Genomic DNA, 57,152 nt, shown 5'->3' with positions numbered 1-57,152 from the left:
TGTGTTATAACAAGATAGTACAGCAACATCCGGCATGGAGGCTGCGGTGCGGGATACGACAGAATGGGAGGTACGGAAAATGAAAAAAAGAACATAAGCGTGTGCGGTCTTTCTTTGGGTGGCGGTGGCGTTATCAGGCTGTGCCACAGGACAGTTATCCAATGATCATATTAGCATATCCAGATATAAAGGAGTCGGATACCGTTGAGGAGTATAGAGAAGAAGTGAAAAAGCTTCTGGAAGAAAACAATAAGGAGTACATACAGACGGAACTTATGGACACGGCATGGGAGCAGGTGCTTGAAAATACAGAAGTGAAAGAGTATAAGAAAGTAAAAAAGGAGCTGGCGGAAGAGATGGGCTATGAAGATGTAGAAGCGATGGAGAAAGAAGCCCCCGAGGATGCCGTCAGGCGTTATATACTCAGGGATAAGGTGAAGGAGTGGGTTGCCGGCAACTGTATCCAGGCAGCATCAGTTAACTAGGCGTACGGCAGGACGGCCAGAACTTTGTAAGGCGCAAGGTTCTGGCCGCCTTTTTATGCCCCGAAATTACAAAAGTAATATAAACCGAAAAATGTCATTGCTTTTTTTGTGCAGTACTCGTATAATTGTTCTTGTAAAATCATTTAAAATATATAAATTGCACAAAACGGAGAAAGGAGGGGAGATATGACATATAGGAATACATACAGGATCGGGGTCTATGAGAAAGCTATGCCCGCAGAGCTGGCATGGGAAGAACGTCTGTCGGCTGCGAAAGAAGCCGGTTTTGACTATATAGAAATGAGCATTGATGAGACAGATATGAGAATGTCCCGGCTTGACTGGAGTGATGATCAGATAAGCGGGCTCTTGGAAGCACAGAAAAAAGTGGGCATCCCCATCGAGACGATCTGCTTCAGTGCACAGCGGAAATATCCGCTAGGGAGCAGAAAGTGGGAAAAAGAGGCCAGAGAGCTTCTGCGCAAGGGTATTCTGTTTGCCGGGAAAATGGGCATACGGCTGATACAGACGCAGGGGTATGACTGCTATTATGATGAGACGAGCGATAAGGCGACAAGAGAAAGATTTTATAGAAATCTGGAAGAAGGGACGATGTTTGCCGCTTCCCATGGTGTAATGCTGGCTATCGAGACGATGGAAAATGATTTCATGAATACGGTGGAAAAAGCCATGTACAGCGTAAACAGGGTAAATTCACCGTATCTCCAGGTGTACCCTGATATTGGAAATATCTTCAATGCCACGAGCGATGTAGCGGGAGATATCACTACCGGAAGAGGGCACATCGCGGCGGCCCATCTGAAAGAGACTGTGGTTGGAAAATTTAGAGAAATTCCATACGGGACAGGGCAGGTTGACTTCCCGATGGCTATTGCAAAGCTATATGAGCAGGGAGTCAGAAGATATGTTGCGGAATTCTGGTACTGCGGGGAAGAGAACTGGAGAGAGATCGTGCGGGCGAACAGGGCTTTTCTTGAGGAGCAGTTTGAAAAGGCCAGGCATCTGCTTGGCTTGCCGGAAGATATCAGCGCATGAGAAGTTCGGAAAGGAGTTCTGAGAATGGGAAAGTATGTAATTGGTCTGGATAACGGCGGCACATCCACGAAAGCAGCTATCTTTGATCTGAAAGGAAAGGAAATCGCTTCAGCCGGAAGACAGACGAAAGTTATTACTCCGAAATCGGGCTACACAGAACGTGATATGGAGGAACTGTGGCTGGCTAACTGTGACTGTGTTAAGCGGGCGCTTGAGAAGGCAGGGACGGATGGCGCTGATATACTTGGAATAGCTGTATGCGGGCATGGGAAAGGGCTGTATCCTTGGGGCAAAGACGGCAAGCCTGCATATAACGGAATTATCTCTACCGACAGCCGCGCCTGGAAATATCCAAAAAGATGGCATGATAACGGAGCATATGACGAGCTGCGCGGCCAGCTGTGCCAGGAACTTATGGCCTGTCAGCAGGTATCGCTGCTTGCGTGGTTCAAGGAGCATCACAGGGATGTATACGACAATATGGAGTATGTATTCTCTGTAAAAGATTATATACGCTTCCGCCTTACCGGGGAAGCCTACAGTGAAGCCACAGACATCTCAGGTTCCGGTCTCATGGATGTGAAGCATGCAAGGTTCGACAAGACGATACTGGAAAAGCTCGGCATAGAAGAGGTATATGACAAACTGGCCCCGGTAAGATATTCGTATGACTTATGCGGTACGGTTACAAAAGCGGCGGCGGAACTTACCGGGCTCCTGGAAGGGACACCTGTGGCAGGGGGGATGTTTGATATCGACGCCTGTGCCGTCGCGGTGGATGTCATGTCACCGGAAAAGCTGTGTACGATAGCCGGAACCTGGAGCATTAACGAATATATCTCCGAGACACCCGTACTGGATGGAAGCATCGCGATGAATTCGCTGTTTGCCGTACCGGGATATTATCTGGTAGAAGAATGCAGTGCCACTTCTTCCGGCAATCTGGAATGGTTTTTGGAAAACTGCATGGAAGGAGAGCAGATACCGGATGGAAAGACAATATACGATGTAGTAAATGAAAAGGTAAGCAGCATAGAGCCGGAAGAATCGGATGTATATTTCCTGCCTTTCCTGTATGGCTCCAATGCCCATCCGCTCGGGAAAGGAGCGTTTGTCGGACTTACTACTTATCATGACAAGGCACATATGCTGAGAGCTGTCTATGAAGGTGTGGCATATTCCCACCGGACTCATATCGAGCGCCTCTTGTCTTCGAGGAAACCGCCGGAGGCCATCCGCATGGCAGGCGGCGCGGTAAATTCCAAAGTCTGGGTCCAGATGTTCGCGGATGCGTTGGGCCTGCCGATCGAGACGGTGGAGGCCAAGGAGCTGGGAGCTCTTGGCTGCGGAATGGCAGCGGCAATCGCGGCAGGAGTGTACAAAGATTATAAAGATGCTGCAGACCATATGGTACATATATCGGACCGGATATATCCGGATGGAGACAAGACTGCTGTCTACCAGAAGAAATATGAAAAGTACCGCGAAGTGGTAAGAGCGCTTGATACTGTCTGGGGACAGTTCGAGGTATAGAATAATATGATGAAAAATGAAAGGTGGAAACATTATGGCAAACCAAGGAAGTACCCCGAAAACGATGAAGGCCTTAGTGGCATACGGTAAAGATGACTACCGCTTTGAAGCCGAATATCCCGTACCGGATTGCGGGCCGGACGATATTATCATTCAGACAGAAGCGTGCGGCATCTGTGCCGGCGATTTAAAGTGCAGCCACGGCGCTGCTATGTTCTGGGGTGACGCTGTACAGCCGGCATGGGTAAAGCCTCCGTTTATACCTGGCCATGAATTTTTCGGCCGTATCGTGGAAATGGGTGAAAATGTAGAAGGCTATAAACTGGGAGACAGAATTATTGCGGATCAGATCGTTCCATGCGGAAAATGCCGGTTCTGCAAAGATGGCCATTATTGGATGTGCCAGCCTCATGATATGCTGGGCTTCCAGTCATATAATAACGGAGGTATGGCGGAGTATGTGCGGTATCCAAAGAACTGTGTAATCAGCAGTGTTCCCGAAGATATGAGCATCGAGCAGGCACTTCTTGTAGAACCTTATGGCTGTTCCAAACACGCAGTAGACAGGGGAAGCATCACGAATGAAGACATCGTAGTCATATCCGGCGCAGGGACGCTCGGCCTCGGCATGATTACATATGCAAGGATGAAAAATCCCAAACTATTAATTGTACTGGACATGCAGGATGCCCGTCTTGAAAAGGCGAAAGAGTTCGGTGCGGATCTTGTGTTCAATCCGGGAACCTGCGATATTGACAAAGAGATAAAAGCTTTGACTGACGATTACGGCTGTGATGTATATATCGAAGCCACAGGCCATCCATCCAGCGTCATCCAGGGGCTTGCAATCACAAGAAAGCTTGGCCGGTTTGTAGAATTCAGCGTGTTCGGGGCAGAAACCTCTGTCGACTGGTCTATCATCGGAGACAGGAAGGAGCTGGATATCCTTGGGGCACACTTGAGTCCGTATGCCTATCCATTCGTCATAGACAATATGATGAAAGGCAGCTTAAAGACCGAAGGCGTCGTCTCAAGCATGTTCCGCATTGAGGAGTGGGAAAAAGCCTTCGACTATGCATCCGGAAAATACGGCGACTTTAAAGTGGCATTCAAGTTTTAACTGGGGAGTTTAAGTAAAGTGGACGCGGGCGGGGAGCCGGGTGGCATCTGCTCCGATGCGTACGAGGCTCCGACTATTTCACGTATCCCTAACCCTGCGGAATGCGCGCCGATAGCGGCTTACATCCCGCAGGATAAGGGCTACGGAAAGGATTCTCCGCCTCTCCCGCTTATACCTGCGCATCTCCCACCCGGCTCCCCGCCCGTGCCAGTAAAGTGGATAGCCGATGGGGAGGTATGGGACAGATGCGAAGGTGTAAGCGGAAGGGACGGAGAATCCTCACCAGATTCCTTGGCCCGTGGGATGAGAGCCGCTATCGGCGAACATTCCACAGGCTTAGGAATCTGTGTGATAGTCGCAGTTCCCGGACGCATCGGAGCATCTGCCCCATACCTCCCCAGCGGCGTCTACATTACTAAACCCCCAATTACCGGTACTTCCTGAACACTTTTTCAAACAAGATGAGTATCCCGTACACGATCAGGGACGGGCCGAACAGGATACACAGGCCTTTGGTAAAAGTGAAACGGATGAACAAGAATCCGGAAATACCATAAAACACGGCCGCAATGAGCGTCACAGGTGCATACATGAAAGTGAACACAAAAGAATTGAACAGTATCTCTGCGAAACTGCCGGTAAAGTTTATCATAACCGGATATACCCAGAGCATGGTGAGCGCAGCCGTCAGATAGGCGAGGCCGGATATGGATATCAGGGCGGTACTGCCTGGCACGGCTGCAGCCGTCAGTATGTAACACGCTGCCGCGAATGCTGCGGAAAGCAGCGCGAACGCGGTCCAGATGACAGCTGCCCTTTTCCAGTGCAGCTTAAAACCGGCCTTGAAATTCTGCAGGACTTCAGTACTGCCGCAAAAAAGTCGGTTAGCCGTATAATATTGGGCGGCTGTCGCCGGACCGATCGTAACGATCGGGATGCAGCATATGAGCCAGATGATGTTTAAGAGAGTCAGACGGCTCAGCAGGAGAGCGGCCTTCATAAAGCCGCCGTCATATTCAAAAACCTTCATAAGTACGGACCTCCGGGTATCAGTTTATGGAGTAATCATACAATAAAAAACAGATGGTTGCAAGGAAAAAGAACGTTGTTAAAGAAAAAACAGACAAAAGAACGAATAAAATATAGGAAATATTAGTGCAAAAATACCTTAAACACGGCATAAAATAAGACAAATGACAAAATGCTTGACAAATGACAGAATTGGGAATATACTGGCTTTAGACAAAATGCATAAAAAATCGGGCAGGTAAACCGAAAAAAGAAGCACTTTTTTATGCAGAGAATGTATCAAAAGGGAGGAAAGAAGTATGAAAAAAAGAGTAATCAGTGTTCTTCTATGTGCAGTGATGGTTGGCTCGATGCTGGCAGGATGCGGCAAAGGTTCCGATTCCGGCGGCGATGATGACAAGGCAAAATCGAGCGGCAAGGCCGAGGACTTTGACTGGAAAAACTACGAAGGCACGACGATCAATGTAATGTTCAATGAACATAACTATTCAAAAGCGGTAATATCCAAAATTGAAGAGTTTGAAGATCTGACAGGTATTACGGTCGAATATTCATCCACACCGGAATCCAATTACTTTGACAAGCTGAATACATCCTTGAGCAGCCGCTCCGGTACTCCGGATGTGTATATGACCGGTGCATATCAGGTATGGGAATACGCGTCAGCCGGCTATATGGAACCATTGGAAGATTACATAAACGACGCATCCAAGACAGCAGCCGACTACAATTATGATGACTTTATCAGTGCAACGGTAGAACCTCTTAAATGGGACCTTGTTCCGGGGCATGCAGTAGGCGAAGGCTCCCAGTGGGCACTCCCGATGGGATGGGAACTGAATAACCTGGCTTACAACAAGAAGGTATTTGAGGAAAAAGGAATAACGGTTCCGACTACTACAGACGAGCTGCTTGAGACGGCAAAATCGCTCGACGAATTTAACGGCTCCGGCTCTTATGGCATCGCAGTACGCGGTACACGTGAATGGGCTACGATTCATCCTGGATACATGTCATTGTTTGCTACGTGGGGCGGAAAAGACTTTGCAATTGAAGACGGCAAGCTCGTATGCCAGCTGGATTCAAAAGAAGCGATTGAAATGACGGATTACTGGGTGAAATTAATAAAAGAAGCAGGCGCTCCGCAGTGGTCCAACTATACGTGGTATGAGGCGAGCTCAGACCTTGGCGCAGGAAAAGCCGCTATGCTATTTGACGCTACAAGTGCCGGATACTTCCAGAACTACGAAGGCGCATCTGACCAGTCAGGCAACATCGCATGGTCCACGATTCCGCTTCCTGAAGGAAAGACAGAAGAGGATATGAAGGCAAATGTATGGATATGGTCACTTGCTATGAATGCTGATTCTAAGAATAAGGATGCCGCATGGTATTTCATCCAGTATTTTACGAGCCCGGATTACATGCTTTATGCAGGAACTGACGGTGCTAGCCCGGATACGCCGCGTACATCCGTTATGGAGAGTGATGAGTACAAAGCGATTGTCGGAAAAGCAGACAACTACCTTGAATCTATCGACGTATTATCTGAAAATGCAACGATTCAGTTTACGCCTCAGCCGTACTTCTTCGAGTGTACGACCAAATGGGCGGAAGTGCTCCAAGATCTGGTACTTACTGATAAGTATTCATCCACAGAAGATGCTATGAAACAGCTTAAGAAGGACCTGGATGCGATTGTATCTGATTTAGAAGTATCCGAATAACTCTGGAACATACAATAGCAGCTCATATATACTTAAGGGTGAAAGGCAAGGAGGGGTTACCTGACCCTCCTTGATTTTTTTCTAACATGAAGTCCTGGATTATTTGAATCAGGAAAACAGAAATTGGAGGAAACGCTAATGAAAGAGCAGAAAAAAAACAGTGCCGCCGTGAGCGAGCTGAATGTGGTGCCGTTTAAGACGAGGATGCGTCCGTACCTGATTGTAGCTCCTGCACTGATTATTACGATCGGAATTATGATTCCTTTTGTGATGTCTATCTATTTCTCGCTGACAAGCTACTCGTTCAGGATGCCGACGTACAGTTTTATCGGATTGAAAAACTGGATTACCATACTTACTTCCTCGGGATTCTGGAAATCAGTATGGGTAACCTTGCGGTATGCATTCTTCAGCACCGTGCTCGAGATGGGGATAGGCCTGGGGATTGCCATGCTGCTGAATAATCTGGAGAACCGTTTTTCAAAGATCCTCAGGGTCGTTCTCATATTCCCGCTTATGGTTGCGCCGATTACTGCCACCATTATATGGCAGCTGATGCTGAACAACTCTGTAGGCATCGTAGAAAAGTTCCTGAACTTCTTCGGGGTATATAACTTCCCGTGGGCGGCCAGCGCGTCGACGGCGATGATGACGGTCGTGATGATCGACATATGGGTCAATACTTCGTTCTGCATGCTGCTTGTGCTTGCAGGGCTGCAGTCGCTTCCGAAATCACCGTTTGAATCAGCGAAGATTGACGGAGGAAGCGCATGGTTCAACTTCCGGAATCTGACACTGCCTATGCTGAAGCCGAGCCTATACATCGCATTGCTGTTCCGCCTCATGGCGGCGCTGCAGGAATATGCCATTATATTCGGACTGACAAAAGGAGGGCCGGGCGACACGCTTATGAACCTGTCTCTGACCTCATACCAGACGGGGTTCCAGTTCCAGAAATTTGGATATGCCCTTCCGTACATACTGGTACTATGGGTATTTATAAATATCGTGGCCAAACAGATTGTCAAGAGGCAGCGTATGGCTCAGAAACTGGCGTCGGGGCAGGATGAGTAGCCGGCAGCATAAGGATATAAAATATATAGTCAGAAAGGATGTAAAGCATGGAAAGTAAAAAAAGATTGGGCCGTGTCGTCCAGAATCTACTGTTAGTCATATATACGATTTTTGCTTTGTTTCCATTGTTGTGGATGCTTATCCTGACAATAAAGCCCGATGCACAGATGTATACGACGACGTTTGTATTCAGCCCTACATTGGACAATTACAAAGCAGTCATATTCCAGTCAGATTATCTCAAATATATGTTGGACAGTCTGATCGTAGCAGGGGGCGCGGTTATCGTCTCCGTCGTGGCAGGGGTGCCTGCCGCATACGCACTTGCAAGATATAATTTTAAGAAAAAGGAGGACATAGCATTCCAGATATTGTCTTTCAAATTCGCTCCTGAAATCCTGGTCGTATTACCCTTGTTCATGCTCTTCCAGAAGCTGGGCATCTATGATTCTTATTTTGGGCTTATCTGGGTATACCAGCTGATTTGCATGCCCCTGCTTATCTGGGTCGTAAGAGGTTACTTTGAAGATATCTCTGTTGAGATCGAGCATGCGGCCCAGGTTGACGGTTATACGTGGTATCAGATATTTTTCAAGATGCTGGTGCCTCTGATCAAGCCGGGTCTCGTATCCGCAGCTCTGCTGGCATTCATCTTTGCCTGGAACAGCTTTACGTTCCCGCTGATTCTGGCAGGTACGAACGTACAGCCGATTACAGTAGCCATTACCAAGTTCCTCGGAACAGACAGTGCCCATTATGGACAGCTGGCCGTCGCGGCAACTGTGTCTGCGTTACCCGCTATTATTTTCGCATTATGTATACAGAAACATTTAGTGCGTGGTCTGAGCTTTGGCGCTGTGAAGGGATAGGTGTGAGAATATGTCAAGAATACAATTGGAAAATGTTACAAAAAAATTCGGAAAAGTTACGGCTTTGGACGGCATATCCCTGGATATAAGAGATAAAGAGTTCTTCGTCCTGTTCGGCCCCGCAGGTGCCGGCAAGACAACCATCCTTAATTGTATTGCAGGTATCCAGATACCGGAAGAAGGGGTTGTAAAATTCGACGGAGAAGTCATGAATCTAACAGATGCTGCCCACAGGGACACGGCGATGGTGTTTGAGAACTATGCGCTGTATCCCCAGATGACAGTGTATGACAATATGGCTTCACCCTTGCGCAGCCCGTTATACAAAAAGGATGAAGCATACATAAAAGAGAAGATTCAGGAAGTCGCAGAGATGATGAAGATGGACTATCTTCTGCAGCGCCTGCCGAGCCAGCTGTCCAACGGCCAGAAACAGCGTGTCGCCATGGGCCGCGCGCTCGTCCGTTCGCCGCGGGTATATCTTATGGACGAACCGCTTGCACATCTGGATGCAAAGCTCCGCAATTCTATGCGTACGGAGCTGAAGGAGATACAGGCTAACTTTGGAACGACGAGCGTCTATGTAACCCACGATTTCATGGAGGCCATGTCTCTGGGGGACAGGATCGCTATCGTAAATGAAGGTAAGATCGTCCAGATAGGTACCGGTGACGAGATTTATTACATGCCGTGCAATGAATTTGTAAGCCAGCTCATGGGTGACCCGGAGATCAACCTGATTGCGGGGACACTTAAAAAGGAGGGGGATTCTTATTCATTTATAATGGATGCGGGAGAAAAGGTGTATCACCTTCCGACGGATTATGAACTGTTTGAAAAGCTGGATGATCTGGGATGCGAGAAAGTGGATATCGGCATGCGGCCCCAGAACCTGAACTATTCTTTTGAGGCTCATGAAGGATATCTGAAGTGTACGGTATACAGTTATGAAAGCATAGGAAACAAATCCGTGATCGTTGCGGAGCTGAACGGTCTTCAGCTTCGGATGATCGCCCCCAATGGACTCACTGTCAAGATCGATCAGGATATTTATGTCGATATGGAACTTAACTACGCTATGTTCTTTGACGCAGAGTCAAAAGAATATTTGACAAGATATAACGAAGCTGCCGTATTGGCTTTGACAGAACAGGAGGGGTAGGGATATGGCTGGATTGAGAATAGAACATCTGTATAAACGTTATGAAAATAACGGCAAAAAAAAGAAAAACGCGGTACAGAATGATTATGCTGTAAAGGATCTGAACCTTGTATGTGAACAGGGGGAATTTATAGCGCTTCTGGGCCCCTCCGGGTGCGGCAAGACCACGACGCTGCGTATGACCGCAGGTCTGGAGGATATCACGAAGGGGGATATCTATATCGGGGATACGCTCGTCAACAACCTTCACCCGAAAGACAGGCACATCGGCCTTGCTTTTGAAGACTATGCCATGTATCCGCCTCTGACCGTATACGACAACATAGCGTTCAACTTAAAGGCGAAAGGCGTCGATAAGGCGGAGATCGATAAGCGGGTGCAGGAGATCGCGCCTCTGATGCAGTGTGACGATCTGCTGGATAAGATGCCTGTCAAGCTGTCCGGCGGTCAAAAGCAGCGTGTCAATATTGCGCGCGCGATCATACGGCGTCCGGAGCTGCTCCTCATGGATGAGCCCCTGTCACATCTGGACGGGAAGGCCCGCCAGGCGATGCGTACGGAGATAAAGCGCCTTATCAACGACATCAAGTGTACGACCGTATATGTTACGCATGACCAGCTGGAGGCGATGTCGCTGGCAGATAAGATTGCCATCATTAACTTTGGCGTGCTGCAGCAGTTCGGAACGCCGGCAGAAGTATACGACGATCCGGTAAATGAGTTTGTCGCCTCCTTTATCGGAGAGCCGCCGATGAATATCCTGGAGACGACGATTGCCGGAGAGGGGGATCATTTCTTCTTCACATTTAAGGACAGCAATCTGAAGATAGCCGTCCCGGAGCGCTACTATAAAGTGGTGAGCAGCGGGTTCAAGTGCAAGATGGGGGTACGTCCTATGGATGTGCTCATCGGCGGGGCAGATTCTATGGGTACGCCGGAGGAAGTTGCCACATTTGAGAATCTGGGTGACGAACGCCGTATCGGTATCCATGTCGGAGAAGCGCTGCTTATGCTTATCACCGATGATGAAGCCCGCTATAAGAGCGGCGATATCATCAAGCTGGAGGTCCGCGGCGAGAAGACACATCTGTTTGATATCGAGACGGGAGACCGTATACGTGAATAGCGTGTAGTTCAATAAAGTATTAATAAAAGGAGGTAGTCATAATGAGCAGTTTACCAGAAAAAATGAAAGCGATTGTAGCCTATGCGCCCGGCGATTACAGATATGAAATGGTTGACACGCCGAGAGCAGGAGAAGGAGAGATGATTCTGAAAGTAGAAGCCTGCGGTATCTGTGCGGGAGATACGAAAGCTTATGCAGGAGCTGCAAGCTTCTGGGGATTTGACGGACAGCCCAAGTATATTAAGGAACCTATGATACCGGGCCATGAGTTCGTCGGTACAGTGGTAGAGATGGGGGAGAAGGTAAAAGGCAGCTGGAAGGTAGGCGACAGGATCTGTCCGGAGCAGATCGTACCGTGCGGAGAGTGCATGTTCTGTAAGACCGGGCGCCACTGGATGTGCGAGAAACATGACCTGTTTGGCTTCCAGAACAATGTAAATGGCGGAATGGCTGAATATGTAAAGCTTACGAAAGAAGCGATTCCCTATCTGGTGCCGGCGGATATGCCCATAGAGAAGGCAGCCTTGATTGAACCGTACGGCTGTTCGTTCCACTGTGTAGAGCGCGCCCAGGTGACGCCGAGAGATTTTGTCGTACTGTCCGGTGTGGGCACTCTTGGTCTTGGGATGGTGGGAGCCATCAGGCAGGCAAATCCGAGATGCCTCGTAGTTCTCGATATGAATGAAGCCCGGCTTGCAAAAGCCCTGGAGTTTGGAGCGGATATTGCGATAAATCCTGCAAAAGAGGATGTGGCTGCTAAAATCAAAGAGATGACCGACGGCTACGGATGCGACATCTATATAGAAGCGACCGGACATCCGTCGAGCGTACAGCAGGGGCTTGACGCTATACGGAAGATGGGGCGCTTCGTAGAGTTCTCCGTATTCGGGCAGCCGGTTACGGTAGACTGGTCTATCATCTCGGACAGGAAAGAACTGGATCTGCTGGGCGTACATCTAAGCCCGTTCTGCTATGATACGGTCATAGACTGGATTGGCAGCGGAAAGCTTCCGACCGAAGGAGTCGTAACCCATAAGTTCCCTCTGGAGAGATGGGAAGAAGGATTCCACATTGCAAAGACCGGCGAGAACGGAGCACTGAAAGTGATTCTTGTTCCAAGCATGGATGCATAAGGCGTAAGGAGGAAAAGTGTATGCAGCGAATAGTAAACAATCCGGATAACATTGTAGATGAGATGCTGGGAGGCTTTCTGAAAGCGCATGGCGATATCGTGGAGGCAACGGACAATCCAAGGGTCGTTAAGGCGAAGAATATTCCGGAAGGAAAAGTCGGCGTGGTAACCGGAGGAGGTTCCGGCCATAAACCAGCTTTTATCGGATACGTAGGAGAGAACCTGTGCGACGCGGCAGCCGTAGGGGAGATCTGTTCCTCCCCTACCGCGGCAGCGTTCCTGGATGCCTGCAAGGCAGCAGATCAGGGAAAGGGGGTTGCATGTCTGTACGGCAATTACTCGGGAGATAACATGAATGTAAAGATGGCAGTGAAGATGGCCAAAAAGGCAGGCATTACGGTAAAGACGGTCGTGGCCAATGACGATGTGGCATCCGCACCAAAGGACCAGAGAGGGAAACGCCGCGGTGTGGCCGGTGAAGTCCTGATGTGGAAAGTAGGCGGAGCGAAAGCGGCCCAAGGCGGTGATCTGGACGAGGTGGTTGCGGCAGCCCAGAAGGCCATCGACAATACCCGTTCTGTAGGCATCGGGCTGACGCCTTGTACGCTTCCTGCGGTAGGCCATCCGAATTTCGAGATCAAGGACGGAACGATGGAAGTCGGCATCGGCCATCACGGTGAACCGGGGATCGAGGTATGCCCGCTGGAGACGGCAGATAAGATGGCTAAGAGAATGGTCGATGTGGTGCTGCCGGATTATCCATTCACGGAAGGGGACGAGGTGGCAGTGCTTGTATCCGGGCTTGGAGCGACACCGGTCATGGAGCTGTATGTATTATATGATGAGATTGATAAGCTTCTGGAAGAGAAGGGAATCAAAACCTACAAAGCATATGTGGGCAATTACTTCACGTCCCTTGAGATGATGGGGGCGACGCTGACACTCATGAAGCTGGATGAGGAGCTGAAGGAGCTGCTGGATATGCCGGCTTACAGCATGGGGCTGAAACAAAGATAGGACGAACCGACAACATACAGGAAGGGGTTAATGAGATGAGTACATTTAAAAATGCAGACGGCAAGCCTGTATTGCTGAAAATGGTCAAGGCCATCCAGGATAATAAAGCGTACCTCGGTGAGGTAGACGGCCTGATTGGAGACGGAGATCATGGCATGAACATGAACAAAGGATTTTCTGTATTTGAAGCCCGTTTTGCGGATAAGGACATAAGCTTTACGGAAGGGCTGGATGAGCTGGGCATGATACTGCTGAATGAAATAGGAGGCTCCATGGGGCCTATCTATGGCACGATCCTGATGGATATGGCAGAGGCAGGGGAAGGCCTGGAGGACATCAGTGTGGCTGATTTTGGCAATATGCTGGCGGCAGGGCTTGACGGCCTGCAGGGGATCGTGGAGGCCCAGGTGGGAGATAAGACGCTGGTAGACACGCTATCTCCTGCGGTAGACGCGGTAAAGCAGGCCCAAGAAGCGGGGGAAGGATATGAAGCGGCGCTTCAGAAGATGAAGGCGGCAGCAGAAACCGGGCGCGACAGTACGAAGGATATGGTGGCAAAGTTCGGACGCTCCAGCCGTCTGGGAGAGCGCTCCAGAGGGGTGCTTGACGCCGGAGCCGCATCATGCTGCATCATATTGTCCGCAATGGCGGAAGGAATATCAGAACTGCTGTAACGCATGTAATGAACTACATTAGAACATCAACCCAAGGTGCCTGTTTAGGGCATTTTGGGTTTTTTTGGCTGCAAACAATAAGTGGAAAATATAAAGAAGCAATGTTATACTCTAATTAAGATAAGAATATAGTTAGGTTTTTAACAAGGAGGCACTATGAAAAGGAACCTGTATATAAAAATAGCGTATTGGTATTATACGCTTGGAATGACCCAGGATGAGATCGCGAAGCGTCTTTCTTTTACGAGGCAGAAAGTGAACCAGATTATCAGCTCTCTTATAGATCTGGACGTTGTAAATATCAATATCCACGGTTATGAGCGGGATAATGTGGAGCTGGAGTGCAGGATAGAGGAGCGTTTTGGATTGAAGGAGGTGCTCGTTACAGAAGATTACGGGGAAAGTAGCACCGCAATCTACAAAGTTGCCAATGTAGCAGCCCAGTACCTGGATGAAAATATCAAGCAGGGGGATATCATCGGTGTATCCTGGGGGCATACCCTGTCGGAAGTCGTCAAGCAGATGGAATTTAAAAGGCGCAGCGAATGCCGGGTGGTACAGCTTATCGGTGCACAGAACATAGAGGACTTCGTGGAGAAGTCGGATGAAATTGCCAGAGGGCTTGCCAACAGGCTGGACTGCCCAAGCTATATGCTGTACGCCCCGGTTGTGGTGGAACACGCAGAGACGAAAAAATGGCTTATGGAGGAAAGAAGCATCAAGGTATCCTGTGAGCTTATGCAGAAGTGCGATGTGGCGCTGCTTGGGGTAGGAGAGCTTACAGAACAGTCTACCATGTGTACGAGCGGCCACATAACGAGAAATGACGTGCGGATTCTGAGAGAACGTGGATTTGTGGGAGATATCGCCATGAATCCGATCAGGAAAGACGGAAGCTGGGACAACTGTCCCTTGAGCGACAGGCTTTTAAATGCAGATATGGAGTGTCTGAAAGGAATTAAGAATACCGTCCTGATTGCAAGCGGCGCGCAGAAAGTGGAGGCAATACAGGCGGCCCTTTGTACGGGAACCATCAACACGCTGATAGTAGACGTGACGACGGCAAGGCAGGTTATGGACAGCTTTTAATATATTAATACAATAAAGAAGAAAATACAGCGTTATCTGAACAGGGGGTTCAGATAGCGCTTTTTTATTTATAGAAATGAATTGACAAAAACGTACGAGGTGATATACTGAAATTACAAATGTAAGAATATATTACATTTGTAACATTGTCTTAAGATAACAAGTATGCCAGGAAACAGGAAGATTAGTTCGTGATAGCTTTCGGGAGGCTGTAAGATGAAATATATTCTTGGAATTGATGCCGGGACATCAAATGTAAAGGCTGTCTTATTTGATGAATGCGGCAATGAAGTGTGCGTGTCCAGCATGGAAAGCAGGACAGCCAATGGAACTGCGAACCAGATGGAACAGGATATGGACCTGATATGGGAAAAAGTGAAGCAGTGCGTAAAGGGTGCCATAGAGGAAGGGACAGGCATCCACGATGAAGTAATCGCAGTCGGCGTGACAGGTCAGGGGGAAGGCTGCTGGCTGATCGACAGCGAAGGGAACCCGGTACAGAACGCGATACTGTGGTGCGACGGCAGAGCGGTGGATGAGGTAAAGGCAATTACAGATGACCATCCGGAAATCGGCAGGCGCTATCATACGACTACCGGTACGCCGCCGCTCCTTGGCAATCAGATGATTCTTTTAAAATGGATGAAGAATAACCGGAGAGAGATACTCGATCAGGCGGAACATCTCATATTCTGCAAAGACTGGATACGCTATAAGATGACCGGTGAGATAAGGGCTGAGATTACGGACAGCCTTACTTCCCTGGTAGATGTCAGGAGCGGAGCTATCGCAAAAGAGCTGATGGAAGCATTGGACATATACGAATACAGAAGCTACCTTCCGGAACCGGTCCGGTCTGATCAAGTGGTAGGGGCTGTCCTGGATTCCTTTGCCGACGAAGTGGGGCTGAAAAGGGGTACGCCGGTTATCGCAGGGGCGCTGGATACTTCTGCGACAGCGGTAGGGCTCGGGGCGATCCATGAAAAAGATGTCTGTGTGATTCTCGGCACGACGTGTGCAAGCGAAATAGTTCTGAAAAAAGAGGACTGCCATTTCGGAGCAGAGAATACAAGATATGAAAAGCATCCTCTGGGCAATCTGTACGTGGAGCTGCAGCCTACGCTTAACGGGACGCCGAATATCGACTGGATGCTAGAGAACATAGCGCTTACAAAAGACTTTGATGAAATAGACAGAATCGTAGACAGGACGCCGGTCGGATGCGGCGGCGTCGTGTATCACCCCTACATCAGCGTGGCAGGGGAGCGCGCCCCCTTCTATCACCCGTATGCGAGAGCAAGCTTCTTCGGCATCAGCCAGGTGACTACGAGAGACCATCTGATCCGGGCCGTGTACGAAGGCATCAGCCTTTCCATCCGGGACTGCCTGCAGCACGTAGATAAAAGCGGAACGATATACCTCGCCGGAGGCGGGGCCAAAAGCCCGGTATGGGCCCAGATGATTGCAGACGTGACCGGTATGAAAGTTATGATTCCGGCCGGTGAAGAACTGGGGGCAAAAGGCGTGGCGCTTATGGCCGGCGTAAGCCAGGGACTGTACAGGGACTATGATGATGCCGCAGGAAAAGCCTGTACGTTCAAACATATCTATCTTCCGGATCCGCCGAATGTTGAGAAATACGATTTCTTATATGAACTGTATAGAAAGGTCCGGATACATAATCAGGAAATATGGGACTACAGGCATCAGATGAACAAGAAAATCAAAGCCATCAAGGAGGATTAATATATGAAGATATTTTTTACCGCCGAGTACGATGAAGAGGAACTGAAACCGCTGTATCAGGCCGGGGAGGTCATAAAAGACGGATGGGCGCTTGGCCTTCCTAAGATGCCGGAAGAAGAGCTGATGGAAAAGACAAGAGATGTGGACATGATCATCACCAGCTACGATGACATCACAAGAAACGTAATCGAACATGCAGAAAATCTCAAATTGATCGCCTGCACGAGAGCCACCCCGGTAAATGTGGACATGGCGGCAGCCAGGGAGCGGGAAATCCCCGTCCTTTATACGCCGGGGCGCAACTCCGACTCGACTGCGGAGATGACGATAGGGCTGATGCTGTCGGCTGCGAGGAAGATACCTATGGCTTATAAAGCATTAAAAGATGGGAAATACACAGGGAGCCCGGATGTCAGGAAGGAGACAAAGGATGGCCTGAAAGCCGATGTAATCTGGGATATGAAATTGGATGCCCCATACATGGTGTTCAAAGGGACGCAGCTGAAAGGAAAGACGCTCGGCATCCTGGGCTATGGCAGCATCGGCCGCAGGGTCGGACGCATTGCCAGGGCCTTTGGCATGGAACTTCTGGTGTTCGATCCCTTTGTCGGTGAAGTAGAGATAGAAGAGATAGGGATAAGAAAAGCGGCATCGGTAGAAGAGCTGATGAGAGAATCCGATTTCATTACTTGCCATATGAAAGTGACACCGGAGACGACAGGAATCATCAGCCGGGAACGGATCGCATTGATGAAACCTACCGCGTATTTTATCAATGCATCGAGGGGAGCCATCCTTGACGAGGCGGCCCTCATAGAAGCCCTGAGAGATAGAAGGATTGCAGGAGCTGCATTTGACGTATATGCAAGCGAGCCGATCGCGGGGAACCATCCGTATATTACAGAACTTGACAACGTGGTCGTCACGCCCCATATCGCGGGGGCGACCGACGATGTGCTTGTGAACCATACCAAACAGATCGTATCTGATATAAAGAGGTTCCTCAAAGGAGAACATCTGTTATATCAGTACAGATATTAAGAAGATGGAGGAAGAAAGATGAACAGAGAAAAAGCGAAACTGATGCAGACCGAAGTGTGCAATACGGCCCTGGAGATGTACCACAGCGGGCTCGTAGCCGGCACGTGGGGAAACATATCAGGCAGGGTAGATGACGAGCATATGGTAATCACGCCGTCCGGCATGGATTACGAGCGGCTTGCCGCGGAGGAGATGGTGATCGTCAATATGAAAACACTTGCGTATGAAGGAAGCTTGAAGCCTTCTGTCGAAGCGGTCGTGCACGCCGCTATTTATCTGGACCGGCCGGAAGTAAATGGCATCATGCATACGCATTCTACCTACGCTCTCACGGTAGCCGCGGCCAGAAAGTCCATCCCGCCTATCTGCGACGACCAGGTTCAGATCCTGGGAGGCGATGTGCGTCTTGCCGCATATACGATGCCGGGGACAAAGGAGATGGCAGAAGCCGTAGTCGGGGCATTAAAATGCAGGGCAGGAGCCCTGATCGCCAATCATGGAGCCATTACGGTAGGGAGGACGCTTCCGGAGGCATACGTCGGTTCCCAGGTGCTGGAAAAGGCGGCCATGGTATATATCAACAGCCAGAGCATCGGTGGCGGCGTGGAAATATCCCAGGAAGATATTGACTTTTTCCACGATTTCTTTTTAAACAAGTACGGGCAGAGATGAGAGGGGAAAGTGGTATGAAAACGCTGATTACGGCTAGGTTTGACAAGAAATATACCGAATTGCTGGAAACGGTCACTAAGGATTATGCATTTGCCGGCTATGGCGTGACGGGAGAGAAGATGCCGGAGTCCGAACTGAAAGAAAAGATAAAGGGGATAGAGCTCCTCATCACAGAATTTGAGGATATAACGGATGAAGTGATCGAAGCGGCTGACCGATTGAAAATTATCGTGTGCTGCCGTAACGAAGCCTTTGCGAGCATAGACATCGAGGCTGCCACGAAAAAGAAGATTCCTGTGCTGCGGGCAGGAGGACGTAATGCCATAGCGGTGGCAGAGCACACCATTGCGCTTCTCATGTGCATATCTAAAAATATAAGCCTTACAGACCATCTGTTAAAATATACGGATGAGCTGACAGGAGTATCCTACAAAGACGGCAGCGGCAGGCGCGCCGAGACGATGTCCGAGTGGTCCATGGATCCGGATGCGCCGTTCGCCCTCTACGGAGGAGGGCCGGAGATGTACCAGAAGACGTTCGGACAGGTGGGCTTTGGCATGATAGGGAGGGAGGTGGCCGGACGTGCAAGGGCGCTCGGCATGGAACTCCTCATATATGACCCATATGTAAGCCAGAAGGATATGGATTATCTGGGAGCAAAAAAGGCGGATCTTGATACGGTGATGAAAGATTCGGATTTTATCAGTGTCAACTGTAATGTCGTCCCTGAAACAGAAGGTCTTATCAGCAGAGAAAAAATCGCGCTTATGAAACCGACTGCTTACTTTGTGAATACGGCAAGAGCCAAAGTGCTCGATTACGATGCCTTATACGACGCTTTGAAAGAAAACAGGATCGCGGGGGCGGGGCTGGACGTATATCCGGTTGAGCCGATTCCCTCAGGTGACAAGTTCCTTGGCCTGAAAAATGTAGTGCTGACCCCTCATCTGGCAGGATCCGCGAGGGACATCGTAGGACACCAGACAGATATTACGTTACATGATGTGAAGAAGCTGCTTGCTGGAGAACCTCCCCGGTTTATCTGTAATCCGGAGGTGCTCTCCTAGAATGGAGGGATAAAAAGTGCGGTATTCCATAGGGATAGATATTGGGACGACAACGGTCAAATGTATCTTGTTCAGAGAAGGCCCTCAGGTGGCCGCGGAGGCGGGAAAAGAATATGAAACGCTTCTGCCGGAGCCTTCCTGGGTACAGCAGAATCCTGAGAACTGGTGGGATGCGGCCGTACAGTGCATTCGTATGGTACTGGCAAAAAGCTGGGTCAATCCGGAAGATATCAAGGTCATATCGGTAAGCAGCCAGGCGCCTGCCGTACTTCCGGTGGACAAGGACGGAAGGCCGCTGCATGATGCGCTGATCTGGATGGACAGGAGAAGCAAGGAAGAGTACGAGATTATAAAGGAAGAAGTAGGGGAGGATAAGATATTCGATATTACCGGGAACCGCCTCGACACCTATTTTACTTTGACAGAACTCATGTGGTTTCTTCGCCACAAGCCGGAAGTCATGGATAAGTGCCACAAGGTGCTCCAGGTAAACGGATATATCAATTATAAGCTGACCGGAACGTTTTCTATAGACGACACGCATGCTTCGCTGACCCAGATATACGATATACGTCATAACTGCTGGAGCGATGAGCTGTTAAATGCAATCGGCGCGGAAGCCTCTCTGATGCCGGATGTGTACCGGTGCTGTGAACCGATAGGTACCGTATCGGCAGAAGCGGCGGCGCTCACAGGACTTTCTGTCAAGACAGCGGTACTGGCCGGGGCCGTGGATGCCACGGCGGCAGGTCTGGAAGCAGGGGTATATGAAGGGGGCAGGATAGCGGAGATGAGCGGTACGAGCTCTGTCGTACTGATCGGATTTGATAAGCTGGTTACGGCGCGGGAACTGTCATACCTGAAAGGAAGGGGAGAGAACAGCACTATCCTCTATGGGGCGATGAATACGGCAGGCGGGTCTCTTAAGTGGTTCAGGGACGCGCTGTATGGCGGAGAGACCATCAGGAAAGATTCCTATCAGCGGATCAACAGAGAGATAGAAAAGATGGCCAAATATCCGTCAAAGATAATATTCCTCCCTTATATGGCCGGGGAGAGGGCCCCTATCTGGGATCCGGACGCGAGAGGTACCTTCATAGGGCTGAACCTGAATACGAACCGGGCGGAGATGGTGCGCTCTATTATGGAAGGAACTTGCTTTGCGCTGAAGGACAATCTGGACCAGGCGGTTAAAATCGGAATTCCAATCCACGATATCATCTGCTGCGGCGGCTGCAGCAAGAGCGACATCTGGCTGAAAATCAAGGCCTCTGTGATTGATAAGGAAATCAAGCTGCCGGAAGTAAACCTGGGTGCGCCCGGAGGACTGTCCTACATGAATGCCGCCTTTATGGGAGAATACGAAAGCCCGGAAGAGGCATCGGCTGCCAGCCTTAAGATAAAACGTACGGTGGAACCGGTAAAAGAATGGGTAGAGCCTTACCGGGAGATGTATCACATATATGTGGAATCGTACAAGGCATTGAAGGATGAGTTTAAGGCACTTGTAAAGATATGATTGACAAAAGCCCATAGGATAAGGCGTGTCCTATGGGCTTTTACCTATGCTGCATGTTACTCCCCGCTGAGCAGTTCATCGGCAGTCGTATTCAGAATCTGGGCAAACGCTTTGAGCTCTATATCTGTCACAAATCTTTTTCCGCATTCAATTCTTTGTATCGCGTTCTTATCTAAATCGATTCCTTTCAGCTGCAGCTTATCTGCAAACGCCCGCTGCGATACTTTGGGGGTCAGCTGCTTTCTAAGTATGCTGAGCTTATTGCCGCATAAGTTATTTTTCCCGCTCGTAGTTTTATTTTTATACATTGAGAAGCCCTCCGTCATAGGTGGTGTTGAACAAAATGACATTCACTACTTGTCATTATTTTTAGTTTATGTTAAAATAAATGAAAATATGACATCTTGTAGATGTCAGAATTAAACTATTGTAGAATGATGGGAGCGGACATTATGTATATTTTAAATGAATGCTGCATGCTTGTTGGGATAGTGCCCTTGCTTCTGGGGCTTATCATTACAATTTGTATTGCTATAGTGGAAATCTGCATGTCTTTGAAGAGATGACCGATAACCGGCTGGCCGGGTTATCGGTTTTTTTGAAATAGCACTTGACCCTGACCTTGGAGGAGACTGTAGGATATCTTTGTAAGGAGGGAAAAATGGTGGAATCATGTATGAAGGTAAAGAATCTTACGAAGAGATTTGGGAAGAAAGTCGTGGTGGATAAGCTGTCGTTTCAGGTGTACAGGCAGGAAGTGTTCGGCCTGCTCGGTCCTAACGGGGCCGGCAAGAGCACGACAATTGAGACTGCTCTCGGGCTAAAAAAAGCAGACGGCGGCACAGCTGAAATCGTAGGGATGAATCCTGCGGCAAAGAGGAAGAAGATATTTGAGCGTGTCGGCGTACAGCTCCAGTCATCTAATTTTCAAAACAATATACGGGTGGAGGAGATATGCGAAGAGCTGTCCGCGCTCTATGAGTCTCCGGCGGACTACCGGGAACTGCTGCGACAGTTTAGGCTTGAGGAATTCATGAGGCAGCCGGTAGAAAAGCTGTCGGGTGGAGAACGCCAGAAGCTGTCCGTCGTCCTTGCACTGCTTCCGGGGCCGGAGCTTGTGTTTCTGGATGAACTTACGACAGGACTTGACACGGCGGCCCGCAGGGAAGTATGGCAGACGTTGAAAGGATTAAAGGAAAGAGGGATGACGATATTCCTCACCACACATTATATGGAAGAAGCAGAGAGCCTGTGTGACCGTATTATGCTCATAAAGCAGGGAAAAGAGATTATTACAGGGACAGTAGAGGAAGTTGTGGAAAACAGTCCGTACGATAACCTTGAGGATGCATATCTCTGGTATATGGCAGAGGAGGGAAAGAGATGAGACGTTTTTGGACATTGTATAAGATAGAACAGAAACTGGGATTCCGCTGCCCGGACGGCCTGATATTCGGGGTCGCCATGCCTGCCGGCATTCTCGTTCTCATAGCAGTTATCGCAGGGGGGAAGGCAGCGGGCGGGGGGAACTATACATTTCTCCAAAGTGCATTTGCTTCATTGACGGCAGTAGGAATCTGTGCAAGCGCTTTTATGGGAATCCCCCTAAGCATAGCGGATTACCGGGATAAAAAGATTCTGAAGCACTTTTTTGTCACTCCGTGCAGCCCGATGGCGCTGCTGGCGGCTGTAGTCGCCTGTGGGACGGTGACCGCGCTCATTTCTTGTGCGGCAGTATCGGTCATTTCTGTAGCCGTGTTTGGATATAGGATGGAGGGAAAGCTATTGCTGTTTGCAGGTGCATATCTGCTCGTCATGGCGGCCATGTACAGCATCGGCATGCTCATAGCAGGACTGTTTTGAGCTGTTTCCGGAAAAGCTCCAGAAAGCGGCATCCATGCTTCCTCTGACGCAGGGGATCAAGCTGATGAAAGAGATATCCATGGGCGGGCCGTTGGAAGATACTGCCGGAATCGTGGCGCTGCTTGCGGCCATTACTATTATCTGCTGCTGTATTACAAAATGTACGTTCCGATGGGAATGATCTGGAGTATAATAATGAATTGGGAGGCGTGATATGAAAAAGGAACATTACTGTGAAAATAAGCCGGGAGATAAGCTATACAAGATTGGAATGTTCGCAGCCATGAACCATGTGACGATAAAAGCATTGAGATATTATGACGAACAAGGCCTGCTCAAGCCTGTCTATGTAGATGCTGATTCGGGATACCGCTATTACACGGCAGGGCAGCTGCCGGAGGTAATCATAGCCTCCGTAAAGACAACACTCCATGGCTATGAGGATCTGTTTGATGTCATGCCTCCCATGGGACAGGAGATGGAACGTCTCGGATGCATCTGTGCCGAGCCGGAATATTGTTTTACGATATACCATGACGGCGGGTACAGGGAAGAGGACATCAAAGTCGAAATCTGCCAGGCCGTCACTGAGAAAAGGCAGGATTCTGAGACGGTAAAGTTCAAGGTGATGCCGGCGGTAGAGACCGCCGCATGCATCCTCCACAAAGGCTCTTATGAAGGATTCCCGGAGGCTTATGCACAGGTGCTCCGATTCGTGGAGAACAATGGGTATGAGATATGTGGAAATCCGAGGGAATCGTATATCGACGGCGTATGGAACAAGGAATCGGAAGAGGAATGGCTGTCGGAGATTCAGTTTCCGGTAAAGAGGACAAGTGTGGAGCGGCTGTAAAAAAATAAAGATTAACAGTGTATCGAATTGACAAATGCGGGGAAATCATGCAATATGGATTTGAGAAAGTACCCTTCCGGGAGATTGGAGTATGCGACATGCTGTTAATAAAAAATGCCGAAGTCTATGCGCCGGCCAGTATTGGAAAAAAAGATATTCTTATATGTAATGAAAAGATAGAGCTGATAGAAGACAAAATAGAAGGGCTGCCTGGAAACTGCCGGGTGATGGATGGAGAAGGGCTTCTCCTCGCCCCGGGGATGATCGACCAGCATATACATGTGACCGGGGGAGGCGGAGAAGGCAGCTTCCATACCCGCACCCCGGAACTTGACCTGTCTGAGATGATAAAGGGAGGGATTACCACGGCAGTCGGCCTTCTCGGTACCGATGGCATAACGAGAAGCGTGGAGAACCTATATGCAAAGACGGCAGCGCTGAATGAGGAAGGGGTTACCGCATATATGCTCACCGGCGCGTACGGATATCCGGGGCCATCCATAACCGGCGAGCCTGACAGAGATATCATGTTCGTCAAAGAGGTGCTTGGAATGAAGCTTGCGCTGTCCGACCACCGGGCGCCGAACGTGACCCCGGAACAGCTGATGCAGATTTCGAGCCGGGTCAGAGTGGCCGGCATGCTGAGTGGGAAACCGGGAGTGGTCGTACTGCATATGGGTGATGCGCCGGAAGGGCTGGAACCGGTCTATGAAGCCCTTGAATATAGCACGCTTCCTATCCGTATCTTTCGTCCGACCCATGTGAACCGCAACAAAGCGCTTCTTGAAGCCGGATACGGGTTCCTTGAAAAAGGCGGCTATGTAGACTATACATGCGGTATGAAGGGACAGCCTTCACCGGGGCAATGTATCGCAGAGGCGGCGAGAAGAGGGCTTCCGCTTGCACATATAACTATCAGCTCTGACGGTCACGGCAGCTGGTCAAGCTACGATGAGGACGGGACCCTTCTGGATATCGGCGTCTCCGGGGTGGACAGCCTGTACAGGGAGCTGCAGCTTATGGTCAAGGACCTGGGGATGAACCTCGAAGATGCCCTCGGATATGTGACCTCCCATGTGGCTGAAGCGCTCGACCTGTACCCGGAGAAAGGCTGCATAAAAGAAGGGGCGGATGCGGATATGCTGCTTTTCACAGAACAGCTGGATCTTCACACGGTGATAGCGCGAGGCGCGGTCATGATGGAAGGCGGGGTTCTGAAAAGGAAGGGCACATATGAACGTTAGAATTATGTGCCGATATCGCAGCACGGCCCCCCCCCCCCCGCCTTCCCGGAGGCTGCATTACGGAACGGCTAAACGGCTGCCGGTACTTCAGGATTGTTATTGGCAAAGTTCTGCAGTATCACGAGCGGCTGGTATGAGCTTGCATTTACGATATCGACGCCCTTCTTTGCGGCAGCCTCAGATATGAAGTATTCATCTCCTGTGACATCTCCGTAGCGGATAAGTTCCGGAGCCTCGCACTCGAACACGCCGAACGACCCATGGCCCTGGACGATGACAGCGCAGTAGCATGCCTGGTCGGTCAGGGTATAACTCTGCCCCGGCAGGACGGTCACTTCTTTGGCGGCGACCCAGTCGTTGGCGTAGGCGATCCATCTCTCTGACGCCGCAGGCGTTTCGGATTTTAACCTTGGTGCCCGGAAATACGTCTCTTTATAGTCGGGCCTTGTGCTTTCTTCCCAGTCGATCTGATTGAAAATAGCATCCAGGTCATCTTTTTCCTCTTCCGGTGCACAGTCTGTCAGGAGATGATGAGGGTTGACTTCTCCCATCGTAACATTTTCCATGATCGTATTCACGTCACTGTTCCACTGCGGTTCAAAAGTAACGACGGATGCGGGAGCGTGGATTACGCCTGCAGGCGTATACCACCCGGTCCCGAGCTGGATGCGGTAAGCGCGGGAAAGCTCTGTAATCCTGTTGTCTTTTGTGTCAAAATTTACCAGACATTCCATGACCTCCTCCTTTGTGGTGGAGGGGTCAAAGCCGAAATACGTAAGAGGAAAACGTCCGAGATAGCTGCAGTTATACTGGGGCGGGAAATAATAAGCCTCAGGCTTGCCGTGCATGCCTATCCTGGCGGCTTTTTCCTCTGTCAGATGCAGATGGTGGAACAGCGGCTTGTCATAGTCATAGAGCTTGGCAAATGTCGGCCACGTACCATACATGGTCATAAGGGCGTCACCAATCAGGTCGCTCCCGAGTTCATCGACATAGTCTTTGAAAAGGCGGACGGATCTTGTGGCGGGATCCTCCAGTACAAAGCTCATCCCTTCCGTTTCACCGGTCTTGGGGCCGTTCAGTGCCCTTGCCAGAGAGCCGAGCCATCGTTCGCATATGCCGCCGCGGTCCATGCCAAGGGCATAGTAGTCATCGGGGTGCAGCCGGAGCCTCCTGCCCGGTTCGTTGAAATTGCGTGGTACCCAGGACGGCATCAGGTGAAGGATGCCCTCCCCCTGTTCCAATACCTTTCTTACATTGCTCATAATGATCTCCTCCTTCAAATATTTATTTGGCATAGGTATCTAGTACCGATGTAAAAGAAAATAAATTTCATATAAAAGTATGAAATATAGCTTTTGAATTATAATAGCACAAAAAACTTAAAATTAAAATACAAAATAATAGGCAAATTGACTGATTCATAAAAAAATATTTCATGTGATTGTTGACAATGTTTTTTCTGTAAGATAAGATAATCGTACAGACAATAAAACCTTCACAAAACAGAAGGTGTACGCACAAGGAGGAAGTAATATGTTGCTGAACATGAAAGATCTGCTGGTGGTAGCTAACAGAGAAAACTTTGCCGTGCCGGCTTTTAATATTGGTACGGGACAGATATTGAACGGTGTTATGGATAAGTGCGAAGAGCTGAAGGCGCCTGTCATCCTTGCCATCCATCCGAGTGAGCTGGATTTCCAGGGGGACAGCTTTCTGAAGATGTGTATCGACAGGGCCGCCGGCTCGCCCGTTCCGGTCTGCATCCATCTGGACCACAGCGGATGGGGACCGATCGTCAGGGCTGTCAGGGCCGGTTTTACTTCTGTAATGATAGACGCCTCTTCTCTGCCGTTTGAAGAGAATGTTGCCATTACGAAGAAGGTGTGCGACCTGGCGCATCCGCTTGGAATATCTGTAGAAGGAGAGCTTGGGACTATCGGCACCACGGACGGGGATACCGAAGGCGGCACGGAGGATATCATCTATACGAAGCCGGAGGATGCGGTGCGCTTCGTGGAAGAGACGGGATGCGACACGCTTGCGGTTGCCATAGGAACGGCCCACGGGATATATCCTGCAGGGATGAAGCCGGAGCTCAGGCAGGAACTGCTGAGCGATATAAAAAGCAGGGTAACGGTACCCCTTGTGCTTCATGGAGGCTCGGGAAACGAGGACTCCGAGATTGCAGAGGCGGTCCGGCGGGGGATTAATAAGATCAATATATCTTCCGACATTAAGGATGCGTTCTACCAGGAACTGAGAGAGACGCTGAAAGACCAGAAGATCCGTGAGCCGTTTGAACTTTATCCGGCAAGCGTCACGGCCATGAATAAAGTGATCGAGCACAAAGTAAGGCTGTTTAACGACGACGATAAAGTCAAATATTACTCATTGAATGAAATGCTGTAATGCTTTATGATGAAAGAAAAGAATCATAGATTCGGAAGTAGGACGGTGTTTTATTATGGATAAACGTGGGAATTCTGTACTGGAAAATATCAAAGCCAATTATGAAAAATTATTTTCAGCAGAAAAGAAAGCTGCCGCATACATACTGGCAAATCCGGAACAGGCTATCATGATGAATATATCTGAACTGGCCAGGAAGAGCGGAAGCAGCGAAGCTACGGTAGTACGCATGTGCAAGCATGTGGGCTATCAGGGGTACTACCAGATGCGGCTGCTGATGTCCCATGATCTGGGGAAGGCAAGACCCACGTACGATGAGAATGAGATGTTAAGTTCTGCAAGAAGAATCTTTGAGTCCAGTGCCGCGAGGGTAGCAGCACTGGAGGAGGCTATCGATCTTGAGCTGCTGGTTAAGGCAGTACGGCTGCTGCGTTTGAGCCGGATGGTATTTGTCGTCGCCGCGGGAAATACGAGCCCCATCGCGACAGACCTGGGGTTCCGCCTGGAACGGTGCGGGATTCCCTGCTCGTATTCTATGATTCCGGAACATTTCCTGAACCATGTCAGCCTTGGAACGAGTGATGATACGATTGTCGCTATCTCCAGGTCCGGCGCTTCCAAGCAGGTCGTACAGGCTATGGAGCTGGCCAGGAAAAAGCAGATGCACAGCATCGTGATCACAGGAGAGAAGGATACGCAGCTGGCGGAGTACGCGGATTGTGTGATACAGATTGTGGATAAGAAAAAGCAGGCCCTTGACACGGAGCCGGATTCCCATCTTCTGGAGATGGCAGTGAGCGACGCGCTTCTCTATATCAACCGTCATTTTGATGCCTTGACCCAAAACGCTAAGGACGATAAAAAAGAGGCAGGCTACGGCGACGACGTAGAATTGCTGCTGAGTGAATATAAGCTGTAAAAGAAGCGGAGGATACAGATGGCTTACATAGATAAATACAGGAACTACCTTGAGTCGGTGCCGGATGTCATCGAACGGTGCCGTGCGACCGGAAAAAGGCCGGTGCTGGCCTATACGAGCAATCTGGACGCCATAGTAGAATGGGACGTGGAAAGCTTTAACAGGCTGCTTGCACGGTATCTGGAGGAAGAACCGTGCTGTGAGGAAGGAGAGGCCATTGGAAGCATGCAGGATTTTGCAAAGATCGTGAGCTACTATGCAGTGAACGGACTCGGGGGAGAGGTAGAGATAACATCCGGCGGGGTTATCGAGAGGCTGAAGGACTATTTTGACATATATTACGGACTGGGAGGAACATGTGCACAGGGAGCCGCAGCGCTTGGAACGTTAGGGGTGCCGGTGCTGATCCACATTACGGACCGGTCGCGGGAAGTGGCTGCATGGCTGGATGACAAAGGGATAGAGTCTGTGAAAGGACACAGAAGTGTTCCGATAAAGGAGTGCGTGACCGGGGAGAAGCCAGTGGTCCACCTGATTATACAATATAACAAAGGGGATGTGATCAGGTGTGGAGACAGGGAATACGAGGTGCCGGTTTCTAACCGCCTGATCATGGGGTATGATAAGGTGCACAAGGTCATGCCGGTAAGACAGGATTTTCTGGAATATCTGGAAGAACATGCCCAGATGATGTGCTCCTATGATATCTCGGGATTCAATGCCATAGTGGAGCCGGAAGTCCTGAAGGAGCGTATCGGACAGCTGGCGAAGCACTACAGGACATTAAGATCAAGGAACCCACAGCTTAAGATATATTTTGAAAGCGCCCACTTTATCAGTGCCGGATGCAGGGATCTGCTGTATGACACGCTTGCCGGATATATGGATATCATGGGAATGAATGAGGAAGAGCTGGTGGATCTGGCAGGAAAAAAGGCCCATCCGGTAGACAAGGATGACATCACATCCGTAATAAAAGGTCTTGATTATATGCTGGAACTGTACCCGGTGAAAGGAATCGTGATGCACAGCAAGGACTATGCGCTGTATTACGGTGAGATGATGGAGGGGGTGGACGTTGAGATGGGGCTTACGCTTGGCAGCCTTATGTCTGGGACACGGGCGCGCATCGGGCGTTATGGTACCATGGATGACTGCAGGGATAGCCTGAAGCTTCCATTGAGCCCCACGGGAACCAGGTTCGCGCAGGCTCTGGATGAGATGGAGCTGCAACACAAGGCTGTGCTTGTACCTTCACGGTATATGGAGAAGCCGAGATATACCATTGGGCTTGGAGATACTTTCGTAGCCGGAATGCAGCTATGTTTTATGTGATAGTTCTTTTTTTTTACCTTTGTGGTAAAAAATAATTTCATAAACAACATACTAATTGTAATTAATAACTAAAAACAAACATTAAAATGTGGGATAATTAACAAAAATTGCAATTATGTGAAATTATATTTCATATTTACATTGACATTTAAGTTTTGGATTGATATGATTTTTTCAGAGACGAAGAAGCTTCCCGTACAGGAGAGACGGAAGTACGTAAGGCGAGAATGAGGTGAGATATTTGGAAGAGAAGGCGAGAGCAGACGAAGCATATGTATTGGAATGCCGCGGCATCTCCAAAGCGTTCGGAGGCACACAGGCACTTAAGGATGTCGATCTGTTTGTGAGGCCTGGAGAGGTACATGCGCTTCTCGGAGAAAACGGTGCCGGCAAGTCTACCCTGATGAAGTGCATTATCGGGCTTCACCAGCAGGATGAGGGAACGATACGGTTTGAAGGCAGGCCATATACCGCCAGAGGGCCGGTGGAGGCGCTGGATGCGGGGATATCTATGATACATCAGGAACTGAATCCGGAGCCCCACCTGACGATAGCAGAAAGCGTTTTCCTCAAAAGGGAGGACACAAGAGGTATCTTTCTGAATAAAAAGGCACAGAACGAGCGGGCGGAGGACATCTTAAAGAAGTTTAACTTTCCACACGGCGCCAAGACTTTGATGAAAGAGCTGACGCTGGCACAGATGCAGATGGTAGAGATCATCAAGGCGGTATCCTGCAATTCCAGGCTGATTATCATGGATGAGCCGACCTCATCCCTGGACAGCGAAGAGACAGAGCATCTGTTCAATACGATACGCGAGCTGAAGGAAAAGGGCGTGGCAATTATCTATATATCCCACAGGATGGAAGAGATATTCAGGATCAGTGACCATGTTTCCGTATTCAGGGACGGTACATATATCGGAGAGCGGCCCATGGAAGGAGTCACCCGCGATGAGCTGATTTCCATGATGGTCGGCCGGAAAGTTGAAAATGTATTTCCTAAGACGGCCTGTGATATCGGAGACGTGGTGTTTAAAGTGGAGAAGCTTTCCGGCAAGGGGTTCGAGGATATCAGCTTTGAGGTGAGGAAAGGGGAGATACTTGGCATCTCGGGCCTGGTAGGCTCGGGACGGAGCGAAACGATGCGGGCCATATTCGGAATGGCCCCTGTTACGGGAGGAAGAATCTTTCTGGAAGGCAGGGAAATCAAGATAAGGAAGCCAATCCAGGCCATCCGGCATGGAATCTGCATGGTCAATGAAGACAGAAAAAACTATGGCCTGGCTCTCCACCGGTCGATACGGGAAAATATGACGCTGCCCACGCTGCCGATGAAACAGAGGGCTCCGATTCTCAACAAGAAGCAGGAAGAGAAAGAATGCCTGGAGATGGGGAAGATGCTGACGCTGAAATCGGCCAGTATCGAACATGATGCATTTTCCTTAAGCGGCGGGAACCAGCAGAAGGTCGTGCTGGCCAAGTGGCTGCTTGCCGACCCGAAAGTACTGATTCTGGATGAGCCTACAAGAGGGGTTGACGTGGGTGCCAAGTCGGAGATCCATTCGCTGATGTGCGAGTTTGCGGCAAGAGGGATGGCTGTCATCATGATATCCTCAGAGCTGCCGGAAGTGATGGGCATGAGCGACCGTATTCTCGTCTATCATGAAGGGAAGATCAACGGAGAGGTCTCCCGGGATGAAATATTGAGCGGCAGCGCGGACCAGGAGACGATTCTGGGAAAGGCGTTCGGCGGAAAATAGGAGGTAGAGCCAATGGCAAAAGACAAAGGCAGAATCATCGGAATGGACAGAGAGAAGTTCCGTATGTTTATGGGTAAATATGGAATCGGTGTAATCCTTCTGATCATGATGGTTTTTATATCTGTCATGGAACCGTCATTCAGAAGTACGAGCAATATGATCAATGTTGCGACACAGGTATCTATCAACGCGATGATTGCATATGGCATGTGCCTTGCGATTACGACGGAAGGGATCGACCTGTCTGTGGGGGCACAGCTTGCCCTCGTCAGCTGTGTCCTTGGACAGCTGATATCCGGGAAAGGGTGGAATATTGCGGCGGCAATCATAGTGGCCCTTCTCGTGTCCACGGTATGGGGATTTATCAACGGATTTTTGATCTCCAAGTTCAACATGTTCCCGTTTGTGGTGACGCTGTCCACCCAGTTGATTATCCGGGGCCTTGCCCAGGTAATCAGCGGAGGCCAGGCGATTCCGATAACGGATACGGCATTCAAGAGTATCTATTCAGCCAAGATCGGGCCGGTGCCATTTCCCATACTCGTCCTAATCCTGGCAACGTTTCTCATGTACATGATACTCCACTGGACCAAGTTCGGACGGTATGTATTTGCGGTGGGCGACAATATGCAGGCGGCAATTGCCTCCGGCGTAAGTATTATAAAGACGAAGACGGCGGTCTATACCATATCGGGCCTTCTGGCAGGGATAGCAGGCATCATCTTCACGGCCAAGACTGCCTCTGCCCAGTCCAATATAGGTATCGGGTATGAGACCGACGCGGTGGCGGCCTGCGTGCTCGGAGGGACCTCCTTCGCGGGCGGCGTTGCTACGGTGCCCGGAGTGCTTATGGGGATATTCATTATCGGCTTCATCTACAACGGCATGAACCTGATCGGAATCGATTCCTATTACCAGTCCATGACAAAAGGTGCGGTTATCATAGGGGCCGTGCTTCTTGACATGGTGATGAACAAAAAGAACAGCTAGTTTGCCTGGTGATAGTTAGGAGGCGGGAGGAGCCTCTTGATTATAGAAAGTTTATTCATAACAGAAGGAGGAACGAAAATGAAAAGAAAAGTGTTAAGCGTACTGCTCTGCGTCATGATGACAGCCGTACTGGCGGCCGGATGCGGTTCAGACAACAAGGATGACGGTAAGAAAGACGGCGGAGCCAAGACGGAAGATGCAAAAGACGGCGACGTGAACGGAGACGGCAAGATAATCTGCGGCTATATCTCAAAGAATATCGTTGACCCGTTCCACGCTCCGATCAATGATTATGCAAAAAAGACGTTTGATGGACTTAAGAAGGATGGAACAATCGACGACTGGACGGGTATCCTGGATGGCGAGACGGATGCCAACAAGCAGATCGACCGTGCCGACGAGTGTATTGCAAAGAACTGTGATTATGTAATCATCCTTCCGGCGGAAGCGAGCGCTTCCGACGCGGCTGTCACCAAGATGACAGATGCAGGCATAAAGGTCATCGTCGTAAATTCCAAGACAGACAGTACGGATGATGTGGCTATGGCCTATGTAGGCCCGGACGATGTGGAAGCCGGCGAGATGCTGGCGCAGTGGGTCATCGATAATGTGCCGGACGGCGGAAAATACGCGCACTGCCAGGGCGTTATCGGCAATTCTGCCCAGATCCAGCGGGGAGAAGGCATAGAGAATGTCATGAAGGATAACGGCAAGTTTGAATCCGTTGGAGATTTTCCGTGTGAATGGCAGGCTGATAAGGCGGCCAATGTAGCGACAGATATGATGAACCAGTACAAAGATGAACTGAAGGCGATCATCTGTGACAACGACGATATGTCCTCAGCGGCTCAGAAGGCCTGCAACGACGCGGGGAGAGAAGATATCGTCTGCGTAGGCGTGGATGGAAATGAGAATCCGCTGCAGATGGTAAAAGACGGCGAAATGGGAGCCACGGTCCTGCAGGACGGTCCTGCACAGGTGGAAGGAGCCATAGATCTGATAAAGAAGGCCTTGAACGGTGAGGAGACAGAGAAGGAAGTCATGATATCTTTTGTGCTTGTAACGAAAGACAATGTTGATGAATATCTGAAATAATCCACGTAATAAAGGGAGTGCATCTGGCACTCCCTTTCTCTCATGTAATCTTGCGGCCGGACAGCTGCTGCGTCACCGGCCTTCCATGAATTCCTGAAATACATCGGACACGCGCTGCATATCGTCCCTTGTAAAACGCTGGTCGCAGCTGATGGACATGATATGTTCATAGATGTAGTGTGCGCCGGGATACGTTCCGATGTCTATGAACGGCGGCACCGGCCAGTATACTTTCGGCGGTATGCCGGCGGCAGCCAGGTGCTTCATGAGGGATTCCCTGTCTTCGCAGAGGAAAGGGAAGAACATAGGGCAGGTGTCCTGCGGAAGATGGGGAAATACAGGGCGTACCGATGGATTGTCTGGAAGATGCTCCAGCAGATACGCATAATTATCGCGGCGCTTCTTAACGGCCTCGGCAAGCGGGTAATGGAGGATTGTCTGAAGGGATTCGCCGTCGCCTTCCTGCATGTCGAAGATCTCCCGCAGCATCCATTCTGCTTCCCAGAATGCATCGGCGCTCTTCTTGTTCAAGGCCTCGTCTCCGGTTCTCTCGTATTCTTCTCTTGTCCGGAGCGCCCTGTCCCTTATCTTGAGATGCTCTTTATCTGCGGGGACGGGTGATACGCCAAAGCGTCCGGTGCGTTTGAATGCCAGCCCTCCGGAAGTTACCCCCATCCATTTGCGGAGGCTGACCGCGACATAGTCGCTGTCGGGGCAGGGCCCGGATGGTGAGAAGGCTGTGTGGGTCGTGTCCTGCATGACCGTCACGCCGCGGCTTCTGCATGTTCTGACAAAATCAGTGTCAAAAGTAGAAAAGCCGTAATAGCCGCAGATGAGCAGAAAGCTGATCTTGTCAATGAGGCTGTCGTCAAACTGCGGTACGAGGCTTTGGTCTACGTCGTAATAGTAGATCTTATATCCTGCTTTGACGAAACAGCCGCTTACCGTCTCGCACGTATATGCAGGGAGATAGGCGGTCCGTTTCGTATCTGTAAGCATGGAATCCTGCAGGCAGAGATAGATGGCGCACCGGCCGGACATGAGGTGGATTACGTCGCCTGCGTTCGGGCAGACGAGATCTATGTAACCGTTTGTCTCAGAACTGTTCTTTTCGTAGGGGAAGAACCCTCCTATTTCCATATGTGATACCTCCTGTAATTTATATTATATATTCTGGTTCTTGAATTGGCTTTGGCTGCGCCGGCTCAGGACGACAGGGTCTTTTTGAAATCTTTTCGCTCCGCCTCCGGAACCATGTCGATGACGAGGCAGGACGCGAGAAGATTCAAGGCTGTCATCGGCAGCGTCAGCGAGTTGTAGAACATCTTCGTCGAAGTCTGGCAGAGGAGCAGGTGGGTACTGTGCTCGGCCGCCGGCGAAGAGATGCTGTCGGTGATGGTCAGGATAGGGACGCCTGTGTCCGCCGCTTTCCTGGCAATGCTCCCCATCGGGTAATAATACTTGGGGAAGGAAAAGAAGATGACAAGGTCTCCTTCGCAAAGATGCTGCAGGCGGTTCTGCGTCTCGGCCAGGTCGGCCAGATCGATGAGGGTCGCGTTGAAATACAAAAGCCGGAGCCTTGCTTCCAGAAATTCGCCGAGTATCTTGGAGATGTCATGGGCAAAAATGAAAATCCGTCTGCTTTTTTTGATTTTCCCGGCGGCGGCCACGATGGATTCCGGATTGAATGAAGCTGAGAAGTCGGCCACCGCGGCTGCCTCCTGACGGCAGATGTCTGTCAGCAGCGCCTCCTTTGCAGAGCAAGACGCATTTTCAGGTGGAAAATAAGCCGGCGCTGAGAGCAGGCGTATCATATGCTGCGTATATTCCCTGAATTCATTCTTAAGCTCCAGGAAGCTGGAACAGCCTATCTTTTCGCAGAAGCGCAGCAGTGTCAGTTCGGAAGAGGCCGTCTGCTGGCTCAGCTGGGCCAGAGTGATGTAGCAGACGTCCTCTGGATTGTCCATCAGATAGTCTGCGATTCCCTTCTGCTTTTTTGTCAATGCGGGATACATGTCCCGGATTCTCTGTAATATGTCCATGTTGTTTCCTTTCCATATATAGTACCCTTATAAAAAACAGGCGGCGGTGATGCGTCATAAACTGCCTATAAAATAAATATAAAGAATCCATAAACATTTTGCAAGTAAATACTTTACAATTTTGCTGTTATATGTATAATAATAATTAAAAAGTAAAGTAAATACTTTATTTTTTGAGAATTCTGCATATCTCATGATAAATAAAGTAGGTCAGCTTTGCAGAAGGAAGTACAAAAAGGGAGGAGAGAAGCAGCAATGAAAAAACTATTTGAAAAACACTTTGAGCGCACATGGCTTGTAATCTTTCTGATCATGTTCGTCATCATCATGATTCCGTTTCCGTTCTTTTACAGCGAAACCTATATTCCGGCTATAGGAGGGATTCCCTCATATATCTTCGGATGGTTCGTACATACGGCGATTACGTTTGCCCTGATTATCGTCTATTACAGAATGTGCATGAAGCGAAAAGAATACCACGTGTATGATGAGAAGAACGAGGAAGTTACGGAAGGAGGAGAGGAATAATGTCTGAAGCAATCCAACCATCACCGGCACCATTTTACACGGTCCTGGCTGTATATCTTGGTATTATGGCATTTATCGGCTGGTATGCCAGCCGAAAGACGAAGAATCTCGGCGATTTCTTCGTTCTCAGCGGAAAAGCAGGTGTAATCGTAAGTGGTATCGCTTATTTTTCCACACAGTTTTCTATGGGTACGTTCCTTGGCACTCCGGGTACGATATTTGGCGTCGGTTATGCGGGCATGGCGATCTCTGTGCCTGGTGCTGTCTTCTGTATGATCCTGCCGGCGCTTCTGATAGGAAGGAAACTGGTGACGCTCGGTCATGAATACGGTTTCCTTACGATGGCAGACTATCTGACAGACCGGTATCATTCCAGGTCCATGAGCGGCGTGCTCGGTGTCATGATGCTGTTTTTCCTCATTCCGATGATGGGAGCCCAGATTATCGGCGCGGGAGTCATCGTGCACGTATTTACCGGCCTGCCTGAGTGGGTAGGGGTTGTAGGAATGGGAGTGATCGTTATACTATATTGTATGAGCGGCGGAATGAAGGGGGCGATGATGACCGATGTCATCCAGGGTTCCCTTATGATAGGTACCGCAGTTGTTACGTTTATAGTATCAATCGTAATGGGAGGCGGCTTTGATAATATCAACAGCACGCTTCAGAATATGAATGAATCATACCTGACCTTCCCCGGGGCGAACGGGTATATGCCGTGGGCTTACTACGTGTCCAACATCGTACTCTGGTCCTTCTTCACGATGGGGCAGCCCCACCTGTTTACGAAGTTCTTTACGATGAAGGACCATAAGACGATGTTCAAGGCCATACTGCTCGGTACAGGCGGGATGTTTGTCTCTGCCACTTTAATCGAATGGGCCGGCGTCAATGGAATCGCGTCCATCCAGAATATTGAGAAGGCGGACCAGATTGTTCCCATGATTCTGCAAAGAGGGCTGAATCCGTTCCTGGCGTCCCTGTTCATCGCCGGAATCGTAGCAGCCGGAATGTCTACCATCGACGGCATCCTCGTCACAACGACAGGGGCCGTGACACGGGATATCTATCAGAAGATAGTGAACAAGAAGGCGACCGATGAGAGCGTCATGAAGCTGTCCAAAGTTGTCACCATATTGATTGGCCTGGTCGTTATACTCTTTGGCGTATTTCAGCCTGGCAGCATCTTTGAGATCAATCTGTTCGCCTTTTCCGGAATGGCGGTCTTCGTCGTGCCGATCCTGTTTGGCATGTACTGGAAGAAGTCGACGGCCCCGGGCGCCATAGCGGCTGTGGCGGTAGGGGTAATCGCCCTTCTTGGCTTTACGCTTATTCCGGAAGTGAAGGAGCTGGCGCTTGGATTCCATGCACTGTTCCCGGCTACGATACTTGGCGCGGTCACGATGGTAATTGTCAGCAAGCTGACGCAGGCTCCGCCGCAGGAGACGATTGACCGGCACTTCAAACTGTTTCAGAAAGGTTAGTGCCACATAAAAGAGGAGGTAGTTAGATGTATCTTGGTAAGATGACGACAGCCCAGGCAAAAGAGGCGTTTCAGAAAGATCCGGTACTGGTGATACCGGTGGGCAGCACAGAACAGCATGGCGCCCAGTGTGCGCTTGGGACGGACTATATGGTACCGTCGTATCTGGCAGACCATGTGGCTGACATGGAAGATGTGATTATCGCTCCTACGGTTCCGTACGGCGTCTGTCCTTATCACCTGAGCTTTGAAGGCAGTATCAATATCGGATATGAAGGGCTGTACATGGTTCTGCACGGAATCATGGACTCGCTTATGCAGCATGGGGTGAGAAGGTTTGCCATACTGAACGGACACGGGGGCAATACGCCTTCCATCGACCGCGCGGCGCTTGAAGTCTATCATAAGGGCGGCATCTGCGCCAGCATAGACTGGTGGAGCCTTGTGGCGGAGCTGGATGAGAAGTTCCGGGGCGGACACGGCGACATCCTGGAGACGTCCGCTATGATGGCGGTCGACCCGGATGCGGTGCATCTGGAGCTGGGGCAGCCTATGAATCCGCAGCATCCTTCCGAAAATGTAGAGGCGGCCTATATACAGGCAGTCCGCTATAAGGGCGGCACGGTCCGCCTTGTGAGGGATACGAAAGAGATAGCTCCAAGCGGATGGTTCGGTCCGTTTGACCCGAAGGACTCGACGGCTGAACTCGGGCAGGAAGCGCTCGATATATCCGTTGCATTTATCCGGGGATTCCTGGAGGAAATGAAAGGGTTCGCATGCAGGTAGAGGAATAAGAGGTATCTCCCCGGCTGTGTACTGTGCACAGCCGGGATATAATGCGGATCTGCCGGAGATATATTTGTTAAAAGTTATTATTTTCTGGAAACTACTTGACAGATGAAATATCCCATGATAGTATGAGAAAATATTTTAAATGAGATTTGGATTTATCACAAACGAGGCAGACGGAGAAGATGTATTTGTACATTTTTCAGGTATCGCGTCAGATGGTTTTAAATCATTAGAGGATGGCCAGTCAGTAACATTTGATATTACTGCCGGAAGCCGTGGAAATCAGGCAGTCAACGTATACGCTGCATAGATGGATGCAAAAAGGCGCTCTGTGGACGATGGTCCATGGGCCCTTTTTTAGTTGAGCTGGTCAATGCCGATTCTGCCTATGTAGGCTGCGTAAGCTCAAGGCGGGAATATATTGCAAATCCACATAAGATATGATATCATATGACCTATATAAATCTGCTTTGCGTTCTGCCAAAGCAATTTCTATATTCATTATCTGTTCGGCGCGTCGCCGGAAAATTACCAGATTAAATTTTATAAGGAGGCTGAAAGCATGGATATTTGCACGAAACAATGTTGGGCGCACATATGGTCGTATAGACAGGAAAACGAAAAATGTGCTATGATTATGCTACTCACTATTGCCGGGACGAGGAGGTGGAACTATGCTGGATAATCAAGATCTTCAGGCGATAAAGCACTTGCTTGACGAAGGCTTGGGTTTGATGGAAGGAAGGATAGACGGCAAGCTGGAATCGCTGGAAGGAAGGATAGACGGCAAGCTGGAATCGCTGGAAGGAAGGATAGACGGCAAGCTGGAATCGCTGGAAGGAAGGATAGACGGCAAGCTGGAATCACTGGAAGGAAGGATAGACGGCAAGCTGGAAACGCTGGAAAGAAGGATAGACGGCAAGCTGGAAACGCTGGAAGGAAGGATAGACGGTAATCTGAAGGCGCTGGAAAATAGAGTGGATGAGAGGTTCACGGAACAGGAGAATTCTCTGCTTGCTGAGATAGATTTTATTCAGGAAAAGGCGAACGGCCACTTTAAAAGGATAGAAAACAGGATGGATGAGATGCAGAATGATATAAATGGCTTGAGGCAGGATAATGGGATGATGAATATTCTGTTTGAGAAGGTACTGAAAGTCTCTGAGGAAGTTGAGATTATCAAGCAGAAGATATCTTGAGCGGAAGTGCCATAAAGCAAGAAAAAGACTTGCTTTTTCCCGGTATGTATGATACAATATCCGAGCGAATGGAAGTAGGTCTTTTTTTTATGCCTAAAAACAGGCAGCCTCGCAAGCTGCCGAGTAACACGTTAATTAAGAAACATAAAGCGAGGTGGAAGTTGTGCGTACAAGAATCACATTGGAATGTACAGAATGCAAGCAGCGTAACTACAACATGACGAAGGATAAGAAAACGCATCCGGAACGCATGGAGACTAAGAAGTACTGTAAATTCTGCAAGTCACACACATTGCACAAGGAAACAAAATAGTCGCCGCAAAGGAGTGGATGTCATGGCTGAACAAAAAACTCAGAAGAAGAGCTGGTTCAAAGGACTTAAGGCAGAATTCAGGAAGATCATTTGGCCAGATAAGATGACACTTGCAAAACAGACAGCGGCAGTCGTTTCTGTGTCTGTTGTACTGGGAATCATAATTGCAGTTATTGATTTTATCGTACAGAACGGAGTGGATCTATTAGTAAGATAGCACTGATAGGCTGCAGGCAAGAAAGGTGATTTTATGTCAGATGCAAAATGGTACGTTGTTCATACCTATTCAGGGTATGAGAACAAAGTAAAGGCCAACATTGATAAGACAATTGAAAACCGGCACCTGGAAGAACAGATATTAGAAGTCCGTGTTCCTATGCAGGATGTAGTGGAGCTGAAGAACGGCGTCCAGAAGGCGACACAGAAAAAGATGTTTCCGGGTTATGTGCTCATCCATATGATTATGAATGACGACACATGGTACGTCGTCCGCAACACGAGGGGCGTGACAGGATTTGTCGGGCCGGGATCCAAGCCGGTTCCGCTGACAGATGCGGAGATGGCGCCGCTTGGAATCAAGCAGGAGAACATCGTCGTCGACTTTGAAGTGGGCGATACCGTCCAGGTGATAGCCGGAGCATGGGCTGATACGGTTGGAGTGATCCAGGCGCTGAACATTCCGAAGCAGAGCCTGACTATCAATGTTGAGTTATTCGGCCGCGAAACGCCGGTAGAAATCAGTTTCGCAGAAGTAAAGAAAATGTAGTAGGAAGTGGGAGGGACGTGTTCCCGCCAACACCACAAGGAGGTAATTGAAATGGCAAAAAAAGTAGAAGGTTATATCAAGTTACAAATACCTGCCGGCAAAGCTACACCGGCACCACCGGTTGGACCAGCTCTTGGTCAGCACGGTGTGAACATCGTTGAATTTACAAAGCAGTTCAACGCAAAGACTGCGGATCAGGGAGATATGATTATCCCTGTCGTAATTACAGTTTACAATGACAGAAGCTTCAGCTTCATCACAAAGACACCTCCGGCAGCTGTCCTTATCAAGAAAGCCTGCAATATAAAGTCAGGTTCAGGCGTGCCGAATAAGACGAAAGTTGCTACGATAACAAAGGCTCAGCTTCAGGAAATCGCAGAGCTGAAGATGCCGGACCTGAACGCTGCAACCGTAGAAGCTGCTATGAGCATGATAGCAGGTACGTGCCGCAGCATGGGTGTTAAAGTAGAAGAGTAAGAGTTGATGCTGTATTGCCAATTGTAAATGTTAAATATGTGGGAGGGTTATCCCGACATTACCACGAGGAGGTTTTTTAGAATGAAAAGAGGAAAGAAATATATAGAAGCTGCCAAAGTTATCGACAGAGGAACTCTTTACGATAAAGATGAGGCGGTTTCATTAGTAAAGAAAACTGCAGTAGCTAAATTCGATGAGACTATCGAGGCTCATATCAGAACCGGATGTGACGGACGTCACGCTGACCAGCAGATTCGTGGAGCGGTCGTACTGCCTCACGGGACAGGCAAGAAGACCAGGATCCTTGTATTTGCCAAAGATGCCAAAGCAGAAGAAGCAAAGGCGGCAGGGGCAGATTATGTAGGAGCGGAAGAGCTGATTCCGAAGATTCAGAATGAAAACTGGTTTGAATTCGACGTAGTAGTCGCTACGCCAGACATGATGGGTGTTGTCGGACGTCTTGGACGTGTGCTCGGGCCAAAAGGCCTGATGCCGAACCCGAAAGCTGGAACTGTGACGATGGATGTCGCCAAAGCCGTTCAGGAAATCAAAGCCGGTAAGATTGAGTACAGACTCGATAAGACAAACATTATCCATGTGCCAGTAGGTAAAGCATCCTTTACCGAAGAACAACTTGCGGACAACTTCCAGACGCTTATTGATGCAATCAACAAAGCCAAACCGGCAGCAGTAAAAGGTCAGTTCTTAAAGAGCGTGACGCTTACTTCTACGATGGGACCGGGTGTAAAGATCAACACGGCCAAGCTCGTTTAATTGTATCGTATAATAGGACCTCCCCGCCATCAAGGCGGGGAGGTCCTTTTTGCTGTGCTGCCGCAGCTCAGCACGATAGAGGCCTTGAAGGCATGTCCGTCGTATTTGAATTGAGGTATCCCGTTATATTTTGACACGACATCGAGAATGGAGACGATGCCAATCCCGATCCCTTTCCTGCCTCTGGCCTTTGTAGATAAAAAGCATTATCCCTTCTGCGGACCATGCCGTTGTAGCTGTTTTCCACAATGATTACGAGCGTACAGTCGTTAACGGCATGGAGCTTGAGGCGGATATACCTGCCTTCCTGCGCCTGCCGCTGACATGCCTCGACCGCATTTTCCAGCAGATTGCCTAGGACGATGCATGTATCCGTATCTGAGAACGGGAGGTCCCGGTCCAGCTGTATGGATGGTGAGAAGGATATGCCATTTTCTCTGGAAAGCTCCGCATAGTAAGACACGATTACATTTATGACGGGATTGTCGCAATAAGATGTCGGGCGAAGTGAATCCAGGCTGCATATATAATTGTTTATGGATTCTCCCATGCCGTCATAATCGTCTGCATCCAGGCAGGCCTGAAGTGCGATGAGGGTGTGTCGTATACGTAAAAAAGGTCAGGATTATCCACGGTATCGGTGTAAAGTATAATCGCTGGCATCTGTAGAGGGCAGCCTTTTGGAGAGTATCGGGAATATGGCCAGATAATAAAGCAGTCTGTTGCACATGGGGATTCCCCAGGATATGCGCCAGAAGGCCAGGTGTTCCGTCTCGTCCAGTGCGGTACGCAGCAGCCGCTTGAAGAGCATCAGTATAAATGGGAATGTCGGCAGCGCTACGGCCAGCGTGGACAAGGCGCGAAGTACGGGGGTGCTTCCGGGAAGCCTGCCTGTCACGTAATAATGGATCTGGGATGAACATACATAGATGCTGTCCGTATAGCACATGACTATGGCAACTGTAAAAAGGCTCTGGACAAAGCTATAGCCGGGTGCTGCGCGGAATAAAACCACTCCTGACAGCATGGCGGCGAAGGAAAGGATAATCATCGTCCATGGGGTGAGCGGTTTGGTATAATAGATATAGGTGGAGGGGGATGCGCTCTTCGGTCGCCAGTATAATATCCTTGCTGTCCATTGATTTGATATAATCCATATTGACCATACAATTGCGGTAGCACCACAGGAACTGTGGATACTTGTCCGGCATCGGTGCAAAATCCGGAAATGACATGTAGGAACGGATGACATTCCGGGGCGTGTGGACCTGTATGTAATGGTTGTAGTAGTCCGTATAGATAATATCTGTAATCAGAATACGTGTATAATGGCGTCCTTCTTTCAGCTCTATATAGTGCGAAAAACGTTTCGGCGCCTTCTGGCATCTGGAGAGCGATTCTTCCAGCTGCCCGTAGGTAAAAGGTTTGAGCAGGTAATCAAGTGCATGAAGCCGGAAAGCTATGACGGCGTGTTCCTGGCTTGATGTTGTAAAAATAATCAGGCATTTGTCATCTATCTGCCGCACCTTCTCGGCAATATGGATACCGCTCGTCTCATCCATGAATATATCCAGCAAAACAAGGTCATATGTCCCGGCGGCAAAGCCTTTTAAAAAGCCGGTCCCGTTATCGTAAGTATTCATCTGCATATGGACTTTGTGTTCAAAGCAGTATCGTTCTACATTCTTTTGCAAATATTGTCTGTCGACAAGAGAATCGTCCACAAAAGCGATATTCATTCTGCCTTCCTCCCCAAGTAAAAAATTCTGATTATATTTTAACATACTATGAGAATCAGGGACTTGCAATAAACGGTAAAAATAGCACTGTTATGGTAATGCGGTGTCGGTAAAAGCGGGCTGTAAAAATAATGTATTGACAACATTAGCCCGTGGTGATATAATAGCAAAGCGATGACTGCCGAAGACAGCAGGTGCTTTCAAACAGCGTAAGTGGTGATACACGCCTGCCGAGGATGATATGAGATTCGATTTCTATGAATTTGTACAACCTCTGCGTCTTACGGGCCGGAGGTTTTTATTATGTATAGAAAACGTTGTTCTTTTGGCAGCAGACTAAACTATAAGGAGGTGCACCATTTTCATGGCAAAAGTTGAGTTAAAACAACCAATCGTAGATACTATTGCAGGTGAAGTCAAGGACGCGGCATCAGTTGTTCTTGTCGACTACCGCGGACTTACAGTTGCTCAGGATACGGAATTGCGTAAGCAGCTTAGAGATGCCGGTATCATCTACAAGGTATACAAGAACACAATGATGAAAAGAGCTTTTGAAGGAACCGAGTATGCGGCTTTAGAAGAACATCTTGCAGGACCCAGCGCAATTGCGATCTCTAAAGAGGATGCAACTGCTCCGGCAAGAATCCTGTGCAAGTTTGCAAAGGATGCAAAAGCACTTGAACTGAAAGCCGGCGTGATTGAAGGCATGGTTTATGATACGGCAGGACTTACGGAATTGTCCAAGATTCCTTCACGGGAAGAACTGCTTTCCAAACTGCTTGGAAGCTTACAGTCACCAATTACGAACTTTGCCCGTGTTATTAAGCAGATTGCGGAACAGGGCGGCGAAGTAGCGGCAGAAGAGGCTCCGGCAGCAGAAGAGGCTCCGGCGGCAGAAGCTCCGGCTGAAGAGACAGCGGAAGCGACAGAAGAATAATTGAAAAATCATAAAATTGGAGGAAAACAAAATGGCTAAAATAACAGCAGCTGAGATGATTGAAGCAATCAAAGAATTATCAGTATTAGAATTAAACGATCTGGTTAAAGCATGTGAAGAAGAATTCGGTGTATCCGCAGCAGCAGGCGTCGTAGTTGCAGCAGCAGGCGGAGAGGCAGCGGCAGCAGAAGAAAAAGACGAATTTGACGTAGAATTAGTTTCTGCAGGTTCTTCTAAAGTTAAGGTAATCAAGGTAGTACGTGAGATTACAGGACTTGGATTAAAAGAAGCGAAAGAATTAGTTGACGGAGCTCCGAAGGTAGTTAAAGAGGCTGCTTCTAAGGCTGAGGCTGAAGAAATCAAAGCAAAACTGGAAGGCGAAGGCGCAGAGGTCAACCTTAAATAATATAGGTTTCATCTGTAGCGGCTTACCGCAGAAGGGAAATCCCACTCGTTGGAATTTCTCTTCTTTTTTTGATGTGAATGTGTTATAGTATTCCTAGATCCCTTTGGAATAAGGGAAAAAAGAATGGAAGGTCGTAAGGGATGAAAGTAAGTGTCAGGAAAATAAGTGAAATCACCGGTTTTTCTCCTGCGACAGTTTCCAATGCACTGAATCATAAAAAGGGCGTAAACAAAGAGACGGCTGATAGAATTCTTAAGACGGCAGAGGAACTGGGTTATAGACTGGATGAAAAAATCAGTAAGATTAGATTTGTGATTTTCCGGAGAAATGGATTGATCATAGATGACAGTCCATTCCATCCTGCCGTGATAGAAGGCGTGGAGAGGCAGGCCAAATCTCTCGGCTACGAGACGGTGTTCAACCACGTGGATATCAATGATATGGAGTATGGAACGCAGCTGCAGGAGATACTTTCTGATACGGAAAGCGCAATAGTGCTGCTCGGTACAGAGATGCTGGAGGAGGATTTTGAGCCGTATACACATGCGAAGAACAAGATCATACTTCTGGACGGCTGGAGCGACCACTACTTTTTTGACAGCGTGCTCATAAGCAATACGGATTCGGCGGCCAGGGCGGTTGAATACCTGATTGGCAAAGGGCACCGTGATATCGGCTATCTGCGGGGGGATTTCCGCATTCAGGCCTTCTGCTACCGTGAGATTGGCTACAGAAGAATTATGGACAGGCACCATCTGCCGGTCCAGCCGGAATATGTCGCGACTGTCGGAACGAGGATCGAGACTGCATATGAAGGCATGCAGAGATATCTGGAGGAGACGCCGATACTGCCTACGGCATTTTTTGCGGATAACGATACTATCGCAATCGGCGCGATGCAGGCTCTGAAGGAACGCGGCTATGATATACCGGGAGACGTGTCTATCATAGGATTTGACAACATTTCGTTCGGTGCCATCTCTGATCCGCCTCTCACTACGATAAATGTGTATAAGCACGAGATGGGCGAGATGGCGGTGAGGGAGCTTATGCGTGCGGTCGAGGATGGGAAGAAGATTAAGACGAAGATACAAGTTTGCACAGATTTTGTGGAGCGTGCGAGCGTAAGAAAAATATAGCAGACACATGGCGGCGGGAACGTACCGCCTGACTGCATATGAGATACAGCCGGCTTGCCGGCCCTTGTTTTGCATATACGATGCAAAGGAGGGCGGCAGGCCGGCTGTTTTTGACGGCGGAGGAAACAGTTCCCCGAAATATGGATGATGTTCGCACTATTCTACAAATAACGACATAGTTTATATAAACGTTAATATAAATATTTACATAAACATTTATCAAAACAAATCGGTAAATGTGAACAAAATGTAAATATCGAATAAATGAATTGTTAATAATACACAAAAACAACGCGCAATATCTATTATAATTAAACAAAACGTGAATGATACTGGGATATTTTGATAAAAAGTATTGAATATTTTATATAAACGTTTATAATACAGGTATAAACAGTTAAGAGGCGGTGAAAAAGTGAAGGTCAGTATAAGAAGAATCAGCCAGATTACGGGTTTTTCTCCCGCGACTGTCTCGAACGCTTTGAATCGCAAGAAAGGAGTCAATGCTGCTACTTCTGAAAAGATATTCAAGGCGGCGGAGACGCTGGGGTATCAACAGGAGAAGACAATTACGAAGATAAAATTTGTTACATACAGAAAGAACGGCCTTATCATAGATGACAGCCAGATTTTCCCGGCCATGATAGAAGGCGTGGAGCGCCAGGCCAAGGAACTTGGTTATGAGACGACGTTCAGCCATCTGAATTATGAAGATGAGTCTTTTGAACTCAGGCTGAAGGATTTCCTTGAGGATACGAACTGCCTGTCGATACTGCTAGGAACAGAGATGATGGAAGAGGACTATGTGCCTTTTTATGACTATAAAGGATACCTGATAGTGCTGGACGGATGGAGCGATGAGATGATATTTGACGGCGTACTGATTAACAATACGGATGCGGTCTGCCAGGCGATGGAGTATCTGGTTGGTAAGGGACATACGAAGATCGGCTACCTGAGAGGAGATTACCGCATCAAGGCATTCAGGTACCGGGAATTCGGCTACCACAGAGTGATAGGCAAGTACCGCCTGAAGGTGGAGCCGGAATTTCAGATAACGTTAGGAACGAAGCTGGAGTCGGCCTATCAGGATATGAAGAGATATCTGGAACGTACAGGGAATCTTCCGACTGCTTTTTTTGCAGATAACGACGTAATAGCCATCGGAGCTATGAGAGCTATGAAGGAAAAGGGGATTCGGATTCCGGAAGACATATCCATAGTCGGATTTGACGACATCGGATTCGGAAGCGTATCGACGCCAGGACTTACGACGATTCGGGTATTCAAGCAGGAGATGGGAGAAGTGGCGGTGAGAAGGGCGCTGGACCATATCAAATATTCAGGAAAGAATGTAAAGATGAAGATCCAGGTCTGCACAGAGTTTGTAGAAAGAGACAGTGTCAGACAGATTGACAGATAAACAGTACAATAAAGCATAAGAATGGAGGAAATGAAATGGCAACTATCAAATTGGGATTTGCGCCGACCAGAAGAAGCATCTTCAGCGCGCCGGATGCAATCAAGTACAGAGGACTGACAGCAGACAGGCTGAGAGAGCTGGGTATCGATTTTGTAGATATCGATGACATCAATGAGGAAGGTCTTCTGTACGATGACAACGACGTGAAGAAGATAGCGGCAAAGTTTAAGAAGGAAGGCGTTGACGGAATCATGTTCCCGCACTGCAACTTTGGTACGGAATATGTCTGTGCGAGGCTTGCAAAAGAGATGAATGTACCGGTCATGCTCTGGGGTCCGCTTGACGAGCGCCCGCAGGAGAACGGCGTGAGGCTGAGAGATACGCAGTGCGGGCTGTTTGCCACCGGCAAGGTGCTGAGAAGATTTCAGATTCCATTTACATATGTGACGAACTGCAGACTGAACGATCCCGTGTTTGAGCGGGGCCTGAGAGATTTTATCGCGGTGTGCAACGTAGTAAAGAATTTCCGCAATATAAGAATTCTTCAGATATCCACGAGGCCGTTCGACTTCTGGACGACGATGTGCAATGAAGGAGAACTTCTGGAGAGATTTAATGTGCAGCTCGCTCCGGTTCCGATGACGGAACTTACGGAGGAAGTGAAAGCGGTGAAGGAAGAAGGCGGCAAGCTGGCAGACATGATTTCTTATATCAGGGAGAACATGAAAGTCCAGATAAAAGATAACGAAGTAGAGAATGTAGCGGCTCTTGCGGTAGCTATGGAACAGCTTGTAGAGAAGTACGGATGTGGCGCGGCGGCTATCCAGTGCTGGAACGCGCTTCAGACGGAACTGGGCGTCATGCCGTGCGCGGCCAACGCGATATTAAATGACAAAGGGATACCGGTCGTATGTGAGACGGACATCCACGGTGCCATCACGGCTCTTATGGTCGAGGCTGCAGGGATGGGAGAGACAAGAGGCTTTTTTGCAGACTGGACCATCCGCCATCCGGATATTGAGAATGGAGAGCTTCTGCAGCATTGCGGCCCGTGGCCCATTTCGGTGGCTAAGGAAAAGCCGCAGCTTACATATCCGCTGGCTTTTGACCATCCGGGAAGCCTTACGGCAGAAGCGAAGCACGGCGACGTGACACTCTGCCGGTTTGACGGGGACAACGGAGAATACTCGCTGCTTCTTGGCAATGCAAAGGGCGTGGACGGACCGAAAGGCATGGGAACGTATCTCTGGGTGGAAGTGGACAATATCAAGCGTCTGGAAGCAAAGATCGTGGAAGGGCCTTACATCCATCACTGCGTGGGCATTCACAAGGATGTAGTCCCGGTATTATATGAAGCATGTAAATATATTGGCGTAAAACCTGACCTTTACGACCCGATTGAAGAAGACGTCAAAGCATATTTAAGAGGAGAATGATTATGAGCAATCTGAAAGCATTGGCCTACGGGCTGAGAGAAACCGTAATCGACATGATCGTCGAGGGGAAAGCCGGCCACATCGGCGGCGACATGAGCGTGATGGAGATCCTGACGGAGCTGTACTTCTGCCAGATGGACGTAAGCCCTGAGAACCAGGACGACCCGGACCGCGACAAGTTCGTCATGAGCAAGGGCCATTCCGTGGAGGCCTACTACGCGGTGCTGGCGGAGAAGGGGTTCTTCCACAAGGAGGAGCTCGTCTCCACCTTCAGCAAGTTCGGCTCCAAGTTCATCGGCCACCCGAACAACAAGCTTCCGGGCGTGGAGATGAACTCCGGCTCCCTCGGCCACGGCCTTCCGGTCTGCATCGGCATGGCGCTGGCGGGAAAGATGGACGGGCGCGGCTACCGGGTGTACACCGTCATGGGCGACGGCGAGCTGGCGGAGGGCTCCGTATGGGAAGGGGCCATGGCGGCCAGCCAGTACAGGCTCGACAACCTGTGCGCGGTGGTGGACCGGAACCGGCTCCAGATATCCGGCGGCACGGAGGACGTGATGGGACACGACGACCTGCATGAGAGGTTCGGCTCCTTCGGCTGGCACGTGATCGACGTGGCGGACGGCAACGATATCGATGAGCTCCACGCGGCGTTCGAGGAGGCGAAGACGGTGAAGGGGCAGCCCACCGTGCTGATCGCCAACACGGTGAAGGGGAAAGGCTCTTCCGTGATGGAGGACAAGGCGAACTGGCACCACAAGGTCCCGAGCGGAGAGGAGCTTGCGCAGATAAGGAAGGACCTGGCGGAAAAGAAGGCAGAGCTTGAAAAGGAGGGAGCGCATCATGGCTAAGATAGCGAACAAGCAGGTGATATGTGAAGTATTGATGGAGGCGGCGAGGACGGACAGGGACGTGGTGGCGCTGTGCAGCGATTCGCGCGGGAGCGCGTCGTTCACGCCGTTTGCAGACGAGCTGCCAGAGCAGTTCGTGGAGACGGGGATCGCGGAGCAGAACCTGGTGAGCATCTCGGCAGGTCTGGCGAAGTGCGGGAAGAAGCCGTACGCGGCATCGCCGGCGTGCTTCCTGTCCACGAGGAGCTATGAGCAGTGCAAGATAGACGTGGCCTATTCGGACACGAACGTGAAGCTGATCGGGATCAGCGGAGGTGTGAGCTACGGAGCGCTGGGGATGAGCCACCATTCGGCGCAGGACATCGCGGCGATGTCGGCGGTGCCGAACATGCGGGTGTACCTGCCGAGCGACCGGCTGCAGACGGAGCTTCTTACGAAGGCGCTGCTTGAGGACGAGAAGCCGGCGTACATCCGTGTAGGGCGGAACGCGGTGGAGGACGTGTACGAGGAAGGGAAGGTGCCGTTCGAGATGGATAAGGCGACCTTCGTGACCCAAGGGAGCGACGTGGCGGTAATCGCCTGCGGGGAGATGGTGAAGCCGGCGGCGGACGCGGCGGCGAGGCTGCGGGAAGAGGGGATCGGCGTGACGGTGGTAGACATGTACTGCATCAAGCCGCTGGACCGTGCGGCGATCATCAAGGCAGCGTCAGGAGCGAAAGCGGTGGTGACGGTAGAGGAGCACGCCCCGTACGGAGGCCTGGGCTCGATGGTGAGCCAGGTGGTCGGGAGCGAATGCCCGAAAAGGATCGTGAACCTGTCGCTGCCGGACGCGCCGGTGATCACGGGGACCTCAAAAGAGGTGTTCCGGCATTACGGGCTGGACGCGGAAGGAATTGTAAAGACAATAAAGGGAATCTTGTAGGAATTTTCATAGGGGTCAGACCCCTATGGCCACAGGGGTCTGATCCCTTTCGAAATTTCGGAAGTTCTCAGATATTAGCAGGAATTTCCTGTTGATATAGATAATTTAATACTTATAAAGCATAAGGAGGAACGAAAATGAAAGGTTTCAAAAAGGTATTGGCGGTGCTGCTTACAGTAGCTATGGTCGGAGCTATGGTTATGGGATGCAGCTCAAAATCGGACGATTCTTCAAAGAAGGAAGAAAAAAAGGAAGACAAGAAGACTGAGGACAGAAAGGAAGAGGAAGCTTTACCAGGCGGAGGCTCTAACATCATCTATATTATTACACCATCTGTATCCAACCCGGCATTCAAGGCAGAGGCCGACACAGCTACTGCTAAGGCAAAGGAACTTGGATATGAAGTAAAAGCCGTATCACACGACGACGACCCGACAAAACAGACAGAGTTATTTGACAGCGCGATTGCCGACAAAGCGGATGCTATCATCTGCGACAATGCGGGTGCAGATGCCACAGTAGAAGCTGTTAAAAAGGCAAGAGAAGCTGGAATACCGACATTCCTGATCGACCGTGAAATCAATGAAGAAGGCGTTGCCATCTCTCAGATCGTTGCAAACAACTATCAGGGCGCAAAAGCCATCGCGGAAAAGTTTGTTGAAGCTATGGGTGAAAAAGGAAAATATGTGGAGCTGCTAGGTAAAGAATCTGACACGAACGCAGGCGTACGTTCTTCCGCATTCCACGAAGTGATCGACCAGTATCCGGACATGGAGATGGTTGCACAGCAGACAGCTAACTGGGAAAAGACAGAGGCTTATGACAAGATGGAAGCTATGCTTCAGGCGAATCCGGACATCGACGGGGTCGTATGCGGCAACGACACGATGTTAGAAGGCGTTTGCGCGGCGCTCCAGGCAGCTGGCAAGACACTTCCTGTAATCGGCGTGGATGGCTCTGATGAAGCAGCAGCCCTGATCAAATCAGGAGACGCAACAGGAACAGCTCTTCAGCAGTTTGCAGTTATCGCTGAGATGGCAGTTGAGCAGGCTGACAAGTATCTCAAAGAAGGCTCAACAGGGTTAGATGAGAAACAGCTCGTAGACTGTATCGCTATCACATCTGAAAATGTAGACAAATTATCAGGATTTGTCTTCACAGAATAATTAGCGGATTATAAAGTATCAAGCATATACGGGGAGGCACTTTATGTGCTTCCCCGTATATGGAAACGACTCTTTTATGTGGAAGAAGTATTAAATGATTACGGAACATGTCTTATTGAACAGCGATAGTTCGATGAGTATAGATATTCGGCAGAAATATTGTGAATAAACGATTGAAGGAGGCCGCTATGAAAAAGCGCATGATAGCTCTCGCACTTACGCTCACACTTGCAGCATCCACGTTGCTTACGGGTTGTGGAATTGTGAAAGTCGTTAAGATTGGAGAAGAAGGAAAATATACCGGAGATGTAGAATTTAATGCAGGAGATGACGTAGAAGCCATCTGGGAAGAATCGGCACTTCCGGAGATGAATGAAAATGCTGTTGACCTCAAAGAGCTCCTTGAAGGGTCAAACGGGGACCTGACAGCTATGGCGGACGAGTACGGGAAATATTCCATGGGTGATTCCGGAGAACTGAGCTATGTGGTGAAAGGAACAGGAACCGTAGGAGAAGTGAACACACAGTCGCAGGCAGGCTACATGACAGTGAAGCTTGACGGCTATAATGGCACAGAATCTGTCAAGATTCAGATCGGGCCTGTATACAAAGGCTCCGCAATCCGTGATTCCTTAAGCTTTATCAAATTCGGGGATTACAAAAACCAGGAGCAGTGGGCGGCAGTGTCACAGAGTATCAATGAAGTGGTTGCAAAAGATGTTGTTGAACCGGCCAAACCAGATTCTCTGCAGGGCAAGACAATCTCATTTGTAGGAGCATTTACAGTATCTGCCGGTAGTTCAGATGTACTGATTACCCCGGTAGTGCTGGAAGCAAAATAACCTACTTTAGAGTAAGAAGGAGATATGAACTATGGGTGAGACATATAAGTGCAGGGAGGATGTATTTCTCCATGCAGAAAAGATAAGCAAGATTTACCCCGGCACAAAAGCACTCGATGAGGTATCATTTGACCTTTTGAAAGGAAAGGTAAATGTGCTTATCGGGGAAAATGGCGCTGGTAAATCAACTCTTATGAAGATGATTGCCGGGATTGAGCAGCCGAATGAAGGCAAGATGTACATAGGAGACAAAGAAGTATTTTTTAAAAATACGACAGAAGCGAGAAAGCATGGAATCGGTATCATACACCAGGAACTGAGCCTGTTCCCCAATCTGAACGTATACCAGAACATCTACATGAACAAAGAAAAGACGAAAGGGAAGGTGGCTTTGGACAATAAGCAGCATATGGAAGGCGCCAAAAAGGTGCTGGAAAGGCTGGAGCATCCCCTTGACCTGCATGCGAAGGTGGGCGAACTGCGTGTGGGGCAGCAGCAGATGATCGAGATAGCCAGAAACCTCGTAGAAGACGATTTGAAAGTATTGATTATGGATGAACCGACCTCTTCTCTGTCGCAGCAGGAGGTCAAGGTCCTTTTCAAAATCATGAGAGAGCTGACGGCGGCCGGAATATCTATCGTATACATATCACACAGGCTGGAAGAGATAATGGAAATCGGCGACCATGTTACGATTCTGAGAGACGGCAGATACGTGGCGGATGCGGATGTCAAGGAGATTGATGTTCCGTGGATCGTCCATCAGATGACGGGCGGGGCCAAATCTTATCCAAAGAGAGACCGCGAGGTTGACTGGAACAAAGTAGAAACTGTCCTGGAAGTGAAGGACTTGTGTCTTCCGAAAGCCGGTGGCGGGTATCTCGTAGACCACCTGGATTTTGAACTGAAAAAGGGTGAGGTTCTCGGAATCTACGGCCTGATGGGAGCCGGACGCAGCGAAGTATTTGAATGCCTCATGGGACTGCACCCGGAACATACCGGACAGGTAATTATGAATGGAAAGGAGTTGCATATCAAATCCATTTCCCGGCAGATTGATAACGGATTTGCCCTGATTCCCGAAGACAGGCAGGCCCAGGGGCTCGTGCAGACGCTGGATATAGAGAAAAACTGTGCCCTGTCGGCGCTGAAACGATATAAAAAGGGACCGTTTCTGGACAGCAGAAAGGAAGCGGAAAAAGTAGAACAAGAGATCAAAGACATCCAGATAAAAGTGGCAGATAAAAAACTGCCGATTCTTTCCTTATCAGGTGGCAACCAGCAGAAAGTAGTTATCGGCAAGGGCATACTGACAGAACCGAAGATTCTGCTCATGGACGAACCAAGCCGCGGTATCGATATCGGAGCGAAGACGGAAGTGTTCGATATCATCAACAAGTATGCGGAAGAAGGATTATCTATCATAGTCATTTCTTCAGAGCTGCAGGAAATCGTATCTATCGCAGACCGTGTTATCGTACTGTCAAATGGTATCAAGACAGGCGAATTCTACGGGGATGAGATTCAGCAGGATACATTGGTACTGGCTTCTTACAAGGGCCATCATATAGAGGAAAAGGAGAGTTAAATTATGGCAGCGAAACAAAATTCAGGAAACAATAAGTTAATGATGACCCTTTTAAAGGGCCGTACATTCATCGTGTTAATTATTCTGCTTATATTCTTCAGTATCACAGCAGATAACTTCTTAAGTGCAGGAGCCCTTTTGACGGTGGCAAAGCATGTTGCGCTTTACGGTATCCTGGCAATCGGCATGACTTATGTCATCATCACCGGAGGTATCGACCTCTCGGTTGGCTCCGTGGCAGGCCTCGCGGGTATGATTGCGGGAGGTCTGATTCAGGAAGGGCTTACGCTTAAGATGTTTGGCGTAACGTTATATTTCAGCGTGCCGATGATTGTGCTTATCACGGTGCTTCTGGGTGCTTTGATGGGAATGATCAACGGCCTCGTCATCACGAAGTGCAATGTGGCGCCTTTCATCGCCACACTCGGTACGATGTATATCTGGCGGGGGTTTGCCAATATCCGTTCAAACGGAGCTACATTTTCAGAAATATCTGGAAGCGAAGGGCTTGGCAATACCGGTTTTGAAGTGTTTGGACGTAACCTCGGCGGGACATCCATTCCGTGCGGTGTCCTCATCCTTGCCATCATCGCCGTAATTGCCGGACTCATATTAAAGAAAACGCCATTCGGATGGCATGTACTGTCTATCGGCGGCAACGAGAAGGCCTCCAAGCTTTCCGGTATAAAAGTAGACAGAGTGAAGATCTGGGTGTACGCATTTTCAGGCTTCTGCTCCGCGGTCGTAGGTATCATCGCTACATCACAGCTCGTATCCGCAACGCCAAAGACCGGTGAGTCTTGGGAGATGAATGCAATCGCAGCATCCGTACTCGGCGGGACATCTATGGCCGGAGGTGTCGGAACGATAGGCGGAACCATCGTAGGTGCATTCGTAATCGGCGTCATCAATGACGGTATGACCATGTGCGGTGTGACAGAGTTCTGGCAGAAGATAATCAGAGGCCTCGTAATCATCATCGCCGTAATCATCGACCAGGTACAGAGAAACCTCCAGGCGAAGATGGCACTCCAGGCAAGAAACGAAAATAAATAGACAATTTAAAGAATTTTCATGGGGGTCAGACCCCTGTGGACACAGGGGTCTGACCCCCATCGAAATTGAGGTGAATTGTATGAAAAAAAGAGGCATTATCAATGTGCAGCTTGCCGGTCTGATTGCGGGACTTGGACACAAGGACACGTTTATGGTTGCGGACGGCGGTATGCCGATTCCCCAGGGGGTGGAGATAGTCGATCTGGCCTTGTGTGGCGGAGTTCCGACTTTCCGGCAGGTGATGGATGCAATCCTTGATGAGGCGGAAGTGGAACATTATACGCTGGCCGGGGAGATCGTGGATAAGAATCCGGAGCTGCTCGCTTATATAGAAGGGAAGCTTTCAGGTGTGGAATATGAGATGGTCAGCCATGTGGAGCTGAAGGAGATGTCCGAAGGTATCAAATTTGCCGTCCGGACAGGCGAGTTTACGCCTTATCCGAACATCATACTCCGTGCCGGGGTGGCTTTCCCGGCATAACAGTACATGTAATGACAAAAAACGAGAGGGACTATATTATGAAGGTATTGAATTTTGGATCTTTAAATCTGGACTATGTATATTCCGTCGACCATATGGTGACGCCGGGGGAAACCCTGGCGTCTTATGGCATGAATATCTTCTGCGGCGGAAAGGGACTGAACCAGTCCATCGCTTTGGCGAAGGCCGGTGTAGAAGTATACCATGCAGGCATGATAGGAGAGGAGGGGGACGTCCTCCTTGCGACGTGCCGTGAAGGTGGCGTGAAGGCAGACTATATCCGGAAGATCGACGGCAAGTCCGGACACACGATTATCCAGGTGGATAAGAACGGACAGAACTGCATCCTGCTGTACGGCGGCGCAAACCAGAGCATCACGAAAGAATATGTAGACGAGGTGCTCGGCCATTTCTCCAAAGGTGATATTCTGCTCCTGCAAAATGAAGTCAATATGCTTGACTATATGATTGACTCAGCCTATGAAAAGGGGATGATGGTTATACTGAACCCGTCTCCTTATAACAGCGCGCTGGATGCATGCGACTTTACCAAGATATCCATGTTCCTGCTAAATGAAATTGAAGGAGCACAGGTCACAGGAGAAGAGGAGACGGACGCGATCCTTGCAAAATTAAAAGAAATATATCCAAATGTAAAAGTAGTGCTAACACTTGGCGGTGACGGGTCTGTATACCAGTACAAAGAGGAACAGTACCGTCAGGGAAGCTTTAAAGTCAATGCAGTGGATACGACTGCAGCGGGCGATACGTTCACCGGCTACTTCATCTCCTCTATCATAGAAGGGATGCCTGTGCCGGATGGCCTCGAGCTGGCGGCCAGAGCGTCCGCCATCGCTGTATCGAGGGAGGGGGCCACGGCGTCCATCCCTCTGAAGAATGAGGTGCTGCAAACAGAACTGTAAAGGAGCGGGTAACATGACAGACAAATATATCATCAGCATAGATCAGAGCACCCAGGGGACGAAGGCCCTCCTCTTCGATGGGAGCGGCAGCCTGATCCGCAGGACCGATAAGCCCCATGCCCAGATCGTGAATGAGAAGGGCTGGGTCTCCCATGACCCGGAGGAGATCTACCGCAATACGATCCAGGTGGTCGCACGGCTCCTGGAGGAATCCGGTATCGACAGGGGCCGCATCGCCGGTGTCGGGATCAGCAACCA

63 protein-coding genes and 1 other annotated feature are annotated in these 57,152 nt (G+C 49.4%); of the genes, 55 read left to right on the top strand and 8 right to left on the bottom strand.

The window, feature by feature from the left end:
• Window positions 1–161 precede the first annotated feature (161 nt).
• The 5 genes from E1963_RS15965 (at window position 162) to E1963_RS19470 (ending at window position 4,638) form a co-directional block, all read left to right on the top strand.
• Window positions 162–485 (top strand): hypothetical protein, encoded by a 324-nt coding sequence (locus tag E1963_RS15965; RefSeq protein WP_132280106.1) that lies wholly within the window; start codon window positions 162–164, stop codon window positions 483–485.
• Window positions 486–671: 186 nt separating this feature from the next.
• Window positions 672–1,541 carry an L-ribulose-5-phosphate 3-epimerase gene (locus tag E1963_RS15960; protein ID WP_132280103.1) on the top strand — a complete coding sequence of 290 codons (870 nt, stop codon included), beginning with the start codon at window positions 672–674 and terminating at the stop codon, window positions 1,539–1,541.
• A gap of 24 nt (window positions 1,542–1,565) precedes the next feature.
• A complete protein-coding gene (locus E1963_RS15955) occupies window positions 1,566–3,074 on the top strand; it encodes an FGGY-family carbohydrate kinase (RefSeq protein ID WP_132280100.1) in 1,509 nt (502 codons plus the stop codon).
• Between the two features lie 34 nt (window positions 3,075–3,108).
• Window positions 3,109–4,194, top strand: coding sequence for an alcohol dehydrogenase catalytic domain-containing protein (locus E1963_RS15950; RefSeq protein WP_132280097.1), 1,086 nt, complete (start codon window positions 3,109–3,111; stop codon window positions 4,192–4,194).
• 18 nt (window positions 4,195–4,212) lie between these two features.
• Window positions 4,213–4,638, top strand: coding sequence for a hypothetical protein (locus tag E1963_RS19470; protein ID WP_145964196.1), 426 nt, complete (start codon window positions 4,213–4,215; stop codon window positions 4,636–4,638).
• Here the strand turns inward: E1963_RS19470 and E1963_RS15940 are convergent.
• Window positions 4,622–5,224 (bottom strand): DUF624 domain-containing protein, encoded by a 603-nt coding sequence (locus tag E1963_RS15940; protein ID WP_132280091.1) that lies wholly within the window; start codon window positions 5,222–5,224, stop codon window positions 4,622–4,624. The genes E1963_RS19470 and E1963_RS15940 overlap by 17 nt on opposite strands.
• A 298-nt stretch (window positions 5,225–5,522) precedes the next feature.
• Here E1963_RS15940 and E1963_RS15935 point away from each other — a divergent pair, with 298 nt between their 5' ends.
• From E1963_RS15935 to E1963_RS15870, 14 genes are all read left to right on the top strand, one after another.
• The gene (locus tag E1963_RS15935) at window positions 5,523–6,950 is read left to right on the top strand and encodes an ABC transporter substrate-binding protein (RefSeq protein ID WP_132280088.1); all 1,428 of its coding nucleotides are present in this window, start codon (window positions 5,523–5,525) and stop codon (window positions 6,948–6,950) included.
• A 138-nt stretch (window positions 6,951–7,088) separates the two neighbouring features.
• Window positions 7,089–8,024 carry a carbohydrate ABC transporter permease gene (locus tag E1963_RS15930; protein WP_132280085.1) on the top strand — a complete coding sequence of 312 codons (936 nt, stop codon included), beginning with the start codon at window positions 7,089–7,091 and terminating at the stop codon, window positions 8,022–8,024.
• Window positions 8,025–8,071: 47 nt separating this feature from the next.
• Window positions 8,072–8,893 (top strand): carbohydrate ABC transporter permease, encoded by an 822-nt coding sequence (locus tag E1963_RS15925; protein WP_132280082.1) that lies wholly within the window; start codon window positions 8,072–8,074, stop codon window positions 8,891–8,893.
• Between the two features lie 10 nt (window positions 8,894–8,903).
• A complete protein-coding gene (locus E1963_RS15920; protein WP_132280079.1) occupies window positions 8,904–10,055 on the top strand; it encodes an ABC transporter ATP-binding protein in 1,152 nt (383 codons plus the stop codon).
• A gap of 4 nt (window positions 10,056–10,059) precedes the next feature.
• Entirely contained in the window at window positions 10,060–11,181 is a 1,122-nt protein-coding gene (locus E1963_RS15915; protein ID WP_132280076.1) for an ABC transporter ATP-binding protein, read from the top strand.
• 41 nt (window positions 11,182–11,222) lie between these two features.
• Entirely contained in the window at window positions 11,223–12,314 is a 1,092-nt protein-coding gene (locus E1963_RS15910; RefSeq protein WP_132280073.1) for an alcohol dehydrogenase catalytic domain-containing protein, read from the top strand.
• 20 nt (window positions 12,315–12,334) lie between these two features.
• Window positions 12,335–13,330, top strand: coding sequence for a dihydroxyacetone kinase subunit DhaK (locus E1963_RS15905; protein ID WP_132280070.1), 996 nt, complete (start codon window positions 12,335–12,337; stop codon window positions 13,328–13,330).
• A 35-nt stretch (window positions 13,331–13,365) separates the two neighbouring features.
• The gene (gene dhaL / locus E1963_RS15900) at window positions 13,366–14,004 is read left to right on the top strand and encodes a dihydroxyacetone kinase subunit DhaL (protein ID WP_132280067.1); all 639 of its coding nucleotides are present in this window, start codon (window positions 13,366–13,368) and stop codon (window positions 14,002–14,004) included.
• Between the two features lie 156 nt (window positions 14,005–14,160).
• Window positions 14,161–15,093 carry a sugar-binding transcriptional regulator gene (locus E1963_RS15895; RefSeq protein WP_049728659.1) on the top strand — a complete coding sequence of 311 codons (933 nt, stop codon included), beginning with the start codon at window positions 14,161–14,163 and terminating at the stop codon, window positions 15,091–15,093.
• Between the two features lie 216 nt (window positions 15,094–15,309).
• Entirely contained in the window at window positions 15,310–16,839 is a 1,530-nt protein-coding gene (locus E1963_RS15890) for an FGGY-family carbohydrate kinase (protein WP_132280064.1), read from the top strand.
• A gap of 3 nt (window positions 16,840–16,842) precedes the next feature.
• Window positions 16,843–17,880 (top strand): 2-hydroxyacid dehydrogenase, encoded by a 1,038-nt coding sequence (locus E1963_RS15885; protein WP_132280061.1) that lies wholly within the window; start codon window positions 16,843–16,845, stop codon window positions 17,878–17,880.
• 18 nt (window positions 17,881–17,898) lie between these two features.
• Entirely contained in the window at window positions 17,899–18,552 is a 654-nt protein-coding gene (locus E1963_RS15880) for a class II aldolase/adducin family protein (protein ID WP_132280058.1), read from the top strand.
• A 14-nt stretch (window positions 18,553–18,566) separates the two neighbouring features.
• Window positions 18,567–19,619: a 2-hydroxyacid dehydrogenase gene (locus E1963_RS15875; protein ID WP_132280055.1), complete on the top strand. Its 1,053-nt coding sequence runs from the start codon at window positions 18,567–18,569 to the stop codon at window positions 19,617–19,619.
• A 16-nt stretch (window positions 19,620–19,635) separates the two neighbouring features.
• The gene (locus E1963_RS15870; RefSeq protein WP_132280052.1) at window positions 19,636–21,138 is read left to right on the top strand and encodes a xylulokinase; all 1,503 of its coding nucleotides are present in this window, start codon (window positions 19,636–19,638) and stop codon (window positions 21,136–21,138) included.
• Window positions 21,139–21,194: 56 nt separating this feature from the next.
• Here the strand turns inward: E1963_RS15870 and E1963_RS15865 are convergent, their stop codons facing one another.
• Window positions 21,195–21,446, bottom strand: a complete 252-nt coding sequence (locus E1963_RS15865) for a helix-turn-helix domain-containing protein (protein WP_132280049.1) — start codon at window positions 21,444–21,446, stop codon at window positions 21,195–21,197.
• 356 nt (window positions 21,447–21,802) lie between these two features.
• On the opposite strand from E1963_RS15865, the gene E1963_RS15860 reads away from it, so the two are divergent.
• From E1963_RS15860 to iadA, 5 genes are read left to right on the top strand one after another with little or no spacing between them, the layout of a single operon-like run.
• Entirely contained in the window at window positions 21,803–22,525 is a 723-nt protein-coding gene (locus tag E1963_RS15860) for an ABC transporter ATP-binding protein (protein WP_167482226.1), read from the top strand.
• Window positions 22,522–23,001, top strand: a complete 480-nt coding sequence (locus E1963_RS15855) for an ABC transporter permease (RefSeq protein ID WP_243117767.1) — start codon at window positions 22,522–22,524, stop codon at window positions 22,999–23,001. The genes E1963_RS15860 and E1963_RS15855 overlap by 4 nt, the downstream gene beginning before the upstream one ends.
• Before the next feature lie 34 nt (window positions 23,002–23,035).
• Window positions 23,036–23,182 carry a hypothetical protein gene (locus E1963_RS20785; RefSeq protein ID WP_243117766.1) on the top strand — a complete coding sequence of 49 codons (147 nt, stop codon included), beginning with the start codon at window positions 23,036–23,038 and terminating at the stop codon, window positions 23,180–23,182.
• Window positions 23,183–23,215: 33 nt separating this feature from the next.
• Window positions 23,216–23,854, top strand: a complete 639-nt coding sequence (locus E1963_RS15850) for a MerR family transcriptional regulator (protein WP_132280047.1) — start codon at window positions 23,216–23,218, stop codon at window positions 23,852–23,854.
• Between the two features lie 17 nt (window positions 23,855–23,871).
• Window positions 23,872–25,098, top strand: coding sequence for a beta-aspartyl-peptidase (gene iadA / locus E1963_RS15845; protein ID WP_330570864.1), 1,227 nt, complete (start codon window positions 23,872–23,874; stop codon window positions 25,096–25,098).
• Between the two features lie 68 nt (window positions 25,099–25,166).
• Here the strand turns inward: iadA and E1963_RS15840 are convergent, their stop codons facing one another.
• Window positions 25,167–26,363 (bottom strand): cupin domain-containing protein, encoded by a 1,197-nt coding sequence (locus tag E1963_RS15840; RefSeq protein ID WP_132280041.1) that lies wholly within the window; start codon window positions 26,361–26,363, stop codon window positions 25,167–25,169.
• A gap of 271 nt (window positions 26,364–26,634) precedes the next feature.
• On the opposite strand from E1963_RS15840, the gene E1963_RS15835 reads away from it, so the two are divergent.
• The 6 genes from E1963_RS15835 to E1963_RS15810 all read left to right on the top strand — a co-directional run bounded on the left by E1963_RS15835 (window position 26,635) and on the right by E1963_RS15810 (window position 33,611).
• On the top strand, window positions 26,635–27,510 hold the full coding sequence (locus E1963_RS15835) for a ketose-bisphosphate aldolase (protein WP_132280038.1): 876 nt from the start codon (window positions 26,635–26,637) through the stop codon (window positions 27,508–27,510).
• A 55-nt stretch (window positions 27,511–27,565) separates the two neighbouring features.
• The gene (locus E1963_RS15830) at window positions 27,566–28,429 is read left to right on the top strand and encodes a MurR/RpiR family transcriptional regulator (protein ID WP_132280035.1); all 864 of its coding nucleotides are present in this window, start codon (window positions 27,566–27,568) and stop codon (window positions 28,427–28,429) included.
• An 18-nt stretch (window positions 28,430–28,447) separates the two neighbouring features.
• Complete coding sequence (locus E1963_RS15825; RefSeq protein WP_132280032.1) at window positions 28,448–29,764, top strand: ADP-dependent glucokinase/phosphofructokinase; 1,317 nt, start codon at window positions 28,448–28,450, stop codon at window positions 29,762–29,764.
• 232 nt (window positions 29,765–29,996) lie between these two features.
• A complete protein-coding gene (locus tag E1963_RS15820) occupies window positions 29,997–31,526 on the top strand; it encodes a sugar ABC transporter ATP-binding protein (protein WP_243117765.1) in 1,530 nt (509 codons plus the stop codon).
• Window positions 31,527–31,538: 12 nt separating this feature from the next.
• A complete protein-coding gene (locus E1963_RS15815) occupies window positions 31,539–32,516 on the top strand; it encodes an ABC transporter permease (RefSeq protein ID WP_132280029.1) in 978 nt (325 codons plus the stop codon).
• 78 nt (window positions 32,517–32,594) lie between these two features.
• Complete coding sequence (locus tag E1963_RS15810; RefSeq protein ID WP_132280026.1) at window positions 32,595–33,611, top strand: substrate-binding domain-containing protein; 1,017 nt, start codon at window positions 32,595–32,597, stop codon at window positions 33,609–33,611.
• Window positions 33,612–33,683: 72 nt separating this feature from the next.
• Here the strand turns inward: E1963_RS15810 and E1963_RS15805 are convergent, their stop codons facing one another.
• Complete coding sequence (locus E1963_RS15805; protein ID WP_132280023.1) at window positions 33,684–34,751, bottom strand: DegT/DnrJ/EryC1/StrS family aminotransferase; 1,068 nt, start codon at window positions 34,749–34,751, stop codon at window positions 33,684–33,686.
• A 65-nt stretch (window positions 34,752–34,816) separates the two neighbouring features.
• Window positions 34,817–35,653, bottom strand: coding sequence for a MurR/RpiR family transcriptional regulator (locus tag E1963_RS15800; RefSeq protein WP_132280020.1), 837 nt, complete (start codon window positions 35,651–35,653; stop codon window positions 34,817–34,819).
• Between the two features lie 255 nt (window positions 35,654–35,908).
• Here E1963_RS15800 and E1963_RS15795 point away from each other — a divergent pair, with 255 nt between their 5' ends.
• From E1963_RS15795 to rplA, 10 genes are all read left to right on the top strand, one after another.
• Window positions 35,909–36,181, top strand: coding sequence for a hypothetical protein (locus tag E1963_RS15795; protein ID WP_049728677.1), 273 nt, complete (start codon window positions 35,909–35,911; stop codon window positions 36,179–36,181).
• A complete protein-coding gene (locus E1963_RS15790; protein WP_132280017.1) occupies window positions 36,181–37,665 on the top strand; it encodes a sodium/pantothenate symporter in 1,485 nt (494 codons plus the stop codon). The genes E1963_RS15795 and E1963_RS15790 overlap by 1 nt, the downstream gene beginning before the upstream one ends.
• A gap of 26 nt (window positions 37,666–37,691) precedes the next feature.
• Complete coding sequence (locus E1963_RS15785; protein ID WP_132280014.1) at window positions 37,692–38,450, top strand: creatininase family protein; 759 nt, start codon at window positions 37,692–37,694, stop codon at window positions 38,448–38,450.
• A gap of 148 nt (window positions 38,451–38,598) precedes the next feature.
• Entirely contained in the window at window positions 38,599–38,766 is a 168-nt protein-coding gene (locus tag E1963_RS15780) for a cold-shock protein (RefSeq protein ID WP_132280011.1), read from the top strand.
• Window positions 38,767–39,130: 364 nt separating this feature from the next.
• Window positions 39,131–39,655 carry a hypothetical protein gene (locus tag E1963_RS15775; protein WP_132280008.1) on the top strand — a complete coding sequence of 175 codons (525 nt, stop codon included), beginning with the start codon at window positions 39,131–39,133 and terminating at the stop codon, window positions 39,653–39,655.
• A gap of 163 nt (window positions 39,656–39,818) precedes the next feature.
• Window positions 39,819–39,968, top strand: coding sequence for a 50S ribosomal protein L33 (gene rpmG, locus E1963_RS15770; RefSeq protein ID WP_005332089.1), 150 nt, complete (start codon window positions 39,819–39,821; stop codon window positions 39,966–39,968).
• Between the two features lie 22 nt (window positions 39,969–39,990).
• Window positions 39,991–40,185, top strand: coding sequence for a preprotein translocase subunit SecE (gene secE, locus E1963_RS15765; protein ID WP_066580509.1), 195 nt, complete (start codon window positions 39,991–39,993; stop codon window positions 40,183–40,185).
• A gap of 33 nt (window positions 40,186–40,218) precedes the next feature.
• Window positions 40,219–40,734: a transcription termination/antitermination protein NusG gene (gene nusG / locus E1963_RS15760; protein WP_132280005.1), complete on the top strand. Its 516-nt coding sequence runs from the start codon at window positions 40,219–40,221 to the stop codon at window positions 40,732–40,734.
• 51 nt (window positions 40,735–40,785) lie between these two features.
• A complete protein-coding gene (gene rplK, locus E1963_RS15755; protein WP_006443239.1) occupies window positions 40,786–41,211 on the top strand; it encodes a 50S ribosomal protein L11 in 426 nt (141 codons plus the stop codon).
• A gap of 81 nt (window positions 41,212–41,292) precedes the next feature.
• Complete coding sequence (gene rplA, locus E1963_RS15750; protein ID WP_066580504.1) at window positions 41,293–41,985, top strand: 50S ribosomal protein L1; 693 nt, start codon at window positions 41,293–41,295, stop codon at window positions 41,983–41,985.
• A 67-nt stretch (window positions 41,986–42,052) separates the two neighbouring features.
• On the opposite strand, the gene E1963_RS15745 is transcribed toward rplA, so the two are convergent.
• The 3 genes from E1963_RS15745 to E1963_RS15735 all read right to left on the bottom strand — a co-directional run bounded on the left by E1963_RS15745 (window position 42,053) and on the right by E1963_RS15735 (window position 43,724).
• Window positions 42,053–42,535, bottom strand: coding sequence for an ATP-binding protein (locus tag E1963_RS15745; protein ID WP_132280002.1), 483 nt, complete (start codon window positions 42,533–42,535; stop codon window positions 42,053–42,055).
• A 75-nt stretch (window positions 42,536–42,610) separates the two neighbouring features.
• Complete coding sequence (locus E1963_RS15740; protein ID WP_132279999.1) at window positions 42,611–42,934, bottom strand: hypothetical protein; 324 nt, start codon at window positions 42,932–42,934, stop codon at window positions 42,611–42,613.
• Window positions 42,935–42,968: 34 nt separating this feature from the next.
• The gene (locus E1963_RS15735; protein WP_132279996.1) at window positions 42,969–43,724 is read right to left on the bottom strand and encodes a LytR/AlgR family response regulator transcription factor; all 756 of its coding nucleotides are present in this window, start codon (window positions 43,722–43,724) and stop codon (window positions 42,969–42,971) included.
• A 163-nt stretch (window positions 43,725–43,887) separates the two neighbouring features.
• Window positions 43,888–44,034 (top strand) — a sequence feature (ribosomal protein L10 leader region).
• Between the two features lie 54 nt (window positions 44,035–44,088).
• On the opposite strand from E1963_RS15735, the gene rplJ reads away from it, so the two are divergent.
• The 15 genes from rplJ to E1963_RS15665 form a co-directional block, all read left to right on the top strand.
• Window positions 44,089–44,661 carry a 50S ribosomal protein L10 gene (gene rplJ / locus E1963_RS15730; RefSeq protein WP_132279993.1) on the top strand — a complete coding sequence of 191 codons (573 nt, stop codon included), beginning with the start codon at window positions 44,089–44,091 and terminating at the stop codon, window positions 44,659–44,661.
• Window positions 44,662–44,692: 31 nt separating this feature from the next.
• The gene (gene rplL / locus E1963_RS15725; RefSeq protein ID WP_066580493.1) at window positions 44,693–45,067 is read left to right on the top strand and encodes a 50S ribosomal protein L7/L12; all 375 of its coding nucleotides are present in this window, start codon (window positions 44,693–44,695) and stop codon (window positions 45,065–45,067) included.
• 140 nt (window positions 45,068–45,207) lie between these two features.
• The gene (locus E1963_RS15720) at window positions 45,208–46,206 is read left to right on the top strand and encodes a LacI family DNA-binding transcriptional regulator (protein ID WP_117772030.1); all 999 of its coding nucleotides are present in this window, start codon (window positions 45,208–45,210) and stop codon (window positions 46,204–46,206) included.
• A 7-nt stretch (window positions 46,207–46,213) separates the two neighbouring features.
• The gene (locus E1963_RS19790; protein ID WP_167482225.1) at window positions 46,214–46,354 is read left to right on the top strand and encodes a hypothetical protein; all 141 of its coding nucleotides are present in this window, start codon (window positions 46,214–46,216) and stop codon (window positions 46,352–46,354) included.
• Between the two features lie 267 nt (window positions 46,355–46,621).
• Window positions 46,622–47,629 carry a LacI family DNA-binding transcriptional regulator gene (locus E1963_RS15715; protein ID WP_132279990.1) on the top strand — a complete coding sequence of 336 codons (1,008 nt, stop codon included), beginning with the start codon at window positions 46,622–46,624 and terminating at the stop codon, window positions 47,627–47,629.
• Between the two features lie 35 nt (window positions 47,630–47,664).
• Entirely contained in the window at window positions 47,665–49,065 is a 1,401-nt protein-coding gene (locus E1963_RS15710; protein ID WP_132279987.1) for an L-fucose/L-arabinose isomerase family protein, read from the top strand.
• Between the two features lie 2 nt (window positions 49,066–49,067).
• Window positions 49,068–49,916, top strand: coding sequence for a transketolase (locus E1963_RS15705; RefSeq protein WP_132279985.1), 849 nt, complete (start codon window positions 49,068–49,070; stop codon window positions 49,914–49,916).
• Window positions 49,909–50,838 carry a transketolase family protein gene (locus E1963_RS15700; protein ID WP_132279982.1) on the top strand — a complete coding sequence of 310 codons (930 nt, stop codon included), beginning with the start codon at window positions 49,909–49,911 and terminating at the stop codon, window positions 50,836–50,838. The genes E1963_RS15705 and E1963_RS15700 overlap by 8 nt, the downstream gene beginning before the upstream one ends.
• Window positions 50,839–50,975: 137 nt before the next feature.
• The gene (locus E1963_RS15695; RefSeq protein WP_132279979.1) at window positions 50,976–52,004 is read left to right on the top strand and encodes a D-ribose ABC transporter substrate-binding protein; all 1,029 of its coding nucleotides are present in this window, start codon (window positions 50,976–50,978) and stop codon (window positions 52,002–52,004) included.
• A 161-nt stretch (window positions 52,005–52,165) separates the two neighbouring features.
• Window positions 52,166–52,846, top strand: coding sequence for a DUF2291 domain-containing protein (locus tag E1963_RS15690; protein WP_330570863.1), 681 nt, complete (start codon window positions 52,166–52,168; stop codon window positions 52,844–52,846).
• A 31-nt stretch (window positions 52,847–52,877) separates the two neighbouring features.
• Complete coding sequence (locus E1963_RS15685) at window positions 52,878–54,434, top strand: sugar ABC transporter ATP-binding protein (protein ID WP_066580478.1); 1,557 nt, start codon at window positions 52,878–52,880, stop codon at window positions 54,432–54,434.
• A 3-nt stretch (window positions 54,435–54,437) separates the two neighbouring features.
• Window positions 54,438–55,490: an ABC transporter permease gene (locus E1963_RS15680; protein ID WP_049728696.1), complete on the top strand. Its 1,053-nt coding sequence runs from the start codon at window positions 54,438–54,440 to the stop codon at window positions 55,488–55,490.
• Window positions 55,491–55,569: 79 nt separating this feature from the next.
• Window positions 55,570–55,971 (top strand): D-ribose pyranase, encoded by a 402-nt coding sequence (gene rbsD, locus E1963_RS15675; RefSeq protein WP_132279973.1) that lies wholly within the window; start codon window positions 55,570–55,572, stop codon window positions 55,969–55,971.
• Window positions 55,972–56,009: 38 nt separating this feature from the next.
• Entirely contained in the window at window positions 56,010–56,894 is an 885-nt protein-coding gene (locus E1963_RS15670) for a ribokinase (protein WP_132279970.1), read from the top strand.
• 13 nt (window positions 56,895–56,907) lie between these two features.
• On the top strand, window positions 56,908–57,152 hold a 245-nt coding region (locus E1963_RS15665), incomplete at its 3' end, for an FGGY family carbohydrate kinase (RefSeq protein ID WP_243117768.1).

It is taken from the genome of Extibacter muris (assembly GCF_004345005.1).
Lineage (GTDB): Bacteria > Bacillota > Clostridia > Lachnospirales > Lachnospiraceae > Extibacter > Extibacter muris.
Note: the sequence above shows the minus strand (reverse complement) of the source record. Positions and strands in the feature narration are given on the sequence as shown.

Bases quoted from the DNA above. Each gene is read 5' to 3' on its own strand.
- E1963_RS15965 (WP_132280106.1), top strand. From the start codon at position 162: ATGATCATATTAGCATATCCAGATATAAAGGAGTCGGATACCGTTGAG.
- E1963_RS15960 (WP_132280103.1), top strand. From the start codon at position 672: ATGACATATAGGAATACATACAGGATCGGGGTCTATGAGAAAGCTATG.
- E1963_RS15955 (WP_132280100.1), top strand. From the start codon at position 1,566: ATGGGAAAGTATGTAATTGGTCTGGATAACGGCGGCACATCCACGAAA.
- E1963_RS15950 (WP_132280097.1), top strand. From the start codon at position 3,109: ATGGCAAACCAAGGAAGTACCCCGAAAACGATGAAGGCCTTAGTGGCA.
- E1963_RS15940 (WP_132280091.1), bottom strand. From the start codon at position 5,224: ATGAAGGTTTTTGAATATGACGGCGGCTTTATGAAGGCCGCTCTCCTG.
- E1963_RS15935 (WP_132280088.1), top strand. From the start codon at position 5,523: ATGAAAAAAAGAGTAATCAGTGTTCTTCTATGTGCAGTGATGGTTGGC.
- E1963_RS15930 (WP_132280085.1), top strand. From the start codon at position 7,089: ATGAAAGAGCAGAAAAAAAACAGTGCCGCCGTGAGCGAGCTGAATGTG.
- E1963_RS15925 (WP_132280082.1), top strand. From the start codon at position 8,072: ATGGAAAGTAAAAAAAGATTGGGCCGTGTCGTCCAGAATCTACTGTTA.
- E1963_RS15920 (WP_132280079.1), top strand. From the start codon at position 8,904: ATGTCAAGAATACAATTGGAAAATGTTACAAAAAAATTCGGAAAAGTT.
- E1963_RS15915 (WP_132280076.1), top strand. From the start codon at position 10,060: ATGGCTGGATTGAGAATAGAACATCTGTATAAACGTTATGAAAATAAC.
- E1963_RS15910 (WP_132280073.1), top strand. From the start codon at position 11,223: ATGAGCAGTTTACCAGAAAAAATGAAAGCGATTGTAGCCTATGCGCCC.
- E1963_RS15905 (WP_132280070.1), top strand. From the start codon at position 12,335: ATGCAGCGAATAGTAAACAATCCGGATAACATTGTAGATGAGATGCTG.
- dhaL (WP_132280067.1), top strand. From the start codon at position 13,366: ATGAGTACATTTAAAAATGCAGACGGCAAGCCTGTATTGCTGAAAATG.
- E1963_RS15895 (WP_049728659.1), top strand. From the start codon at position 14,161: ATGAAAAGGAACCTGTATATAAAAATAGCGTATTGGTATTATACGCTT.
- E1963_RS15890 (WP_132280064.1), top strand. From the start codon at position 15,310: ATGAAATATATTCTTGGAATTGATGCCGGGACATCAAATGTAAAGGCT.
- E1963_RS15885 (WP_132280061.1), top strand. From the start codon at position 16,843: ATGAAGATATTTTTTACCGCCGAGTACGATGAAGAGGAACTGAAACCG.
- E1963_RS15880 (WP_132280058.1), top strand. From the start codon at position 17,899: ATGAACAGAGAAAAAGCGAAACTGATGCAGACCGAAGTGTGCAATACG.
- E1963_RS15875 (WP_132280055.1), top strand. From the start codon at position 18,567: ATGAAAACGCTGATTACGGCTAGGTTTGACAAGAAATATACCGAATTG.
- E1963_RS15865 (WP_132280049.1), bottom strand. From the start codon at position 21,446: ATGTATAAAAATAAAACTACGAGCGGGAAAAATAACTTATGCGGCAAT.
- E1963_RS15855 (WP_243117767.1), top strand. From the start codon at position 22,522: ATGAGACGTTTTTGGACATTGTATAAGATAGAACAGAAACTGGGATTC.
- E1963_RS20785 (WP_243117766.1), top strand. From the start codon at position 23,036: ATGCTTCCTCTGACGCAGGGGATCAAGCTGATGAAAGAGATATCCATG.
- E1963_RS15850 (WP_132280047.1), top strand. From the start codon at position 23,216: ATGAAAAAGGAACATTACTGTGAAAATAAGCCGGGAGATAAGCTATAC.
- E1963_RS15840 (WP_132280041.1), bottom strand. From the start codon at position 26,363: ATGAGCAATGTAAGAAAGGTATTGGAACAGGGGGAGGGCATCCTTCAC.
- E1963_RS15835 (WP_132280038.1), top strand. From the start codon at position 26,635: ATGTTGCTGAACATGAAAGATCTGCTGGTGGTAGCTAACAGAGAAAAC.
- E1963_RS15830 (WP_132280035.1), top strand. From the start codon at position 27,566: ATGGATAAACGTGGGAATTCTGTACTGGAAAATATCAAAGCCAATTAT.
- E1963_RS15825 (WP_132280032.1), top strand. From the start codon at position 28,448: ATGGCTTACATAGATAAATACAGGAACTACCTTGAGTCGGTGCCGGAT.
- E1963_RS15815 (WP_132280029.1), top strand. From the start codon at position 31,539: ATGGCAAAAGACAAAGGCAGAATCATCGGAATGGACAGAGAGAAGTTC.
- E1963_RS15810 (WP_132280026.1), top strand. From the start codon at position 32,595: ATGAAAAGAAAAGTGTTAAGCGTACTGCTCTGCGTCATGATGACAGCC.
- E1963_RS15805 (WP_132280023.1), bottom strand. From the start codon at position 34,751: ATGGAAATAGGAGGGTTCTTCCCCTACGAAAAGAACAGTTCTGAGACA.
- E1963_RS15800 (WP_132280020.1), bottom strand. From the start codon at position 35,653: ATGGACATATTACAGAGAATCCGGGACATGTATCCCGCATTGACAAAA.
- E1963_RS15795 (WP_049728677.1), top strand. From the start codon at position 35,909: ATGAAAAAACTATTTGAAAAACACTTTGAGCGCACATGGCTTGTAATC.
- E1963_RS15790 (WP_132280017.1), top strand. From the start codon at position 36,181: ATGTCTGAAGCAATCCAACCATCACCGGCACCATTTTACACGGTCCTG.
- E1963_RS15785 (WP_132280014.1), top strand. From the start codon at position 37,692: ATGTATCTTGGTAAGATGACGACAGCCCAGGCAAAAGAGGCGTTTCAG.
- E1963_RS15780 (WP_132280011.1), top strand. From the start codon at position 38,599: ATGAGATTTGGATTTATCACAAACGAGGCAGACGGAGAAGATGTATTT.
- E1963_RS15775 (WP_132280008.1), top strand. From the start codon at position 39,131: ATGCTGGATAATCAAGATCTTCAGGCGATAAAGCACTTGCTTGACGAA.
- secE (WP_066580509.1), top strand. From the start codon at position 39,991: ATGGCTGAACAAAAAACTCAGAAGAAGAGCTGGTTCAAAGGACTTAAG.
- nusG (WP_132280005.1), top strand. From the start codon at position 40,219: ATGTCAGATGCAAAATGGTACGTTGTTCATACCTATTCAGGGTATGAG.
- rplK (WP_006443239.1), top strand. From the start codon at position 40,786: ATGGCAAAAAAAGTAGAAGGTTATATCAAGTTACAAATACCTGCCGGC.
- rplA (WP_066580504.1), top strand. From the start codon at position 41,293: ATGAAAAGAGGAAAGAAATATATAGAAGCTGCCAAAGTTATCGACAGA.
- E1963_RS15745 (WP_132280002.1), bottom strand. From the start codon at position 42,535: ATGGGAGAATCCATAAACAATTATATATGCAGCCTGGATTCACTTCGC.
- E1963_RS15740 (WP_132279999.1), bottom strand. From the start codon at position 42,934: ATGTGCTATACGGACAGCATCTATGTATGTTCATCCCAGATCCATTAT.
- E1963_RS15735 (WP_132279996.1), bottom strand. From the start codon at position 43,724: ATGAATATCGCTTTTGTGGACGATTCTCTTGTCGACAGACAATATTTG.
- rplJ (WP_132279993.1), top strand. From the start codon at position 44,089: ATGGCAAAAGTTGAGTTAAAACAACCAATCGTAGATACTATTGCAGGT.
- rplL (WP_066580493.1), top strand. From the start codon at position 44,693: ATGGCTAAAATAACAGCAGCTGAGATGATTGAAGCAATCAAAGAATTA.
- E1963_RS15720 (WP_117772030.1), top strand. From the start codon at position 45,208: ATGAAAGTAAGTGTCAGGAAAATAAGTGAAATCACCGGTTTTTCTCCT.
- E1963_RS19790 (WP_167482225.1), top strand. From the start codon at position 46,214: ATGGCGGCGGGAACGTACCGCCTGACTGCATATGAGATACAGCCGGCT.
- E1963_RS15710 (WP_132279987.1), top strand. From the start codon at position 47,665: ATGGCAACTATCAAATTGGGATTTGCGCCGACCAGAAGAAGCATCTTC.
- E1963_RS15705 (WP_132279985.1), top strand. From the start codon at position 49,068: ATGAGCAATCTGAAAGCATTGGCCTACGGGCTGAGAGAAACCGTAATC.
- E1963_RS15700 (WP_132279982.1), top strand. From the start codon at position 49,909: ATGGCTAAGATAGCGAACAAGCAGGTGATATGTGAAGTATTGATGGAG.
- E1963_RS15695 (WP_132279979.1), top strand. From the start codon at position 50,976: ATGAAAGGTTTCAAAAAGGTATTGGCGGTGCTGCTTACAGTAGCTATG.
- E1963_RS15685 (WP_066580478.1), top strand. From the start codon at position 52,878: ATGGGTGAGACATATAAGTGCAGGGAGGATGTATTTCTCCATGCAGAA.
- E1963_RS15680 (WP_049728696.1), top strand. From the start codon at position 54,438: ATGGCAGCGAAACAAAATTCAGGAAACAATAAGTTAATGATGACCCTT.
- rbsD (WP_132279973.1), top strand. From the start codon at position 55,570: ATGAAAAAAAGAGGCATTATCAATGTGCAGCTTGCCGGTCTGATTGCG.
- E1963_RS15670 (WP_132279970.1), top strand. From the start codon at position 56,010: ATGAAGGTATTGAATTTTGGATCTTTAAATCTGGACTATGTATATTCC.